Annotated in this window: 53 protein-coding genes (2 of these 53 cut by a window edge); 27 read left to right on the top strand and 26 right to left on the bottom strand. The window is 72.7% G+C overall.

Features of this window, described 5'->3' with window-relative positions; genetic code table 11:
- Positions 1–621, bottom strand: the beginning of a protein-coding gene (locus tag ACZ607_RS18285) for a VWA domain-containing protein (protein WP_469735705.1). The gene continues 1005 nt to the left of window position 1, outside the view; the window shows 621 of its 1626 coding nt (coding positions 1–621); it begins with the start codon at positions 619–621; its stop codon lies beyond the left edge, outside the window.
- A gap of 20 nt (positions 622–641) precedes the next feature.
- Entirely contained in the window at positions 642–1832 is a 1191-nt protein-coding gene (locus ACZ607_RS18280; RefSeq protein WP_469735704.1) for an AAA family ATPase, read from the bottom strand.
- 471 nt (positions 1833–2303) lie between these two features.
- On the opposite strand from ACZ607_RS18280, the gene ACZ607_RS18275 reads away from it, so the two are divergent.
- The gene (locus ACZ607_RS18275) at positions 2304–2699 is read left to right on the top strand and encodes a hypothetical protein (RefSeq protein WP_469735703.1); all 396 of its coding nucleotides are present in this window, start codon (positions 2304–2306) and stop codon (positions 2697–2699) included.
- A 283-nt stretch (positions 2700–2982) separates the two neighbouring features.
- Positions 2983–4476, top strand: a complete 1494-nt coding sequence (locus tag ACZ607_RS18270) for a SulP family inorganic anion transporter (protein ID WP_469735702.1) — start codon at positions 2983–2985, stop codon at positions 4474–4476.
- A 111-nt stretch (positions 4477–4587) separates the two neighbouring features.
- On the opposite strand, the gene ACZ607_RS18265 is transcribed toward ACZ607_RS18270, so the two are convergent.
- The 5 genes from ACZ607_RS18265 to ACZ607_RS18245 form a co-directional block, all read right to left on the bottom strand.
- Positions 4588–5628 (bottom strand): NAD(P)-dependent alcohol dehydrogenase, encoded by a 1041-nt coding sequence (locus tag ACZ607_RS18265; protein ID WP_469735701.1) that lies wholly within the window; start codon positions 5626–5628, stop codon positions 4588–4590.
- A 63-nt stretch (positions 5629–5691) separates the two neighbouring features.
- Positions 5692–6468 carry an SDR family NAD(P)-dependent oxidoreductase gene (locus ACZ607_RS18260; RefSeq protein WP_469735700.1) on the bottom strand — a complete coding sequence of 259 codons (777 nt, stop codon included), beginning with the start codon at positions 6466–6468 and terminating at the stop codon, positions 5692–5694.
- Positions 6465–7133: a TetR family transcriptional regulator gene (locus ACZ607_RS18255; RefSeq protein ID WP_469735699.1), complete on the bottom strand. Its 669-nt coding sequence runs from the start codon at positions 7131–7133 to the stop codon at positions 6465–6467. The genes ACZ607_RS18260 and ACZ607_RS18255 overlap by 4 nt, the downstream gene beginning before the upstream one ends.
- A 122-nt stretch (positions 7134–7255) precedes the next feature.
- Positions 7256–9385: an MMPL family transporter gene (locus ACZ607_RS18250; RefSeq protein ID WP_469735698.1), complete on the bottom strand. Its 2130-nt coding sequence runs from the start codon at positions 9383–9385 to the stop codon at positions 7256–7258.
- Between the two features lie 120 nt (positions 9386–9505).
- Positions 9506–10000: a MarR family winged helix-turn-helix transcriptional regulator gene (locus tag ACZ607_RS18245; RefSeq protein WP_469735697.1), complete on the bottom strand. Its 495-nt coding sequence runs from the start codon at positions 9998–10000 to the stop codon at positions 9506–9508.
- A 167-nt stretch (positions 10001–10167) separates the two neighbouring features.
- On the opposite strand from ACZ607_RS18245, the gene ACZ607_RS18240 reads away from it, so the two are divergent.
- The 3 genes from ACZ607_RS18240 to ACZ607_RS18230 all read left to right on the top strand — a co-directional run bounded on the left by ACZ607_RS18240 (position 10168) and on the right by ACZ607_RS18230 (position 13409).
- Positions 10168–10407 carry a twin-arginine translocase TatA/TatE family subunit gene (locus ACZ607_RS18240; RefSeq protein ID WP_469735696.1) on the top strand — a complete coding sequence of 80 codons (240 nt, stop codon included), beginning with the start codon at positions 10168–10170 and terminating at the stop codon, positions 10405–10407.
- A gap of 120 nt (positions 10408–10527) precedes the next feature.
- Positions 10528–12039 carry an SDR family oxidoreductase gene (locus ACZ607_RS18235; protein WP_469735695.1) on the top strand — a complete coding sequence of 504 codons (1512 nt, stop codon included), beginning with the start codon at positions 10528–10530 and terminating at the stop codon, positions 12037–12039.
- Positions 12036–13409, top strand: a complete 1374-nt coding sequence (locus tag ACZ607_RS18230; RefSeq protein WP_469735694.1) for a cryptochrome/photolyase family protein — start codon at positions 12036–12038, stop codon at positions 13407–13409. The genes ACZ607_RS18235 and ACZ607_RS18230 overlap by 4 nt, the downstream gene beginning before the upstream one ends.
- Positions 13410–13437: 28 nt before the next feature.
- Here ACZ607_RS18230 and ACZ607_RS18225 read toward each other — a convergent pair whose 3' ends face one another.
- Both ACZ607_RS18225 and ACZ607_RS18220 read right to left on the bottom strand, forming a co-directional pair.
- Positions 13438–14280, bottom strand: coding sequence for a DUF1206 domain-containing protein (locus ACZ607_RS18225; protein ID WP_469735693.1), 843 nt, complete (start codon positions 14278–14280; stop codon positions 13438–13440).
- A gap of 42 nt (positions 14281–14322) precedes the next feature.
- Complete coding sequence (locus ACZ607_RS18220) at positions 14323–14859, bottom strand: DoxX family protein (RefSeq protein WP_469735692.1); 537 nt, start codon at positions 14857–14859, stop codon at positions 14323–14325.
- Positions 14860–15066: 207 nt separating this feature from the next.
- On the opposite strand from ACZ607_RS18220, the gene ACZ607_RS18215 reads away from it, so the two are divergent.
- Together ACZ607_RS18215 and ACZ607_RS18210 are read left to right on the top strand one after the other, a co-directional pair.
- Complete coding sequence (locus tag ACZ607_RS18215) at positions 15067–17082, top strand: oxidoreductase (protein WP_469736608.1); 2016 nt, start codon at positions 15067–15069, stop codon at positions 17080–17082.
- Positions 17083–17115: 33 nt separating this feature from the next.
- Positions 17116–17709, top strand: coding sequence for a PadR family transcriptional regulator (locus ACZ607_RS18210; RefSeq protein ID WP_469735691.1), 594 nt, complete (start codon positions 17116–17118; stop codon positions 17707–17709).
- 45 nt (positions 17710–17754) lie between these two features.
- On the opposite strand, the gene ACZ607_RS18205 is transcribed toward ACZ607_RS18210, so the two are convergent.
- From ACZ607_RS18205 to ACZ607_RS18195, 3 genes are all read right to left on the bottom strand, one after another.
- Positions 17755–18225: a flavodoxin family protein gene (locus ACZ607_RS18205; protein WP_469735690.1), complete on the bottom strand. Its 471-nt coding sequence runs from the start codon at positions 18223–18225 to the stop codon at positions 17755–17757.
- Positions 18226–18385: 160 nt separating this feature from the next.
- Positions 18386–19402: a DMT family transporter gene (locus tag ACZ607_RS18200; RefSeq protein ID WP_469735689.1), complete on the bottom strand. Its 1017-nt coding sequence runs from the start codon at positions 19400–19402 to the stop codon at positions 18386–18388.
- Positions 19399–20217 carry a phosphatase PAP2 family protein gene (locus tag ACZ607_RS18195; protein WP_469736606.1) on the bottom strand — a complete coding sequence of 273 codons (819 nt, stop codon included), beginning with the start codon at positions 20215–20217 and terminating at the stop codon, positions 19399–19401. The genes ACZ607_RS18200 and ACZ607_RS18195 overlap by 4 nt, the downstream gene beginning before the upstream one ends.
- Before the next feature lie 163 nt (positions 20218–20380).
- On the opposite strand from ACZ607_RS18195, the gene ACZ607_RS18190 reads away from it, so the two are divergent.
- The 5 genes from ACZ607_RS18190 (at position 20381) to ACZ607_RS18170 (ending at position 24294) form a co-directional block, all read left to right on the top strand.
- Positions 20381–21025, top strand: a complete 645-nt coding sequence (locus tag ACZ607_RS18190) for a TetR/AcrR family transcriptional regulator (RefSeq protein ID WP_469735688.1) — start codon at positions 20381–20383, stop codon at positions 21023–21025.
- A 212-nt stretch (positions 21026–21237) separates the two neighbouring features.
- On the top strand, positions 21238–22251 hold the full coding sequence (locus tag ACZ607_RS18185; RefSeq protein WP_469735687.1) for an SPFH domain-containing protein: 1014 nt from the start codon (positions 21238–21240) through the stop codon (positions 22249–22251).
- On the top strand, positions 22248–23147 hold the full coding sequence (locus ACZ607_RS18180) for a diacylglycerol kinase catalytic domain-containing protein (RefSeq protein ID WP_469735686.1): 900 nt from the start codon (positions 22248–22250) through the stop codon (positions 23145–23147). Before ACZ607_RS18185 ends, ACZ607_RS18180 begins: the two co-directional genes overlap by 4 nt.
- Before the next feature lie 85 nt (positions 23148–23232).
- A complete protein-coding gene (locus ACZ607_RS18175; RefSeq protein ID WP_469735685.1) occupies positions 23233–23724 on the top strand; it encodes a nucleotide triphosphate diphosphatase NUDT15 in 492 nt (163 codons plus the stop codon).
- A gap of 75 nt (positions 23725–23799) precedes the next feature.
- Complete coding sequence (locus ACZ607_RS18170) at positions 23800–24294, top strand: FBP domain-containing protein (protein ID WP_469735684.1); 495 nt, start codon at positions 23800–23802, stop codon at positions 24292–24294.
- A gap of 131 nt (positions 24295–24425) precedes the next feature.
- On the opposite strand, the gene ACZ607_RS18165 is transcribed toward ACZ607_RS18170, so the two are convergent.
- Positions 24426–25118 carry a GntR family transcriptional regulator gene (locus ACZ607_RS18165; protein WP_469735683.1) on the bottom strand — a complete coding sequence of 231 codons (693 nt, stop codon included), beginning with the start codon at positions 25116–25118 and terminating at the stop codon, positions 24426–24428.
- 192 nt (positions 25119–25310) lie between these two features.
- On the opposite strand from ACZ607_RS18165, the gene ACZ607_RS18160 reads away from it, so the two are divergent.
- The 3 genes from ACZ607_RS18160 to ACZ607_RS18150 all read left to right on the top strand — a co-directional run bounded on the left by ACZ607_RS18160 (position 25311) and on the right by ACZ607_RS18150 (position 28722).
- Complete coding sequence (locus tag ACZ607_RS18160; RefSeq protein WP_469735682.1) at positions 25311–26336, top strand: amidohydrolase family protein; 1026 nt, start codon at positions 25311–25313, stop codon at positions 26334–26336.
- A 69-nt stretch (positions 26337–26405) separates the two neighbouring features.
- A complete protein-coding gene (locus ACZ607_RS18155; protein WP_469735681.1) occupies positions 26406–27326 on the top strand; it encodes an amidohydrolase family protein in 921 nt (306 codons plus the stop codon).
- Positions 27327–27363: 37 nt separating this feature from the next.
- Positions 27364–28722, top strand: coding sequence for an MFS transporter (locus ACZ607_RS18150; RefSeq protein WP_469735680.1), 1359 nt, complete (start codon positions 27364–27366; stop codon positions 28720–28722).
- Here the strand turns inward: ACZ607_RS18150 and ACZ607_RS18145 are convergent.
- Genes ACZ607_RS18145 through ACZ607_RS18135 form a run of 3 tightly spaced genes read right to left on the bottom strand, consistent with a single transcriptional unit; the run spans position 28715 to position 31739 of the window.
- Entirely contained in the window at positions 28715–29524 is an 810-nt protein-coding gene (locus ACZ607_RS18145; RefSeq protein ID WP_469735679.1) for an ABC transporter ATP-binding protein, read from the bottom strand. The two genes, ACZ607_RS18150 and ACZ607_RS18145, sit on opposite strands and share 8 nt — an antisense overlap.
- Positions 29525–29532: 8 nt before the next feature.
- Positions 29533–30606 carry a FecCD family ABC transporter permease gene (locus ACZ607_RS18140; protein ID WP_469736604.1) on the bottom strand — a complete coding sequence of 358 codons (1074 nt, stop codon included), beginning with the start codon at positions 30604–30606 and terminating at the stop codon, positions 29533–29535.
- A gap of 47 nt (positions 30607–30653) precedes the next feature.
- Positions 30654–31739 (bottom strand): FecCD family ABC transporter permease, encoded by a 1086-nt coding sequence (locus ACZ607_RS18135; RefSeq protein WP_469735678.1) that lies wholly within the window; start codon positions 31737–31739, stop codon positions 30654–30656.
- Positions 31740–31898: 159 nt separating this feature from the next.
- Here ACZ607_RS18135 and ACZ607_RS18130 point away from each other — a divergent pair, with 159 nt between their 5' ends.
- Genes ACZ607_RS18130 through ACZ607_RS18095 form a run of 8 tightly spaced genes read left to right on the top strand, consistent with a single transcriptional unit; the run spans position 31899 to position 41641 of the window.
- Positions 31899–32879: an ABC transporter substrate-binding protein gene (locus tag ACZ607_RS18130; RefSeq protein ID WP_469735677.1), complete on the top strand. Its 981-nt coding sequence runs from the start codon at positions 31899–31901 to the stop codon at positions 32877–32879.
- The gene (locus ACZ607_RS18125; RefSeq protein ID WP_469735676.1) at positions 32876–33664 is read left to right on the top strand and encodes a 2,3-dihydro-2,3-dihydroxybenzoate dehydrogenase; all 789 of its coding nucleotides are present in this window, start codon (positions 32876–32878) and stop codon (positions 33662–33664) included. Before ACZ607_RS18130 ends, ACZ607_RS18125 begins: the two co-directional genes overlap by 4 nt.
- Before the next feature lie 57 nt (positions 33665–33721).
- Entirely contained in the window at positions 33722–34921 is a 1200-nt protein-coding gene (locus ACZ607_RS18120) for an isochorismate synthase (protein ID WP_469735675.1), read from the top strand.
- Positions 34918–36573, top strand: a complete 1656-nt coding sequence (locus ACZ607_RS18115; protein ID WP_469735674.1) for a (2,3-dihydroxybenzoyl)adenylate synthase — start codon at positions 34918–34920, stop codon at positions 36571–36573. Before ACZ607_RS18120 ends, ACZ607_RS18115 begins: the two co-directional genes overlap by 4 nt.
- A gap of 46 nt (positions 36574–36619) precedes the next feature.
- The gene (locus ACZ607_RS18110) at positions 36620–37252 is read left to right on the top strand and encodes an isochorismatase family protein (RefSeq protein WP_469735673.1); all 633 of its coding nucleotides are present in this window, start codon (positions 36620–36622) and stop codon (positions 37250–37252) included.
- 5 nt (positions 37253–37257) lie between these two features.
- Positions 37258–37485: a phosphopantetheine-binding protein gene (locus tag ACZ607_RS18105; RefSeq protein ID WP_469735672.1), complete on the top strand. Its 228-nt coding sequence runs from the start codon at positions 37258–37260 to the stop codon at positions 37483–37485.
- Complete coding sequence (locus ACZ607_RS18100) at positions 37482–41447, top strand: amino acid adenylation domain-containing protein (RefSeq protein WP_469735671.1); 3966 nt, start codon at positions 37482–37484, stop codon at positions 41445–41447. Before ACZ607_RS18105 ends, ACZ607_RS18100 begins: the two co-directional genes overlap by 4 nt.
- Positions 41444–41641, top strand: a complete 198-nt coding sequence (locus ACZ607_RS18095) for an MbtH family NRPS accessory protein (protein WP_469735670.1) — start codon at positions 41444–41446, stop codon at positions 41639–41641. The genes ACZ607_RS18100 and ACZ607_RS18095 overlap by 4 nt, the downstream gene beginning before the upstream one ends.
- 16 nt (positions 41642–41657) lie before the next feature.
- Here ACZ607_RS18095 and ACZ607_RS18090 read toward each other — a convergent pair whose 3' ends face one another.
- Positions 41658–42029 (bottom strand): VOC family protein, encoded by a 372-nt coding sequence (locus ACZ607_RS18090; RefSeq protein ID WP_469735669.1) that lies wholly within the window; start codon positions 42027–42029, stop codon positions 41658–41660.
- Between the two features lie 101 nt (positions 42030–42130).
- Here ACZ607_RS18090 and ACZ607_RS18085 point away from each other — a divergent pair, with 101 nt between their 5' ends.
- Positions 42131–42592 (top strand): MarR family winged helix-turn-helix transcriptional regulator, encoded by a 462-nt coding sequence (locus ACZ607_RS18085; protein WP_469735668.1) that lies wholly within the window; start codon positions 42131–42133, stop codon positions 42590–42592.
- A gap of 36 nt (positions 42593–42628) precedes the next feature.
- On the opposite strand, the gene fes is transcribed toward ACZ607_RS18085, so the two are convergent.
- The gene (gene fes / locus ACZ607_RS18080; RefSeq protein WP_469735667.1) at positions 42629–43900 is read right to left on the bottom strand and encodes an enterochelin esterase; all 1272 of its coding nucleotides are present in this window, start codon (positions 43898–43900) and stop codon (positions 42629–42631) included.
- Positions 43901–44062: 162 nt separating this feature from the next.
- Entirely contained in the window at positions 44063–44689 is a 627-nt protein-coding gene (locus ACZ607_RS18075; protein WP_469735666.1) for an alpha-ketoglutarate-dependent dioxygenase AlkB, read from the bottom strand.
- A gap of 337 nt (positions 44690–45026) precedes the next feature.
- Here ACZ607_RS18075 and ACZ607_RS18070 point away from each other — a divergent pair, with 337 nt between their 5' ends.
- The 3 genes from ACZ607_RS18070 (at position 45027) to ACZ607_RS18060 (ending at position 46592) form a co-directional block, all read left to right on the top strand.
- Positions 45027–45491, top strand: a complete 465-nt coding sequence (locus ACZ607_RS18070) for a DUF5709 domain-containing protein (protein WP_469735665.1) — start codon at positions 45027–45029, stop codon at positions 45489–45491.
- 90 nt (positions 45492–45581) lie between these two features.
- On the top strand, positions 45582–46145 hold the full coding sequence (locus ACZ607_RS18065; protein ID WP_469735664.1) for a type 1 glutamine amidotransferase domain-containing protein: 564 nt from the start codon (positions 45582–45584) through the stop codon (positions 46143–46145).
- 90 nt (positions 46146–46235) lie between these two features.
- Positions 46236–46592 carry a nuclear transport factor 2 family protein gene (locus ACZ607_RS18060; RefSeq protein WP_469735663.1) on the top strand — a complete coding sequence of 119 codons (357 nt, stop codon included), beginning with the start codon at positions 46236–46238 and terminating at the stop codon, positions 46590–46592.
- 29 nt (positions 46593–46621) lie between these two features.
- On the opposite strand, the gene ACZ607_RS18055 is transcribed toward ACZ607_RS18060, so the two are convergent.
- The 7 genes in view from ACZ607_RS18055 to ACZ607_RS18025 are tightly spaced (at most 8 nt apart) and all read right to left on the bottom strand, a layout consistent with a single transcriptional unit that may run on beyond the window.
- Entirely contained in the window at positions 46622–48010 is a 1389-nt protein-coding gene (locus ACZ607_RS18055) for a phosphomannomutase/phosphoglucomutase (protein ID WP_469735662.1), read from the bottom strand.
- The gene (locus ACZ607_RS18050) at positions 47994–49616 is read right to left on the bottom strand and encodes a glycoside hydrolase family 13 protein (RefSeq protein WP_469735661.1); all 1623 of its coding nucleotides are present in this window, start codon (positions 49614–49616) and stop codon (positions 47994–47996) included. The genes ACZ607_RS18055 and ACZ607_RS18050 overlap by 17 nt, the downstream gene beginning before the upstream one ends.
- Positions 49613–50839, bottom strand: a complete 1227-nt coding sequence (locus ACZ607_RS18045; RefSeq protein WP_469735660.1) for a Gfo/Idh/MocA family protein — start codon at positions 50837–50839, stop codon at positions 49613–49615. Before ACZ607_RS18045 ends, ACZ607_RS18050 begins: the two co-directional genes overlap by 4 nt.
- Positions 50836–51912, bottom strand: coding sequence for a glycoside hydrolase family 130 protein (locus ACZ607_RS18040; protein WP_469735659.1), 1077 nt, complete (start codon positions 51910–51912; stop codon positions 50836–50838). Before ACZ607_RS18040 ends, ACZ607_RS18045 begins: the two co-directional genes overlap by 4 nt.
- An 8-nt stretch (positions 51913–51920) precedes the next feature.
- Positions 51921–52844, bottom strand: a complete 924-nt coding sequence (locus ACZ607_RS18035) for a carbohydrate ABC transporter permease (protein WP_469735658.1) — start codon at positions 52842–52844, stop codon at positions 51921–51923.
- Position 52845: 1 nt separating this feature from the next.
- The gene (locus ACZ607_RS18030) at positions 52846–53796 is read right to left on the bottom strand and encodes a carbohydrate ABC transporter permease (protein WP_469735657.1); all 951 of its coding nucleotides are present in this window, start codon (positions 53794–53796) and stop codon (positions 52846–52848) included.
- Positions 53793–55063, bottom strand: partial view of an extracellular solute-binding protein gene (locus tag ACZ607_RS18025; protein WP_469735656.1) — the 3' portion only. It continues 28 nt past the right edge of the window; the window shows 1271 of its 1299 coding nt (coding positions 29–1299); its start codon lies beyond the right edge, outside the window; the stop codon is at positions 53793–53795. Before ACZ607_RS18025 ends, ACZ607_RS18030 begins: the two co-directional genes overlap by 4 nt.

Here is a 55063-nt window from a genome sequence, read left to right as displayed (position 1 = left end):
GGCGGCGTCCGCGGCTTCGGCCCTCTCGATCGCCTGGGCGAGGGCGTCGGCCGGCCCGTCCGGCACCGTGCCGTCCTGGTCCGCCTCCTCGGCGGCCTGCTGGAGCGCCCCCGCGACCTCGGAGGCCGCCCGCTCGGCCTCGTCCCGGGTGGCCTCGGCGCGCCGGATCTGCCCGGCGGCGTCCTCGGCCCGCTCCAGCATGGCGCGCAGGGCGTCGGCCTGGGCGAGTACGGCCGTGGCGGCGGCGTAGGGGTCGCCGGACGTCTCGCGGTGCAGCTCGGCGAATTCCGGGCTGCCGGTCATGGCCGTGATCACCTGGTGGTTGACCAGCCGTGAGGGGTCCATGGCGGCCCGGTCGCGTACCTGAGGGCTGACCTTGTAGGCGGCCAGGAACGCGTCGGTGAGCAGGTCCTCGGTGTGGTCGTGGCGCTGGTTCAGGGCGTGTGCGAGGTGCCGGAGCCCGGTGGTCGCGGCGCAGGCGTCGCGCCAGGCCATCGTGTCGAACCGGTCGGCGGCCACCGCGGTGGTCGCCCGCCCCCGCTCGGCACCGGAGGCGGCCGTGCCGAGCCACTTCCCGGCCCGGTCCGTGAGCTCCGTGAGGTCCTTCAGTGCCCCGCCCATGGTCGTGTCCCCCGCCCCCCTCAGAGCTGGGCCTGCACGATGCTCGCGTCCACCCCGAGCGCCTCGGTCAGGACCCGGGCGTGGACGGCGCGCTGGAGGATGATCACACGCTCGACGGCGGTGGTGGAGCGCTCGGCGGTCTCGGCCTCCCCGCGGAGCCGCTCCAGCTTCTTGCCGGCCATGTTGAGTTTGGTCATCGCTTCCCTGATCGCCCAGTCGGCCAGGGCCTCGCGGGACTGGCCCGCCTTCGCGTCGAGTTCGGCCTCCAGCTCCTCGATGGCGTCCGCGAGGTCGAGGGCTTCCCTGGCGTCCGGGTTCACCAGGTGCAGGACCTCGCGCTCGACGGTGGGACGCTCGGCGGGCGAGTCCCACAGCACATGGGTGAGCACGGACAGGTCGTTGCGGTCCACCGCGTCACGACCGTCCAGGAAGGCGCTGGCCTGCAGCAGCCTGACCGACTGGCGCCAGCGGCGGTCGGAGGCGATCAGTTCCTTGCGACGCAGGGCGGCGCGCAGCGTGCAGACGGCGTCCACGATCGCGTCCGGGACGGCCACGGCCGGGACGCCGTCGGTCACGGCCCGCCGGAGCTCGGACAGTTCCACCGTGGTCCGGGCGGTGGCGGCGGGCGCGGCGACGGCGGAGCGCACCAGGCCGGCGAAGTTGGAGGGGTCGGCGAGGTAGCCCACTTCCAGCCGTACCAGCAGTCGGTCGTAGATCGCGGCGCTGTCGTCGCCGGTGGGCAGTTCGTTGGAGGCGGTGATCGCGCTGATCAGCGGGCAGTGGATGGGCTCGCCGCCGTTCTCCGGGTGGTAGACGCGTTCGTTGAGCAGCCCGAGGGTCTCGTTCAGGGCCGCGGTCGAGCACTTGAAGATCTCGTCGATGAACGCGATGTGCGCGGTCGTCGCCCGCCCGTCGAAGATCTGCCGGTACTCGCCGCGGCTCAGCGCCCCCACGTCGATCGGGCCGAACATCCGGGTGGGCGCGGTGAACTTGCTGAGCAGGATCTCCCAGTAGTTCGCGCTCTCGATCCGGCCCGTCAGCTCCCGCGCGAGCTCCGACTTCGCGGTGCCGGGAGGTCCCAGCAGCAGCGCGTGCTGACCGGCCAGCATCGCCACCGCGAGCGTCCGTATGACGTCGTCCCGCTCGTAGAACCGCCCGGACAGCTCGGCGGTGATCGCCCGCAGCCGCTCCGCCGTGTCCTGTGCGCCCATCGCCGTCTCCCTGCTCGTGATCCCGCCCGGGGCCGATGCGTTACGGAGCCGCCCCGCCCCCGCCCTCATTATGCCGAGCCGGGCCCGGCCGGATTCCGAAAGGGCGGGGGCGGGGGCCGGGCAGCACCACCGCATTCACGAAGTGACGGCACGCGCCGAAATCACCGGGGAAATCACGGCGATGAGCGTCGGAACGGGAATGGCCGCGCCCGGGCCCGCGAATTCGTCACGGAGTCGCCCCGAACTCCCACAGGCCGAACCACTGTACGAATATGCCATGTGAAACGCCACCGGCATGCGCCCCGCCCCACCAGCGGGGATGGTGTCGAATACTGAGAACCGGACGTGCTCCGTCACACAATTCGGCTCGATGGGCATCGACTTTCGGACTCTTCACAAAGGGTTAACTTCATAAGCCCTCGGGCCTGTTAGCGTCCCGAAGGAGGGATGAAGGCCACGAGGAGGTGAAGGGTGCGCGGAGCGGCGGTCCGGTTCGTACTCGCGTTCCTGATGGGCTTCCTCCTGGCGCCGCAGCCCGGCACATCGTCGGCGCACGCCCATTCCTCCGCCCCGGGTATCCGGGCGGCCGGTGCTCTCCCGAACGCCCCCGTGGGAGAGACGCACGGGGAGTACGGCACGTGCGGCACCTCCGATCGCGGGGGCGAGTCGAACGGTCTTCTGCGCCAGCGTGACCGCCATCGCTCGGCGACCGTGCCCGGCCCTGACACACCGTCGCGTTCCGTGGTCGCCGGTGACGCCGGCGGGATGCTCGCACCGGCGGCCGTCGCCGCGATGGGCAGCGCCCACCACTCCTCCAGATCGACCACGGCGCACTCCTCCCCCGCCCTGCAGGTGTTCCGCTGCTGAGCTGCCCCGCAGCGCCCGGCCTTCCGCTCCCCCTGCCTCCGTCCCCGCTTCCGTCCTGAGGGACCCGACCGGCACGGGGTCATGTCGCGCTGCCCTCACAGCCCGTCATTTCTCGTACGTATGCCGACGCGCCGCCCTCCGGCGCGCCAGGAGGTACCACTGGTATGCATTCCCCCGTCGATCGTTCCCCGTCCGAAGTCCTACGCGGCGGCGACAGCAGCGGCTGGGCGCCCCCGCCCGGCGACGTGCGCTCGGCCCCCTTCCGCACGGGATGAGGGCCGCCATGGACCGGGTCACCGCGTTTCCCCACCTGCGGCAGGACTTCGCCGCGTCACTCGTCGTCTTCCTCGTCGCCCTGCCGCTGTGCGTGGGCGTCGCCGTCGCCTCGGGCGTCCCGGCCGAACTGGGGCTGATCACCGGCATCGTGGGCGGTCTCGTCACCGGCGCGATGCGCGGCAGCAGCCTCCAGGTGTCGGGGCCGGCCGCCGGTCTCACCGTGCTCGTCTTCGAGGCCGTCCAGTCCTTCGGGCTGCCGGCGCTCGGGGTGATCGTGCTGGTGGCGGGGCTCCTGCAACTGGTCATGGGCGCGCTGCGGCTCGGCCGCTGGTTCCGCGCCATCTCCGTCTCGGTCGTCGAGGGCATGCTCGCGGGCATCGGGCTCGTCCTCATCGCGGGTCAGCTCTACGCGGCCGCCGGCGTCGAGGCACCGCTCACCGGCACGGGCAAGGTGGCCGGCGTTCCGGGGCTGCTGGTTGACACCGTGTCCAGTCCCGCGGCTCTCACCTCGCTCGCGGTCGGCGCCGCGACCATCGCCCTGATGGTGGGATGGTCCAGGATGCCGAAGCGGGTGCGGGCCGTTCCCGGCGCACTCGCCGCGGTCGTCCTGGCCACCCTCGTCTCGTGGGCGTTCGGCCTGCCGGTGGAGACGGTTCGGGTCCAGGGCCTGCTCGACGCCGTCCAGGCCCCCGCGCTGTCCGAGTTCGGCGGGCTGGCGAGCCTGAGCCTGCTCGGCACGGTGGCCGCCTTCACCCTGATCGCCTCCGCGGAGAGCCTGTTCAGCGCGGCCGCGGTGGACCGGCTGCACGACGGTCCGCGTACCGAGTACGACAAGGAGCTGATGGCCCAGGGCACGGGCAACACCGTGTGCGGGCTCCTCGGGGCGCTGCCGATGACCGCGGTCATCGTGCGCAGCTCGGCCAACGTACAGGCGGGTGCGCGGACGAAGGCGTCCCGGGTGCTGCACGGGGTGTGGCTGCTGCTGTTCGCGGCGCTCCTGCCGTCCGCGCTGGAGCTCATCCCGCTGCCCGCCCTCGCCGGCATCCTCATCCACGCGGGGTGGAAGCTGATCCCGCTGCGCGCGCTGGTGGTGCTGTGGCGTGAACACCGCGGCGAGGCGCTGATCCTGGTGGTCACGGCCGTGGCGATCGTGACGGTGAACATGTTCGAGGGTGTGCTGACCGGTCTCGCCCTGTCGGTGGCCAAGGCCGCCTGGGACGCCTCGCACATCAAGCTGGAGGTCGTCGACAGCACCGGCGATCTCGTGCGGGCCCGGCTGTCGGGCAACGCGACCTTCCTGCGGCTGCCGAAGATACTCGACAGCCTGGAGTCCCTGCCCACGGACCGGCCCATCGCGCTGGACCTGTCCGGGCTGCACCATCTGGACCACGCCTGCCGTACGGCTCTGGAAAACTGGGCGGAGCGGCACAGCGCGTCGGGGACGGAGCCCGTGCGGCTGACCCGGACGGATGTGGTGGAGGCGGCTCCGGCCGGCCCCTGAGGGCGCGGGCCGGCAGCGCGGCCCGACCACCCGGGCCGGGTGCGGTCCGGATGCGCGAACGGCTCGCCGGGTGCCTTCCGAAGGCGTCCCGGCGAGCCGTTCCGCGCGGCGTCAGCCGTTGGGCAGGATGACGGCGCGTCCGTTGATCTTGCCCGCGTGCAGCCGCTCGTAGGCGAGCGGTGCCTCGTCGATGGAGTACGTCTCGACGTGGACGTCCACGGCGCCGGCGTGGGCGAGCTCGATGACCTCGGCCAGTTCCCTGCGCGAACCCCAGTACGGCGCGGAGACCGACGTGGCGAAGGGCAGGACGCCGAATCCGACGGGCAGCAGGCCGCCGCCGATCCCGACGATGGTGACGTCGCTGTCGACGGAGGCGACCGCTCCGGCCGTCTTCACGGTCGGCTCGGCGCCGACGAAGTCGAGGACGACCTCCGCCCCGATGCCGCCGGTGAGTTCGCGGACCTTCGCGGCGGCGTTCTCGTCGGACAGCACCACCTCGTGCGCGCCCACGGTCCGGGCGAGCGCCAGCTTCTCCTCGGTGACGTCCAGCGCGATGACCCGTACGGCGGTCATGGCGCGCAGCAGCTGGATGGCGACGTGGCCGAGTCCGCCGGTGCCGATGACCACGGCGGTGGCGCCGGGGGTGAGCTTCGGCAGCGAGCGCTTGATCGCGTGGTACGGGGTGAGGCCCGCGTCCGTGAGCGAGACGGTCTTGACCGGGTCCAGGTCGCCGATGGGCGTCAGGTGCCGGGCGTCGTCGACGATCATGTACTCGGCCATGGCGCCCGGGTTGCCGAGCCCGGGCGGGTTGATGCCGAGGTCGGCGGCGCGCAGGCAGTAGTTCTCCCGGCCTTCCGCGCAGTTCACGCAGGTGCCGCAGCCCCACGGGCCGTAGACGGCGACCGCGTCCCCCACCGAGACGCCCTCGGCGCCGTCGCCGAGGGCGGCGACCGTACCGACGCCCTCGTGGCCGAGGGTGAGCGGCAGCTCGTAGGGGAACCCCTCGGCGGGCCAGCTCATCACGGCGATGTCCGAGTGGCAGACGCCCGCGGCGCTGACCTTCAGCAGGATCTGGCCGGGCCCCGCCACGGGCTCGGGTATCTCGACGACCTCGGGGGCGGCGCCGACGGTGCGGTACTGGACGGCTTTCATGTCTCTCCTTCGTTCTCCGTACTTCCTTTGTGGCCCTCGTGGTGGCGGTGCGCCACTCGGGGATCAGGGAGCGGAGTAGCCGCCGTCCACCAGGTGGTAGCTGCCGTGGATGAAGGAGGCGCGGTCGGAGAGCAGGAAGGCGATGACTTCGGCGACCTCCTCCGACGTGCCGAGGCGGCCCGCCGGGTGCAGGGAGACGAGGTGGTCGCGGGCGGGTCCGTCGGTGTCGCGGAGCAGCGGGGTGTCGATGAAGCCGGGGCCGACCGCGTTGATACGGATGTTCTGTGCCGCGTACTCGAGTGCGGCGGTCTTGGTGAGGCCGACGACGCCGTGCTTGGCGGCGACGTAGGCCGGGGAGTTCGCGAAGCCGTTGGTGCCGAGGATCGACGAGACGTTGACGACGGCGCCGCCGCCCGCCGCCTGGAGGGCCGGGAGCTCGTAGCGCATCGAGTAGAAGACGCCGCTGAGGTTGGTGGCGACGACCCTGTTCCAGTCGTCGATCCCGTAGGCGCCGGTGGGCTGCGAGGGACCGCCGATGCCGGCGTTGTTCACGGCGAGGTGCAGGGCGCCGAAGGTGTCGACGGCGAACCGTACACCGGCCTCGACGGAGGCGGGGTCGGTGACGTCGAGGGCGACCGCGGCGGCGCGGGCGCCGGTGGCGGTCAGCTCGTCGGCGGCCCTGCGGGCGCTCTCCTCGTCGTAGTCGGCGACGACGACGGCCGCGCCGCCCGCGGCGAGCCGCCGGGAGAGGGCGAGGCCGATGCCGGAGGCGCCGCCGGTGACGAGGGCGGTCCTGCCGGCGAACTCCGCCTCGGGGGCGGTGGGGAGGTTGGTGCTCATGAGGTACTTCCTTGCGTGGTGCTGTGGGGCGCCGGCCCGTCCTGCCGGGATTCCAGCAGGTCTGCGGAGAGGGCGTCGAATGCGTGTACGACGAATTCGGGCAGGGCGGCCGGCCGGCCGCCCCGTACCCATGCCGCCTGGGCCGCGAGGAGCGCTCCGGCTCCCGCGGCGACGGCCACGGCGGGCCGGAGGTCCCGTCGTGGGTCGACACCGAGCCGCTCCGCGAGAATCGCCACCGACTCCTCCTGGGCGTCCACCCGGATGTGGTGGTACGCCGCGTACAGAGTGGGTTCCTCCTCGGCCATGACCAGCAGGTCGAAGATGCGTGGCCGCAGATGCCAGGGCCGCGCCTCCGTGTCGTCGAGCCAGTCGAGGACGGCACGGCGGTAGGCGGTGAGCGGCGGCTCGGCCGGGGGGCGCTCGCGGAGCGCTCGGTTGATCCTTTCGCCGTCGCCCCGCACTGCGTCGAGGACGGCGGCCTCCTTGTTCGGGAAGTACCGGCTGAAGGTGCGCCGGTCCACGTCGGCCGCCTGCGCGATCTCCTCGACCGTCACATCCCGCAGACCGCGTTCGAGTACAAGATCGAACGCGCTCTGCGCCAGCGTGTCCCGGGTCCTGCGCGCCTTGCGGCCGCGCCGGTCCGGGCTGCTTCCTGTCGAACTCATAGATTCACCGTACACCTTTAAATGTCCCAGTGGGACATGTGTCGCGCCGGGACATTGACGCACGAGGGGCCCGGAGGGAGCCGTGCGGCTTCCTCCGGGCCCCTCGGGGGCACCTGCCGGACTTACGGCGTGGACTCGCCTCCGTCCGGCGCCTCCCGTCCGCGCCTGCTCAGCTCGCCCGGCCACCAGGCCTTGGGCCCGATGTCGCGGACCAGCGCGGGCACCAGCAGCGAGCGCACGACGAGGGTGTCGAGCAGCACCCCGAACGCGACGATGAACGCGATCTGGACGAGGAAGGCGAGCGGGATCACGCCGAGGGCGGCGAAGGTGGCCGCCAGCACGACACCCGCCGAGGTGATGACCCCGCCGGTGGTGGTCAGCCCGCGCAGGACGCCCTGCCGGGTGCCGTGGAGCAGGGACTCCTCGCGGACCCGGGACATCAGGAAGATGTTGTAGTCCACGCCGAGCGCGACCAGGAAGACGAATCCGTACAGCGGCACGGAGGAGTCGGTCCCGGTGAAGCCGAGGACGTGCTCGAAGACCAGCGAGGCGACGCCCAGGGTGGCGAGGAAGTTGAGCGCCACCGTGGCCACGAGGAGCAGCGGCATCAGCAGCGAGCGGAGCAGGCCGATCAGGATGACGAGGATGATGACCAGCACCACCGGCACGATGATGTTGCGGTCGTGCTCGGCTGTCTTCTGCGTGTCGTACTGCTGCGCGGTGTAGCCGCCGACGAGCGCCTGGGCGCCCGGAACGGCGTGGACCGCGTCACGCAGCCGGGTGACCGTCTCCTTGGCGGCGTCGCTGTCCGCGGCGTCCGCCAGGGTGGCATCGATGCGCACCCGTCCGTCCACGACGAGCGGGTCCCCGCCGCCCGGACGTCCGGAGGTGCTCAGGACGGTGACACCCGCGACGCCGGGCACGTCCTCGGCGGCCGCGACGACCTGGTCCGAGCGGTCCGCGTCGGCGATCACGACGGCAGGGTTGCCCGATCCGCCGGGGAAGTGGCGGCCCAGGGTCTTCTGCGCGGCGACCGACGGAGCGTCGTTGACGAAGATCTCCTCCAGGGGCACTCCCTTGGAGTTCAGCGTGGGCATGAAGGCCGCGCAGGCCAGGAGTCCGATCAGCGTGACAGCCCACACCTTGCGCGGGGAGCGGTCGACCAGGGCGGCGACCTTGGTCCAGATCCCCTTCGACCCCGACGCGGCCTCGGCCTGCCCCTTCTTCGGGCCCGAGGGCCAGTACGCGGCCCTGCCGAGCAGGACCAGGACGGCGGGGAGGAAGGTGAGGGCGCTCAGGACGGAGCACACGATGCCGATGGCGCCCACGGGCCCCAGCGCACGGTTGTTGGTCAGATCGCTGAGCAGGAGGGCGAGCAGCCCCAGGGCCACCGTCGCGGCGCTGGCCGTGATCGGCCCGGCGGACTCACGCAGGGCCGCGCGCATCGCGGTCCACCGGTCGGACCGCCGTCCGAGCTCCTCGCGGAACCGCGCGGTGAGCAGCAGCGCGTAGTCGGTGGCCGCGCCGATGACCAGGATGGACAGGATGCCCTGCACCTGGCCGTCGACCCGGACGATGTCGTGGTCCGCCAGTACGTAGACGATCGCGCAGGACACACCGAGCGCGAAGACCGCGCCGACGATGATGATCAGCGGGAGCAGGACGCTCCGGTAGACCAGCAGCAGGATGACGAGCACGGTCACGAGCGCGACACCGAGCAGAAGTCCGTCGATGCCGGCGAAGGCGTCGGACAGGTCGGCCTGGGATGCCGCGGGGCCGGCCAGGTGGACGACCGTGCCGGGTACGCCTTCGGCCGCAGTGCGGATGTCCGCGACCGCGTCGGCCAGGCCGTCGCCGAGGTCAGGCCTCAGCTGGACGACCCCCTCCAGCGCCTGACGGTCCTTCGACGGCAGGGCCGGGCTCACCTGGCCTGTCGCACCGGATCCTTTCCCCGCCGAGGCGAGTGCCGCCGTCGCGGCCTTCTGCTGCTCCCCGTCGAGCCGCCCGCCCTCCTCGTCGGACGTCCAGACGACGATGGCGGGGACGGTCTGCTGCTTGCTGAACGCCTTCTGAGCCTCCACGACCCGGGTGGACTCGGCGCTCTGCGGCAGGAACGAGGCCTGGTCGTTGGTGGCGACCTCCCCGAGCTTCCCGGCGTACGAACCGAACATCCCGCCGACGACGAGCCAGGCCAGGACGAGGAACACAGGGACAAGAATCAGCCGGCGTACCGGCTTCGATGCGGTGGACATGGCACTCCTGGGTCGGCCGCGATCTCTCAATCATGATGTATCTCAATCATTGAGATTACATGCGCGCATGCCCCACCCTCGCACCGGCACGGCCCCACACCCCTGCACCGGCGTGCCGGTTCAGCGCCGAGGCACCTGCATGCGCGCCAGTTCGCCGTTCATCCGGGCGAGGAAGGCGAGCGCGGCCCGCAGCTCCTGGGGCTCGGCGGCGGCCCGCGCGCCGGCCGCCGCCTCGGCCAGCGGCATGAAGAAGGAACGCGCTGCGGCCTTCGCCCCCGGCTCGTAGTACAGGTGCACGACGCGCCGGTCGGAGCTCTCCCGCGCACGCCTGATGTGACCCGACCGTTCGAGCCGGTCCAGGCACGCGGTGACCGCGCCGGACGTCAGACCGAGGTGTTCACGCAACCGCCCGGGCGTCAGCGGCACATCCGCGTCGAGGATCGCGCCGAGGGCCTGTACGTCCGTGGCGTGCAGGCCCTGCGCGTGCGCGAAGGAGTGGACCAGCCGGTTGATCTCGCCGTTCATCCGGCGCAGTTCGACGGCGAGGGCCTGGAGCTCCGACACCCCTGCGGCGTCCACGTCCGATCCGTCGTGAGGGGTGTCTGTGCTGTCCACCGCCCCATCCTAGGCCGCGCGCGGCGGCGCACCCCGGCCGAGCCGTCCGAAGACGCACTGCCGCCTCCTTCTACAGTGCTGTAGATTTGGCGCGCCGCCACGGCTCCCGGAACCCCCGGGCCTCGGGAGAGCGCCGCTCCACCGCCACCAGGGAGAAGACAGCCGTCATGTTCGGAATCAGCGAGATCGCGATCTTCCTCATCATCGCCGTCCTGATCTTCGGTGCCAGGAAGCTCCCCGAACTCGCCCGCTCCCTGGGCAAGTCGGCCCGGATCCTGAAGAGCGAGGCGCAGGCCCTCAAGTCCGACGGCGTCTCCCCCACCGTCCCGGCGGACCCGCCGGCCGACGGAGCGCACGACCCGCGCGTCATCCCCGGTACGGCCACCGAGAAGCCCGGACCTCGCTGAGCCACGCCCGCTCCGCCACCCGGTGGGGTGGGCTTCGGCGTGTCCGCACCCGTGCGACCGGTGGAACTCCCCGCAGGGGGCACGGTTGGGTGCAGGAGACACGAGCCGGAGCGAGGGGTCATGGAGAGCAAGGACGACAGCGGCGGACTGCGGTGTCTGGTGACGGGCGCGACGGGATACATCGGGGGCCGCCTCGTCCCCGAGCTCCTGGAGGCCGGTCACCGGGTGCGCTGCCTGGCGCGGACCCCGGAGAAGCTGCGGGACCTCCCGTGGGCGGGCCAGGTCGAGGTGGCCAAGGGGGATGTGACCGACGCGGAGTCGGTGGGCACGGCGATGCGCGACATCGACGTCGCCTACTACCTGGTCCATGCGCTCACTTCGGGGCCGGGCTTCGAGCGGACGGACCGCGAGGCGGCACGGATCTTCGGTGAGCGGGCCAGGGCCGCCGGCGTCCGGCGCATCGTGTACCTGGGCGGGCTGACCCCCGCCGGCGTCCCCGAGCGGGAGCTCTCCGCCCATCTGCGGTCGCGCGCCGAGGTCGGGCGCATCCTGCTCGACTCGGGCGTGCCGACGGCCGCGCTGCGCGCCGCGGTCATCATCGGTTCGGGTTCGGCCTCCTTCGAGATGCTGCGCTACCTCACCGAACGGCTTCCGGTCATGGTCACCCCGAGCTGGGTGTCGACCCGGATCCAGCCGATCGCCGTACGGGACGTCCTGCGCTACCTCGTGGGCAGCGCGCGCATGCCCGCCGAGGTGAACCGCACCTTCGACATCGGCGGGCCCGACGTCATGACGTACCGCGACATGATGCAGAAGTACGCACAGGTCGCCGGGCTCCCCCACCGGCTCATCCTGCCGGTGCCGATGCTGTCACCGGGCCTGTCCAGTCACTGGGTCGGGCTGATCACCCCCGTGCCCGCCTCGATCGCCCGCCCGCTCGCCGAGTCCCTGCGCTACGAGGTCGTCTGCCACGAGCACGACATCGCCGACCATGTCCCGGACGGCCCCGGGCAGCCCTTCTCCTTCGCCACGTCGCTCTCGCTGGCGTTGCAGAGGGTGCGCGAGGCGAAGGTGACGACCCGGTGGTCCTCGGCGTCCACCCCGGGCATTCCCAGCGATCCGCTGCCCACCGACCCGGACTGGGCGGGCGGGAGCCTCTACACCGATGTGCGCGAGCGCGATGTGGATGCCTCGCCCGAGGCCCTGTGGCGGGTCGTCGAGGGGATCGGCGGCGAGAACGGCTGGTACTCGCTCCCGCCCGCCTGGGCGGTCAGGGGCTGGCTGGACCGGCTGGTCGGCGGGGTGGGGCTGCGCCGGGGCAGGCGGGACGCCCAGCGGCTGCGGGTCGGTGACTCCCTGGACTTCTGGCGGGTCGAGGAGATCGAGCCCGGCCGGCTGCTCCGGCTGCGCGCGGAGATGCGGCTGCCCGGCCTGGCCTGGCTGGAGATGTACGTGGAGAAGCGCGAGGGCGGCGGTTCGCGCTACCGGCAGCGTGCCGTCTTCCATCCGTCCGGGCTGCTCGGTCACGCGTACTGGTGGAGCGTGTCGCCGTTCCACGCGGTCGTCTTCGGCGGGATGGCGCGCAACATCGCGCTGGCGGCCGGCCGGGGGACCACGGGTGGTGCGGCATGACGGTGGCGATCGTCCTGTTCACCTCGGACCTGCGGCTGCACGACCATCCGCCGCTGCACTCGGCGCTCGCCTCGGCCGACGAGGTGGTGCCCCTGTTCGTCCTGGACGACGGGGTGGAGGCGGCCGGGTTCGCCGCTCCGAACCGGCGCGCCTTCCTGGCCGACTGCCTCCGGGACCTGGACGCGGGACTCCGGGAGCGCGGCGGGCGCCTGATCCTCCGTGAGGGGGAGGCGGCCGAGGAGGCCGCCCGGGTCGCCTCCGAGGCGGGGGCGGACTCGCTCCATGTGGCGGCGGGCGTCAGCGCGTACGCGCAGCGCCGGGAGGAGAGGCTGCGCGAGGCCCTCGCGTCCGTGGGCTGCCGGCTGGACGTGCACGACACGGTGGGCACGGCGGTCGCGCCCGGCGAGGTGGTCCCCTCGGGAGCGGACAGGGACCACTTCGCCGTCTTCACCCCGTACTTCCGCCGCTGGTCCGGGCAGGGTCTCCGCTCCCCGCTCCGGGCGCCCCGCACCGTGCGTGTCCCTCAGGGGCTCGGGTCCGCCGGTCTCCCGTCGCGGACCGCCGTACGGGGCCTGTCGCCGGGGCTCGCCGAGGGCGGGGAGGCCGAGGGGCGCAGGCTGTTCACGGCGTGGCGCCGCCATGGGCTCGCGGCGTACGAGGACCGCCACGACGACCTCGCGGGCGACGCGACCTCGCGGCTCTCGCCGCACCTCCACTTCGGCACGCTCTCCCCGACCGAGCTGGTCCACCGTGCCCGCGCCGCCGGCGGTCCGGGCGCGGAGGCCTTCGTGCGGCAGGTGTGCTGGCGGGACTTCCACCACCAGGTCCTGGCCGCCCGCCCGGCGGCCTCCCGCTCCGACTACCGTCCACGGCAGGACCGGTGGCGGACCGGGCGGACCGCGGCGGACGACACGGCCGCCTGGAAGGAGGGCCGCACCGGCTATCCGGTGGTCGACGCCGCCATGCGCCAGCTGCTCCACGAGGGCTGGATGCACAACCGGGGGCGGCTGCTGACGGCGAGTTTCCTCGCCAAGACGCTGTACGTGGACTGGCGCACCGGGGCGCGTCACTTCCTGGAGCTGCTCGTGGACGGGGACGTCGCGAACAACCAGCTGAACTGGCAGTGGGTGGCGGGGACGGGGACGGACAGCCGCCCCAACCGGGTGCTCAACCCGGTGACCCAGGCCAAGCGCTACGACCCGGACGGTGCGTACGTACGCCGTTGGGTGCCCGAGCTGGCGGGGATCTCCGGGTCCGCCGTGCACGAGCCGTGGAAGCTGCCGGAGCGGGAGCGCCACGGCTATCCGGAGCCCGTCGTCGTGCTCTCCGACGGGCTGGCCAGGTTCAAGGAGGCACGGGGGCTGGACTGAGCCCGCGCGGGCCGGGGCCGCGCCCGGGTCAGACCTTGCGCCAGCGGGCGTTGGCCCAGGAGAAGAGGCCGAAGGCGGCCAGACCGATGGCGATGAGGACGAGGAGCCAGGGGCCGGCGGGGGTCTCGGTGAAGGACCGCAGGGTGTCGTCCATGCCCTTGGCCCGGCCCGGTTCGTGCCGGACGGCGGCCGCCACGGCGAACCCGCCCGCCGTCGCGAAGACCGCGCCCCGGACGGTGCCGCCGAAGACGCCGACGACGTCGACGGCCTGACGGCTCCTCCGCGTCATCTCCCCCGTCTTCAGGTGCTTGTGGTACTTGCGGGTGAGGGCACGGAAGGCCATCCAGAGGCCGGCGGCGATCACGCCGACGCCCGCGAGCCCCACGATCCACTGGCCGCCGGGCCATTCGAGGGCCCGCGCCGTGACGTCGTCGGTCTGACGATCGCTCGATCCGCTGCCGCTGCCCTTGTCGCCCGCCGCGTAGGAGAGCACGGAGTACGACACGAAGGCGTAGAAGACGAAGCGCGCCGCGGCCACGGCGCGCTTGCCCGGCTTGTGGCCGTCGGGGCCGGCCTGGCCGAAGAACGCCTCGGACAACCGCCACAGCGCCATGCCCGCCAGGGCCACGCCGAGCACCCACAGCAGGACGCTCCCGAAGGGCTTCTCCGCTATCTCGGCGATGGCGCCACCCCGGTCGGCCTGCTGTCCGCCTCCGTCGGAGAAGGCGATGCGCAGGGCCAGGGTCCCCACCAGGAGGTAGATCACACCGCGCGCCACGAACCCCGCGCGGGCGCCGATCTCCACGGCTCGGCTGCGGGAGGCTCGTCTCGCCCGGCCGCGTGCATTCATCGACAGTGCGTTCGCATTCATGCACTGCCGGATGCCCCTCAATCGACGATCAATGCGGGAAAGTTACGCGCCCTCGTCCGCCTGGTCGCTCTGCGCCGCCTGCCCCTTGGCGCGGCGGCCGACCACGGCGGCCGCACCCAGGGCGCTGCCCGCGAAGGCGAGGGCCATGACCCACGGACGGTCGAGGACGTGCCCGGTGGCATGGTCCACGGAGTAGCGGCCCGCGCCCGTCACCCCGATCGCGGCGGCGACGAAGCCGAGGAACGCCGGGTACTCGTAGCCGCCGCCCATGGCGAAGAAGCCGGCGGGCGCGTGCACGGCGACGGCGCCCGCCATCGTGCCGGCCGCGGCGGCGCCCGCCGCGGGGGTGGCGAGGCCGAGGGCCAGCAGGACGCCGCTGCCGGCCTCACCGAGTCCGGCCGCCAGGGCGCTGTGCTTGGGCGGGTGGAAGCCCATGGCCTCCATCGCGGCGGTGGTGCCCTCGATGCCCCCGCCACCGAACCACCCGCACAGCTTCTGGCTCCCGTGGGCCGCGAGGACGGCGCCCGTGCCGACCCTGAGTGCGAGGAGTCCGGCGTCGCGCCGGTTGATGCAGGCCATGGGGTGTCTCCTGTCGACAAGGAGGGGAGCGGCGGTGAGCCGTACGGATTCCACTCTCGTCCGGGCCGGGCGGCGAGGCCGGATGCTGTTACGCCATCCGTGTACCGGGCCTTGCGGGGACTGCGACGTACGTCATTGTGCAACTTGTTGCATAACGGGGGCCGGGTGGTCTACAACTGGCTCGACGCCACCTTCGAGGAGACCCGGATGAGCCCGTACCCCACCCTGCTGAGCCCGCTCGACCTCGGATTCACCACGCTCCCGAACCGGGTGCTGATGGGGTCGATGCACATCGGTCTGGAGGAGGTCGAGCGCGGCTTCGAGCGGATGGCCGCGTTCTACGCGGCCCGCGCCCGCGGCGGGGTGGGCCTCATGGTCACCGGCGGGATCGCGCCGAGCGAGCGCGCGTGCTCGTTCCCCGGGGGCGCGAAGATGACGACCGAGGCCGAGGCGGAGCAGCACCGTGAGGTCACGGACGCGGTGCACGCGGCGGGCGGGCGGATCGCGATGCAGATCCTGCACTTCGGGCGCTACGCCCATCACCCCGATCTGGTGGCACCCAGCGCGCTCAAGGCCCCCATCAGCGGGTTCACCCCGCACGCGCTCGACGACGACGAGGTCGAGGAGACCATCGAGGACTTCGTCCGGGCGGCGGAGCTGGCGCGGCGCGCGGGCTACGACGGTGTCGAGATCATGGGCTCCGAGGGCTATCTGATCAACGAGTTCATCGTCGCGGCGACGAATCACCGGGAGGACCGCTGGGGCGGTTCGTACGAGAACCGCATCCGCTTCCCCGTCGAGATCGTGCGCCGTGTGCGGGAGCGGGTCGGCCCCGACTTCATCCTGATCTACCGGCTGTCCATGCTGGACCTGGTGCCCGGCGGCTCCACGCTGGAGGAGGTCGTCCACCTGGCCCGTGCGATCGAGGCGGCCGGGGCGACCATCATCAACACCGGGATCGGCTGGCACGAGGCCCGCATCCCGACGATCGCCACCTCGGTGCCGCGCGGGGCCTTCACCTGGGTGACGGAGAAGGTACGGGGCGCGGTCTCCGTGCCGCTGGTGACCAGCAACCGCATCAACACCCCCGAGCTGGCCGAGGAGGTCCTCGCCTCGGGCCGGGCGGACATGGTGTCGATGGCCAGGCCCTTCCTCGCCGACCCCGACTTCGTCACCAAGGCCGCCGAGGGCCGCGCCGACGCCATCAACACGTGCATCGGCTGCAACCAGGCCTGCCTGGACCACATCTTCAGCCTGCGGATCACCTCGTGCCTGGTGAATCCGCGCGCGTGCCACGAGACCGAGCTGGTGCTCTCGCCGACCCGCGTCCGCAAGCGCGTCGCGGTGGTCGGCGCGGGGCCGGCAGGGCTGGCGTGCGCGGTCACGGCCTCCGAGCGCGGGCACACGGTGACGCTGTTCGACACGGCCGAGGAGATCGGCGGCCAGCTGAACGTCGCGCGCCGGGTGCCCGGCAAGGAGGAGTTCGCCGAGACGCTGCGCTACTTCCGCACCCGGCTCGCCGAGGAGGGGGTGGAGATGCGGCTCGGCACCCGCGCCACGGCCGGGGCTCTCGACGGCTTCGACGAGGTCGTCCTGGCCACCGGTGTCGAGCCCCGCTCCCCCTCGATCCCCGGCGTCGGGCACCCCAGCGTGGTCAGCTATCTGGACGTCCTGCGGGACGGCGCCGAGGTCGGTGACCGGGTGGCGGTCGTCGGGGCGGGCGGCATCGGCTTCGACGTCGCCGAGTTCCTGACCGACGGGGGCGACGCGGCGAGCCTGGACCCGGAGGTCTTCTTCCGGCAGTGGGGCGTGGACACGGACTACGCGGACCGCGGCGGGCTGCGGGCCCCGGAGCGCCCGAAGTCCCCGCGCACGGTCCATCTGATCCAGCGCAAGGCGAGCAAGGTCGGGGCGGGGCTCGGGAAGACGACGGGCTGGATCCACCGCACCGAGCTGCGCCACCGCGGCGTGACGATGATCGCGGGCGCCTCGTACGACCTGATCGACGACGAGGGCCTGCACCTCACCGTGGACGGCGAGCAGCACCTGCTGCCGGTCGACACCGTGGTGCTGTGCGCGGGCCAGGAGCCGCGGCGTGAGCTGTACGAGGAGCTGCGCGCCGCGGGCCGTCCGGTGCATCTGATCGGCGGCGCCGACGTGGCGGCCGAACTGGACGCCAAGCGGGCGATCCGGCAGGGCACGGAGCTGGCCGCCGGGCTGTGAACCACCGCCGGCTCCGTCCCTAGGATGCTGCCCATGTCACTCCCGCACGCGATCCTCACCGCCCTGCTCGAGAAGCCGTCGTCGGGTCTCGAACTGACGCGCAGGTTCGACCGGTCGATCGGCTACTTCTGGCCGTCCACGCACCAGCAGATCTACCGCGAGCTGGGAAAGCTGGAGCAGGCCGGCCACATCCGGGTGCTGCCCGCGGCGCGGCCCGCCCGTGGGCAGAAGAAGGAGTACGAGGTGCTGCCGGCGGGACGCGAGGCGCTGAGGGAGTGGGTGTCGCTCGCCGAGGACCCGCGGCCGGTCCGCGACCCGCTGCTGCTGAGGATGCGGGCGGCCGCCGTGGTGGGCGCCCCCGGGCTGGCCGGGGAGCTGCGCAGGCACCTGGCGCTGCACCGGGAGCAGCTGGCGGAGTACCTGGAGATCGAGCGGCGGGACTTCCCGCCGGAACGGACCGCCGACGAGGACCGGCTGCGCCGTCTGGTGCTGCGCGGCGGCATCGACCTGGAGACGTTCTGGACGGGCTGGCTGACCAGGGCGATCGACGAGCTGGACGGCCCGGGGCCGGGGAGCGGCGACACCCGCTCCCCGGACGGCTCCCGGCCCTCCGGCCAGGACGCGTGATCCCGCCGGCCGGGAACGCGGTGGCTGCCCCGGGGCCGGCAGGCGTCAGGACACCGGCCCTCGCCCGTCCCGCAGTCGCGCGGCGAACGCCCGCGCGGCTGCCATGTCCTCGTCGTCCGGCCGCTGTTTCCGGATACCGCCGACCAGCTTGAAGGGCAGCATGGTGTCCAGCGCCCGGCACGAGAAGTTCCCGTCCACCTGGAAGCCCTTGCTCTCCAGGAGCCTGACCAAGGGGCGGGAGAAGGGCACCGGCGGCAGCTCCGGAAACCCGCTGGTGGCGAATACGAACGCCCGGCCCGGCCCGGTGGGCAGTTTCCTGACGACGTCGGTCAGGCGGGGGTGGAGCCTCTGGTAGAAGACGCCCGAGCCGAATCCCACGAGGTCGGCACCGGTCAGCTCCGCCGGGTCGGCCTGCTCGGGGGAGACGACCTTCGCGCCCAGCACCTGGGCCATGCTGTCGGCGACACGACGCGTATTGCCGTGCGACACGGAGGCGCACACGATGACGGCTTTCATTCCGACGATCCCTTCTCTCGCTTCCGTCATGACGACAGCGCAGCGCCGTCAGATCTGACACCAATCGAGTGTGATGCGCGTCACACGCATGCGGAGCGACGACGATCCGCCGCGCCGAGCCCGGCACCCACCGGCCGTCAGCGGAGAAGGGACGGGAGGATCACGATCCGCAGCCGGAGTACCGGCCGGGACCACCCGCGGTCCCCACGGGCTCCGGGCGCGGCGCGAGCGGCTCGGCGGAGCGCGAGGCGCTGACCGAAGGCGCGGTGATGACGACCCGCGACGGCGACGGCGGTCTGGTGACGGCCCCCGTGGGGGCGGTCCCGGCCGACACCGGTGGCGCCCCGTCGGTGGTCCGCGCCTGCGCCCGGCTGAGCAGGACCACACCCTGGACGGCGGCCGCCGCACCGATGAGCGCCGGGACCATGCCGAGCATCCCGCCCTGGACGCGTTCGCCGAGGAGGATCAGGCCGATCGCGGCGGCGGCCACCGGGTTGGCGAGGGTGACGACGGCGAGCGGGGCGCCGAGGCCGCCCCGGTAGGCGGTCTGGGACAGCATCAGGCCGCCCAGCGCGAAGAAGGAGACCAGCACCGCGACGGTCACCAGGCGCCAGCTCAGCAGCGGGCCCGCATGGTCGGTCGCGGCGACCGTCAGGGTCTGGGTGAGCGCGGAGGCGACCCCGGAGGTGATGCCCGAGGCTGCGGCGTGCCGCAGACCGGGCCGGGCGCCGGGGCGGCCGAGCGTCGCGACCAGGGCCATGGTGACCGCGCCGACCCCCAGGGCCTCGGGGAGGCTCAGGGTGTCGTGGGGCGCGGCGCCGCCCGCGGCCAGGAGCAGCGCGGCGAGGCCGACGAGGGTGAGGAGCGTGCCGCGCCACTCCGTACGGCTGACCCGCCGGCCGGCGGCGCGGGCCCCCAGCGGTACGGCGGCGACGAGCGTCAGGGCGCCGAGCGGCTGGACGAGGGTGAGGGGTCCGTACTTCAGCGCGGCGACGTGCAGCAGCGCGCCGCCCGCGTTGAGGCCGACCGCCGACCACCAGGCGCCGCGGCCCATCATGCTGAGCGTTCCGGCGGAGGGGTCGGTCCGGCCGGCGAGCCTGGCCTGGGCCACCGCGGCGGCCGCGTAGGCGCCGGCGGAGACGAGGGAGAGCGCGACGGCTATGAGCGTGGCGTTCATCGGCGTGCTCCCGACGGCGCGTAGGCGGGCTCCGTGGAGCCGCGCTGGACCGGGAAGGCCGCCGGCCACGGCAGGTGCGTGCGAACCGGTGCGCGCGGCAGCCTGAGCGCGGCGTACGCGACGGCGAGCAGGGCGGAGACCACGATCGCGTCGAGCCAGTAGTGGTTGGCGGTGCCGACCACGACGAGGAGGGTGAGCAGCGGGTGCAGCAGCCACAGCAGGCGCCACCGGGAGCGGGTGGCGACGATGAGCCCGACGGCGACCACCAGGGCCCAGCCGAAGTGCAGGGAGGGCATGGCCGCGAACTGGTTGGCCATCGAGTCGGTCGCCGGGGTGTCCCCGTACACCGTCGGGCCGTAGACCTGACCGGTGTCGACGAGGCCGGCGGCGTGCAGCATGCGCGGCGGGGCGAGCGGGAAGAGCAGGTGCAGGGCGAGCGCGGCGCCGGTGAGGGCGGCCAGGACGCGTCGTGACCAGACGTAGTGGCGCGGGCGGCGCCAGTACAGCCACACCAGGAACGCCACCGTGGCCGGGAAGTGCACGGTCGCGTAGTAGGTGTTCGCCGCCTGGACGAGCGGGTGGCTGTGCAGCAGAAGGCCCTGTACCGCTCCTTCGCCGGGAAGGCCGAGGGCCCGTTCGAAGCCCCAGACGTCCCCGGCGTTGCGGAAGGCCTCCTCGACATGGCCGTTCGCGGCCTGCCGGCCGAGTTTGTAGACGAGGAAGAGTCCGGCTGTCAGAAGCAGTTCCCGGACGAGGGGCGGTCGGGCCGAGGTGTCCGGCTCCCGCTCCGCAGGCTCCCTGCGGGTGTACATCACCCGTGCCCCTTTGCTGACGATGCGCTGTGACGACGTCGGCATGGCCACTCCATGCCGTATCGATACGCCAGTGTACCGATACGGCGGCGTATCGGTACACTGGCGTATCGGTACACTGCCGTATCGAGGATCCCCAGCCACAGGGCCGCAGAGAGGGAAGCAGATGCCGTCGCCCGGTTCAGCACAGGAGTCAGCGCCCACGTCACGCCGGTCGAAGATCACACCGGAGCGGGCACAGGAGCTCTACACCGCCGTACTGGACCTCCTGCGGGAGAGTGGTTACGAGTCCCTGACGATGGAGGGCGTCGCCTCGCGGACGCGGTGCGGGAAGTCCACGCTCTACCGCCAGTGGGGCTCCAAGCCCGAGCTGGTCGTCGCGGCCCTGCACGGCACCCGGAGAACGCTGTTCTCGGACATCGACACCGGCACCCTGAGCGGGGACCTGCACGAGGTGGCGCGGGTGGTGGACGCCACGTCCGGCAAGGACACCGCGTTGATGCACGCGCTCAGCCACGCCGCCCTCCAGAACCCCGACCTGCTGTGCGCCCTGCACTCGACACTGATCACCCCGGCCATCGCCGCGATCGACGAGATGGTCGAGCGCGCGGTCCGGCGCGGCGAGATCGCGGCCGACAACCCCGCCGCCGAGTACGTGGCGGCCCAGGTGCTCGGCATCATGCGCGCCCGGTCACTCCTGGAGGGCCGCTACCCGGAGGACACCTTCCTCGCCCGCTTCATCGAGTGCGCCGTACTTCCGGCACTCGGACTCCCCGCCTCCCCGCCCGCCCCCGAGGGAAGCGGGACCTGATGAACGTGGACCGTCGCCCCAGCGGATGACGGCGGTCCACCCGCGCGCCGCACCGTGGGGACGGGGTCGGCGCACACCCGCCCGGCCGGTGGTCTCCCAGGAGACCACCGGCCGGCCGCATTTCCGTCCGACCCCCTCACCCCTTCTCGTCCTCTTGACGATATGCAGCACGCCTCGTTATCGTCGTCATGACGAGAAAAAGGGGGTTCGACATGGCCGACATCACCCGGCGCTTCGGCTGGCGACACCTGCGCTCCGCGCCCACCGCCCACATCCGGCACCACAGGCGCGGCAGGCTCACGCACGACGGCCCCGGACTGAGCTTCTGGTACCGGTCGCTCTCCGCGGCGCTCTCCGAGGTCCCGGTCGACGACCGCGAGCTGGCGATGGCCTTCCACGCCCGTACGGCGGACTTCCAGGACGTCACCGTGCAGGCGACGGTCACCTACCGGATCAGCGATCCGGCCGAGGCCGCCGTGCGGCTCGACTTCTCGGTGGACCCCGACACCGGGGTGTGGCGGGGCGCTCCCCTGGAGCAGATCGCCACCCTGCTCACCGAGACCGCGCAGCAGCACACCCTGGACGTGCTGGCCCGCACCCCGCTGGCCACCGCCCTGGTGGACGGGGTCGCGGCCGTACGGGAGCGGGTCGCCACCGGGCTCGCCGCCGAGCCCCGGCTACCCGCCACCGGCATCGACGTCGTCGCCGTACGCGTCGTCGCCATCCGCCCCGAGGCGGAGGTGGAGCGTGCCCTGCGCACGCCGGCCAGGGAGCAGATCCAGCAGGAGGCCGACCGCTCGGTGTACGAGCGCCGGGCGGTCGCCGTGGAGCGCGAGCGGACCATCGCCGAGAACGAGCTCGCCAGCAAGATCGAGCTCGCGCGCCGCGAGGAGCAGTTGGTGGACCAGCGCGGCACCAACGCGCGCAGGGAGGCCGAGGAGAAGTCGGCGGCCGACGAGGTGCGTACGGCCGCCGAGGCGGCCCGCACCGTGCGCCTGGCCCGCGCGGAGGCGGAGGCGGCCCGCGAGGTCGGCACGGCGCGCGCCGAGGCGCAGGCGGCCTGGCTGCGGGCGCACGCGGAGGCCGACCCCGGCACGCTGCACGCGCTGGCCGCGACCCGGCTGGCCGAGAATCTGCCCCGCATCGACAGCCTCACCCTCTCCCCCGACGTCCTGACCGGCCTGCTCGCCAGGCTCGGCAGGCCGGAGCCGGAGGCGCGGGCGTGAGCCTGGCCCCGCGGGCGGTACTGGTGCACCGGACGACGGAGTACGAGGAGCTGCTGGCCCGCCACGGGACGCACGGGCAGGCCGCGTTCGTGCTGGCCGGACGGGGCCGGTCCATCGACGAGGTGGCCGAGCGCCACCGGCGCGGCGAGCGGGCGCTCACGGAGGTGGCCGCCGCTCTGCCGCTGCGGTGGCGGCGGACCCGGGTGGAGCGGGCGGACCTCGACCGCTTCCTCTTCGGGCCCGAGGACGTGGTCGTGGTGGTCGGGCAGGACGGTCTGGTCGCCAACGTCGCGAAGTATCTGTCGGGCCAGCCCGTGGTGGGCATCGACAGCGACCCCGGCCGCAATCCCGGGGTCCTCGTACGCCACCGGGCCCGGGACACCGCGGCGCTGTGCCGGGCCGCGGCGTCGCCCGGCGGACGGGTGGACGCCCTCACGATGACCGAGGCCGTCGCCGACGACACGCAGCGGCTCCTCGCCCTCAACGAGATCTATCTCGGACCGCCCGGACATCAGACCGCCCGCTACCGCATCGGCCCCGACGGCACCGCGTCCGCCGGAGAGCCGCAGGCGTCCTCGGGCGTACTGGTCGGCACCGGCACGGGCTCCACCGGCTGGCTGCGCTCCCTCTGGCTGGAGCGCGGCAGTCCGCTGCGGCTGCCGGCCCCCTCCGATCCCCGGCTGGTCTGGTTCGTGCGCGAGGCCTGGCCCTCACCGGCCACCGGCACCTCGATGGTCGCGGGCGAGCTGGCCGGCGGGGAGGGCCTCAGGCTGACCGTCGAGTCGGACCGGATGGTGGTGTTCGGCGACGGCATGGAGTCCGACGCACTGGAGCTGACGTGGGGGCAGTCGGTCCGGCTGGGCATCGCGGAGACCACGCTCAACCTGGTGGCGTGAGCGCCGTGTGAGGATGGCGCGAGCCCCGCGGGCGACCGTACGGACCCTCGGGGACCATCAGCGACCGGCAGGGAGCAGGCAGCGCATGACCACCGATTCCGTGAACGTACCGCCCAGGAACGCCCGCCCGCCGCTCGCCCAGTCCGCGCTCGGCGTGGGTGTCGTCGTGCGGGACGGGGAGGGCAGGATCCTGCTGGGGAGGCACCACGGCGGCACCTGGGAGCTGCCCGGCGGCAAGGTCGACCCGACCCATGAGTCGGTCGCGGCGGCGGCCGCCCGTGAGCTGCGCGAGGAGACGGGCCTGCGGGTGCCCGTGGACGCCGTGGGCGTCTTCGCGATGGTGCACGACGTGGTCGGAGGCATCAACCGGATCAGCATGGGCGCGCTGGTGAGCGTGGAGTCGGCGGACCCGCAGGTCACCGAGCCCCACCTCATCAGTGCGTGGCGCTGGACCGACCCGGAGAACCTTCCGGGTCCCCTGTTCGACCCGTCGGCCCAGATCCTGGCCGTCTGGCGCCCGGACCTCGCCATCGACCACCCACCGGCCCACCATCTGCGGATCGCCCCCACCCCGTGACCCGGACCCCACGGAAAACCCCTAGGCCGATAAAACATTTGCCTAGGGGTCATAGGCAGAGTTAGCGTCGAACGCATGAGAGCCGTCAGTGAGCAGGACATCCGTGCGTCGTTCGTCAACTGTTCCAAGGGGGAAGCGAAGCGCCTGCCGCTCCCGCGCGATCTCGACGAGCGCCGCTGGGACGATCTGGACTTCCTGGGCTGGCGCGACCTCTCGGCCCCCGACCGCAGCTACATCGTCACGGAGCTGCGCGGGGAGCTCGTGGGGATCACCCTGAGGTTCCCGTCCCAGCAGCGCGGCTTCCTGCACCGCAGCATGTGCTCGGTCTGCCTGACCACCCACCCGGGCAGCGGGGTCTCCCTGATGACCGCGCGGAAGCGGGGGCAGGCCGGCCGGGACGGGAATTCGGTGGGCATCTACCTCTGCACCGACCTCGACTGCTCGCTCTACGTACGCGGCAGGAAGACGCCCGCGCCCGGCGGCCGCTTCGAGGAGTCGCTGACCGTCGAGCAGCAGATCGAGCGGACGAGGGAGAAGCTCGCCGGGTTCCTGGACCTGCTCGCCGCCTGACCGGGGCAGAAGGGGACACCGCCCTCTCGCCGCGTGACCCGGGGCGGGAGGGGACACCATCCCCGCCCGCCTTCCGAGGCAGAGCACCCCCCGCCCGGGCGGACCGGGCCGGGGCGACGCCCCTCCCCCCGTCAGCGGAGGCGGACCGGCGTCTCCCTCAGCGCCTCGATGACACTCTCGACGTGTGCCCGCGCGGCCGCCTCCGCCGCGTCCGCGTCGCCCGCGACGACCGCCTCGATGATCGCCAGATGCTGCGGCAGCGACTGCGCCGGGCGGCCGGGGCGCAGCGCGAGCCGGAACTGGTAGCGCACCATCTGGCCGTTCATCCGCTCCAGCAGGGCCTGGGCGACCTTCTGGTCGCTGACTTCGCCGACGCACTCGTGCAGCCTGCGGTTCAGCACCGAGTAGGCGTCCGGGTCGCCGTCCTCCACGGCCCGGGTCATCGCCGAGCCGATCTTCTTCAGCTCCTGGCGCACCTCGTCCGAGGCGTACTCGGCGGCCCGCCTGGCACACAGGCCCTCCAGCAGGGCCCGGCACTCGGTGATCTGGATGGCCTCCTCGACGGAGATCACCCGCACCCGCGCGCCGCGCCGCGGGATGAGCTCCACCAGCCCTTCGGCCGCCAGGTCCTGGAGCGCCTCCCGCACCGAGCTCCGGGTGGCCCGGAAGACCTCGGACAGCTCCTGCTCGACCAGCCGCTGCCCCGGCACCATGTCGCCCGCCGCGAGCGCCTCCCTGATACCGCTGGAGACCGCGTTCCGGCCTGTCCGGCCGGTGACCTGATTCGCCGTCACCCCTCCGCCTTCCGTACGTCGTCGGGACATCCTCGCCGCCGCGTGGATCTCACGCCGCGACATCAGCGATGATGCCTGAAACTTTCTCGTCAGGCATATTGTCAACAATTTCATCGACGGTTACGGTGGCGTGACAGCCGGCCGGGCGAGGCAGGCCGGAGCGCAGCCCTCCGGCGCCGTACGCGCCGGCAGGACACGCAGGCACTTCGAAGAGGAACAGCGATGATCATCGACTGCCACGGCCACTACACGACGGCCCCGCCCGCACTGGAGGGCTGGCGGAACCAGCAGATCGCGGCCCTCGGTGACAGCTCCCTCTCCCCGCGGAGGGCCGATCTCGAGATCAGCGACGACGAGCTGCGCGAGAGTGTCGAGCCGAACCAGCTGCGGCTGATGGACGAGCGTGGCATCGACATGACGGTCTTCTCGCCCCGGGCGTCCTTCATGGCGCACCACGTGGGTGACTTCACCACCTCCTCGGAGTGGGCGGCCCTCTGCAACGAGCTGTGCTTCCGGGTCAGCCGTCTCTATCCGGAGCGCTTCGTCCCCGCGGCCATGCTCCCCCAGTCCCCGGGCGTCGATCCGGCGACCTGCGTACCCGAGCTCGTCAGGTGCGTCGAGGAGTACGGCGCGGTCGCGCTCAACCTCAACCCCGACCCGTCGGGGGGCCACTGGACCGCTCCGCCGCTCACCGACCGCTCCTGGTACCCGCTGTACGAGAAGATGGCCGAGTACGACATCCCGGCGATGGTCCACGTCAGCACCAGCGTGAACCCGGCGTTCCACACGACGGGGGCGCACTACCTGAACGCCGACACCACCGCGTTCATGCAGCTCGTGCAGGGCGACCTGTTCCGGGACTTCCCCACGCTCCGGCTGGTCATCCCCCACGGCGGCGGCGCGGTCCCGTACCACTGGGGCAGGTTCCGCGGCCTGGCGATGGCCCTCGGGAAGCCGCCGCTGGAGGAGCACGTGCTGGGCAACGTCTACTTCGACACCTGCGTGTACCACCAGCCCGGATCGGACCTCCTGTTCGACGTCGTCCCCACCCGGAACATCCTCTTCGCGTCGGAGATGATCGGCGCCGTCCGTGACGTCGACCCCCGGACCGGCCACCACTTCGACGACACGCGCCGCTACGCCGATGCCGCGGGCCTGCCCCCGGAGAAGCTGGCCGACATCCAGGAGCACAACGCCCGCTCCGTGTACCCGCGTCTGGACGCCCTGCTCAGGCGTCAGGGCCGCTGACCCCCGCGCGGGACGCAGATGCCCCGCCCCCTTGCCCCCTCCACACCTTTTGTGCCGTCAGGAGATTCGATGAGTGCGCCTTCCCCCAGGACCCCGGGCTGGCTGGACTGGTACCGGGATCCGTCCGTACCCGCGTTCCGGCTGCCGGCGGGCACCGTCGACGCCCACTGCCATGTGTTCGGGCCGCAGGCCGCGTTCCCGTTCGCCCCCGAGCGCAAGTACACGCCCTGTGACGCCGGGAAGGACCAGCTCGCCGCACTACACGAGCACCTGGGCGTCAGCCGCGCGGTCATCGTCCAGGCCACCTGTCACGGCGCGGACAACACCGCGATGACCGACGCGGTCCGCGCGGCCGGTGGCCGGGCGCGCGGCATCGCGACCGTCCGGCCGGACATCACCGAGGCCGAACTGGGCGAGCTGCACACGGCCGGGGTGCGCGGGGTCCGCTTCAACTTCCTCCGCCGGCTGGTGGACACCTCCCCGAAGGAGGACCTGGCCACGATCGCGGCGAAGATCGCCCCGCTGGGCTGGCACATCGTGCTCTACTTCGAGAGCGCCGATCTCCCGGAGCTGGGCGGCTTCTTCGGCTCCCTGCCCGCTCCCCTGGTGATCGACCACATGGGCCGGCCGGATGTGACCCTGCCGGTGGACGGCCCGCAGTTCACCGGCTTCCTCCGGTTCGTCGACGCCCACGACGTCTGGGTGAAGGTGAGCTGCCCCGAGCGTCTCAGCGTGACCGGCCCCGCCGCACTCGACGGGGAGAGGCACGCCTACACCGATGTCGTGCCGTTCGCCCGCCGTGTGATCGAGGAGTTCGGGGACCGGGTGCTGTGGGGCACGGACTGGCCGCACCCCAATCTGACGGACCACATGCCCGACGACGGCCTCCTGGTCGACCACGTGCCTCGGGTCGCGGTCACCCCCGAGCAGCAGTACCGGCTCCTCGTCGCCAATCCGATGAGCCTGTACTGGCCCGGCGAAGGCGTCTGATCTCCCCCGCACCCGCACTCCGACAGGGACCGTCCCCATGCAGCACGCCAACGCGGCGAACCGGCTGGACCGGCTGCCGATCTCCCGCTTCCACAAGACCACCCTGCTCGCGGTGGCCTTCGCGTACTTCTTCGAGTTCGCGGACATCAACAGCTTCGCGACGACCGCGCCCAAGCTGATCGACCTCTGGGGTGTGACGGTCGACCAGGTCGCCTACGTCACCTCGCTGTCGTTCGTCGGCATGTTCCTCGGTTCCGTCGTCGCGGGAGCCGTGGCCGACCGGTGGGGCCGCAAGAAGACCCTGCTCCGCACCACGCTGTTCTTCGGCTTCTTCTCGTTCGTCTCGGTCTTCGCGTGGGACATCGTCTCGCTGGGCGTCTTCCGGGTGCTCACCTCGGCGGGCCTGTCGGCCATGACCGTCGTCGCGGTCATCTACGTCAACGAGATGTATCCGGCCGCCGTCCGCGGCAAGTTCCAGGCGTACGCCATGGTCATCGGGATCTGCGGCACCCCGGCCACCAACCTGATCGCCAGTCTCGTCGTCCCGCTCAGCGACTGGTCCTGGCGGCTGGTCTACCTGTGGGGAGCGCTCGGCATCCTCCTCGTGCTGTTCTCCAGGCACCTCAAGGAGTCGCCCCGCTGGTACGAGAGCAAGGGCGACCATGCCGCGGCCGACACGGTGCTGCGTGAGATCGAGGCCCTGGTGAGCGCCGAGAAGGGGCCGCTCGCCGTGCCGGCGGAGCCCGTCGAGGAGCCCCCGGCGGTCAAGGCGCCGCTGCGTCTGCTGCTGAAGAAGAGGTACCTCGCGCCGACGCTCCTGCTCACCGTCCTCTGGGTGACCCAGACCATCGGCTTCTTCGGCTACTCCAGCTGGGCACCCACCCTTCTGTCCAAGGAGGGCTTCAGCGTCGAGAAGTCCGTCTTCTACGTCGCCCTCACCACGGTCGGCGCACCCCTCGGCTCCTATCTGGCCTCCCTGGTCACCGACCGGTTCGAGCGCAAGTGGTGCCTGGTCGCGTTCGGCACGGTCATCGCGGCGTGCGGTCTGCTCTACGGTCTGACCTTCGACCCGGTCCTCATCGTGATCTTCGGCTTCCTGGTGAACCTCTTCGAGCGCGGCTACACCGCCCTGGCGTACGCCTACTCCCCCGAGCTCTTCGACACCCGGAGCCGCTCCCTGGGGACGGGCATCACCTACGGGATCGGCCGGCTGTCGAACGCCGCGGGACCGCTGATCATCGCGGCGCTCTACAACCGCACCGGCTACCAGAGCGTCTTCTACTTCATCGCCGGTGTCTGGATGGTGGGCGCGGTGGCCCTCGCCGTGTTCGGCCCCCGGACCCGGCCCCCGCGGCCGGCCGTACGGAAGCCGGGGACCGTCCCGTCCGCTACCTGAGCGGCCGGCTCCTCGGCACCACGACGGGCGAGGCGTCGCCCGGGGCGCGGAGTATGTCCGCGTCCAGCCCGTAGAGCTCCTTCACCAGGGTCTCGTCGACCGTGCCGGCCGGTTCGCCCCGGCCGATGACCCGCCCGTCCTTCATGGCCACGAGGAGGTCGGCGTAGCGGGCCGCCGCCGCCAGGTCGTGCTGCACCATGACGACGGTGCGGCCGGTCGCGGCGACCTCCCTGACCAGCTCCAGGACTTCCACGGCGTGGCCGAGGTCGAGGGCGCTGGTGGGTTCGTCGAGCAGGACGACCGGGGTGTGCTGGGCGAGGACCATCGCGAGCCAGCAGCGCTGACGCTGGCCGCCGGAGAGCCTGTCCAGGCGCTCGGCGGCCAGTCCGGTCGTTCCGGTGGCCTCCAGGGCGTCGCGTACGGCGTTCTCGTCCTCCTTCGACCACTGGCGCAGCAGGCCCTGCCGGGGGTGGCGGCCGTAGCGGACGAGCCCGGCGACCGTGACCGCCTCGGGGGCGCGCGGCGACTGGGGCAGCAGCGCGACGCGGTGGGCGGCCCGGCGCCGGGTGAGTTCCCAGATGTCCTCGCCTCCGACCCGTACGGTTCCCGAGTCGGGGCGGTGCAGGCGGGCGATCGCGCGCAACAGGGTGGACTTCCCGCAGCCGTTGGGGCCGACGATCGCGACGACCTGGCCGGCGGGGACGGTGAGGCCGACGTCCTCGACGACGGGCCGGCCGGGGTATCCGGCGTGGAGCGCGGTGACGTCGAGGCCGGGGGCGCTCTCGCGTGGTGTGTCGGTCATGGGGCTGGTCACGCCTTTCCGGTGGCACGGTCCGGGCGGAACAGGACCCAGAGCAGGAAGGGGCCGCCGAGGACGCTGGTGACGACGCCGACGGGCAGTTCGACGGGGGCGGCGACCCGGCCCAGGGCGTCGGCTGCGGCAATCAGGGCCGCGCCGGTGAGCGCGGATCCGGTGACCGGGACCCGGGTGGGTCCGGCCGGCCGCTGGGCGAGGACCGGGGCGGCGAGCGCGACGAAGGCGATGGGCCCGCCGACGCCGACGGCCGTGCCCGCGAGGGCGACGGCGAGGGCCAGGGCCGCCGCGCGCAGCCGGCGCGGGTCGACGCCGAGCGAGGTGGCCACGTCGTCGTCGAAGCGCAGCAGTTGGAGCCGGTGGCCGACGGCGAGGGCGAGCGGGACGAGGAGGAGCAGGACGAGCGCCAGCGGCGTACCGACGCCCCAGTCACGGCCGTTGAGGCTGCCCACGGCCCAGAGGAAGACGCCGCCCGCCGTGTTGTCGTTCTCCCGGGACATGATCAGGTCGCCCACCGCGCCGAGGAACGTGGAGACCCCGATGCCGGTCACGAGGACGCGGTATCCGGCGCTTCCGGCTCCGCCGGCGCACAGCACGACGATCACGGCGGCCGCGACGGCGCCGACCGGGCCGAGCCACCAGTTCCCCACCATGCCGGTGCTGGAACCCGCCGCGGCGGCCACGACGGCCGCGGTGGCGCCGTCGTTGACGCCGACCAGGTCGGGGGCGGCGAGGCGGTTGCCCGCCAGGGTCTGGGTGAGGCAGCCCGCGATGCCGAGCGCGGCGCCGACGAGGAGTCCGACGAAGATCCGGGGCAGCCTGAAGTCCCGCACGATCATCACGGTGCCCGGGTCGCCGGTGCCGAGGAGCCCGGAGAGGGTTTCCGGCAGGCTCATGCCGGTCGAACTCGCCAGCACCGCGAGGGCGACGAGGACGGCGAGCACCGGCACGAGGACGACGGCGGTGAGTGCGCTGCGGCGCGGGAGGAGCCAGGAGTACGCGCCCTTGCGGAGCACGGTGCTGTCGGGGGGTGTCACCTCGGCGGCAGAGGCGCGGTGCGGTGGTGTCATCTCGGCATCGGCACGCGGGATCGTCACGCCGGCGGTTTCCGGGTCGGTCATGCCTCGGCCCCCGCGGTGGACAGGCGGGAGGAGCGGGCGATCCAAACGAGCATCGGACCGCCGACGAAGGCGAGAAGCACGCTGACCGGTGTCTCCCAGGGGCGGATGACGACCCGGGCGAGGATGTCGGCCAGGAGCATGATGTCGGCCGCGATCAGGGCGGACAGGACGAGTTGGGCCGTCATGCGGGGCCCGGTCAGCGCCCGCGCGGCGTACGGGGCCAGCAGGCCGAGGAAGGCGATGGGCCCGGCCACGGCCACCGCGCAGCCGGCCAGGAGCGAGACCGCTCCGGCGACGACGAGCCGGATGCGCCCGGGGTGGTGGCCGAGCGAACGGGCGCCGTCGTCCCCGAGGCCGAGCGCCGACAGCGGGCGCGCGCAGGCCAGTGCGGTGAGCAGGCCGAGGGCCACCAGCGGCAGCAGGGGGACGAGAGCGGAGACCTCCACCCCGGCGAGCGAGCCGATCGTCCAGTAGCGGTAGGTGTCGAAGGTCGACCGCGTGCCGAGCAGGACGTAGGAGGTGCAGCCGTGGAAGGTGGCGCCGAGCGCGGATCCGGCCAGGACCAGGCGCAGTGGCGAGCCCGCGGTCCGTCCCGATCCGGCGAGGAGCAGGACGACGGCGCTGGCGGCCATGCCGCCGACGAGGGCCCACACGAGCAGCGCACCCGGGGATCCGGCGCCGAAGAACGTGAGTCCGACGACAACGGCGAAGGCGGCCCCGGAGTTGACGCCGAGCAGACCGGTTTCGGCCAGTGGGTTGCGGGTGGCGGCCTGGAGCAGACAGCCCGCCGCACCGAGGCAGGTGCCCACCAGGAGCGCGGCGAGCGTGCGCGGGAGGCGTACGTCCATGACGGCCAGCCGGAGTTGGGCGTCGGCCCTGGCGGCGGGGTCGCCGAGGAGGAAGTCCCAGGCGCGCCCCACGGGGCTCGCGCCGGTGCCGATGACGAGGGAGAGCAGCACGAGGGCCAAGAGAACAAGCAGAAGTCCCCCGGCGATCAAAGGGGTTGACCGGTCCTGGTCGGGGGGAGTCCCCGATGGGCGGGATCCGGCTGACCTTGGCCGACCCCCTTGCGCTATCGACATAAGGTTAGCCTAACCTAAATGCACTCGTCCGGTTCTGGCGGGTCACGGGCAGACCTATGCCCTGAAGTGGCGCGATGTGTACCGCTTCTCTCCGATTCACGTTCGGAGGGCGCCCGGCCGGAACCGGATTCGTCCGAACGCAAACGGAGATCCAAGGCCATGGCGCCGTATTCGCCCCCCTCGTCCCGCGGTATCGCACGTCCCGCCCTGTCGGCGGCCCTGCTCACGCTCTGCGCACTCACCCTGAGCGCCTGCGGAACCGAGGACAAAGCCGACGCGGCCGAGGCGGGGGCCGCGGCGACGAACCAGGTCACGGACGCGACCGGGGCGAAGGTGAAGGTGCCGGCCACCCCCGAACGCGTGGTCGCCCTCAGCGAGATGGACCTCGACGCCTCCCTCGCCCTCGGCGTCGAGCCGGTCGGCCTGACCGCGGGGCGCGGCCAGAAGGGCGCCCCCGCGTACCTGGCGGACCAGGCCGGGAGCATCCCCGTGGTGGGAGCCGTCACCGGCCCGGACATCGAGAAGGTCGTCCGGGCGAAGCCGGATGTGATCCTCGCCGGGCAGCTCGCCGACGAGCAGGTGCTCGCGCAGCTCCGGAAGATCGCGCCCACGGTCGTCACCATCGACGACACCAAGGACTGGAAGAAGGCCCTCCGGCTCACCGGCACGACGCTCGGGAAGTCCGACGAGGCCGAGAAGTTCCTGGCCGACTACGGGACCAGGTCCGCCGCGCTCAGGGCCGACCTCAACGATCAGGCCGGCGCGAGTGTGTCGGTCGCCCGCTACTCGGCCAAGGGCACCGCGGTCATGCAGCAGGGCGTCTTCATCAGCGACGTGCTGAAGGACCTCGGCTTCGAGCGCCCGGGCATCCAGAACGACGAGGGCGAGGGCCACTCGACGCCGCTCAGCGACGAGAACCTCGAAGAGATCGACGGCGACTGGCTGTTCATCGGCTCCCTCGACGCCGGCACCGAGGCCGACCTGCTCGGCGAGCTGGCGAAGAAGCCCGCCTACCAGCAGCTCGGCGCGGTCCACGACAAGCACGCGACCGTCGTCGACGGCACCAAGTGGACCAGCCTGGGCGGCGCGCAGGCAGCCGTCTCGGTGCTCGACGACATCCGGAAGGCGATGGTCAAGTGAGCACCGAGCAGGAACTCACCGGCCGGCTCGCCCTCGTGACGGGCGCGGGACGCGGCATAGGTGAGGCCGTCGTGCACGCCCTCGCCGGCCGTGGCGCCCGCGTCCTCGCCACCGACCTCGGCCCCGAGGGCGTCACCGCCCTGGAGAAGACGTACGAGGGCCGGGTGACCGCCCGCACGCTCGACGTCACGGACGCGGCGGCCGTCGAGGACCTCGTCGAGGAGACGGAACGCACGCTCGGCCCGCTGGACATCGCCGTCAACGTGGCCGGAGTCCTCCGTGTCTCGTCCGTCGCCGACCTGTCGGACGAGGACTGGGCGGCCACGTTCGCCGTCAACACCGGCGGCGTGTTCCACGTGTCGCGATCGGTCTCCGGCCGGATGGCCGAGCGGGGTTCGGGGAGCATCGTCACGGTGGCCTCCAACGCCGCGGGCATCCCCCGCACGGGCATGGCGGCGTACGCGGCCTCCAAGGCGGCGGCCGTGATGTTCACCAAGTGTCTCGGGCTCGAAGTGGCGCCCAGGGGTGTGCGGTGCAACACCGTCTCCCCCGGCTCGACCCTGACCGACATGCAGCGCGGCATGTGGACGGCGGGCGACGAGGAGGCCGCCGCCCGCCGCGTCATCGAGGGGGACCCCTCGACGTACCGCACCGGTATCCCGCTCGGACGGATCGCCGAACCCTCCGACATAGCCGACGCGGTCGCCTTCCTGGTGTCCGACCGCGCCCGGCACATCACCCTGCACGACCTGTACGTCGACGGCGGTGCCACCCTGCGGGCCTGAGCCCGCGCCGCCACGTCATCCTGCCGACGCTCGAGCCCTCCCCTCTGGAGACCACCCATGTCTGCATCTCTGCGCGTCCCCGTCGCTCCGCCCCCGCTCGACTCCCCCGGCGCGGCGACCACTCTGCTGGAGGCCTACCGGCCCGGCACGGACCGCTTCCTCGCGACACCCGCCCACACCCTGCTCGGCTCCGGCACCTCGGCGCTGGTGCCGCACGACGCACGGCCCCTGCCGCTGCGGGTGCGGGAGACCCTGGAGGCGGCCCGGCGCGCGGGCGACCCGTCGCCGGTCGTCGTGGGTTCCGTGCCCTTCGCTCCCGGCGGGGTGGCCTCGCTCGCCGTCCCGGAGACCGTCCGCTGGGCGACCGCCCTGTGCACGGACCCGCTGATCGCGCTGCACGGCCCCGACGCCGGTGACGGCGACGACTGGCGGATACGTGAGGTGCCGGCCGCCCGGGAGTACGCGGCGGCGGTCGGCGCCGCCGTGGAGCGGATGCGCGCCGGTGAGTTCGACAAGGTCGTCCTCGCGCGCACCCTGGAACTGACCTCGGCCCGTGACCTCGACCTGCCCGCCATGCTGAGCCGGCTGGCCCGGCGTGACCCGGGCGGCTACACCTTCGCCGTGCCCAGCGGTCCCGGCCGTACGCTCGTGGGTGCGAGCCCCGAGCTTCTCGTGGCCCGCCGGGGCGGCGGTCTCGTCGCCAACCCGCTGGCCGGTTCGGCGCCGCGCAGCAGCGATCTGGCGGAGGACGTCCGCAGGGCCGCGGCCCTGCTGGACTCGCCGAAGGACCTCCACGAGCACGCGGTCGTCGTGGACGCCATCCGTGAGGCCCTCCTGCCGTTCTGCTCACACCTGGACGTACCCGAACGCCCCACCCTCGTACGGACCGCGGCCATGTGGCACCTCTCCACGACCCTGACCGGGGAGCTGCGCGACCCCTCGTCCACCGCCCTGGACCTGGCGTCGGCGCTGCACCCCACGCCCGCGGTCTGCGGCACGCCGACCGATGTGGCCCGGCAGGTGATCGCGGAATCCGAGCCCTTCGACCGCGGTGCGTACACCGGCATGGTCGGGTGGCAGAACGCGGACGGCGACGGCGACTGGGTGGTGACCATCCGCTGCGCCGAGGCCGAGGGCCGCACCCTGCGGCTGTTCGCCGGCGCGGGCGTGGTCGCGGAGTCCTCACCGGACGCCGAGACGGCGGAGACCGGCGCCAAGTTCCGGACCTTCCTGAGCGCCGTGGGAGCCGCCCTGTGAACGCCTCCCAGGCCACCGACGCGCCCACCTGGCCCGCCGAGTTCGCCGAGCGCTACCGCGCGGCGGGCCACTGGCGCGGCGAGACGTTCGGCGGGATGCTCCGCGAGCGCGCCGAACGGCACCCCGACCGTGTCGCGGTCGTCGACCCCGCCCCCGAACGCCGTGCGTGGACCTACGGCGAGCTGGACGAGCGCGCCTCCCGGCTGGCCGCCGGCTTCACGGCGCGCGGCATCTCCCCGGGCGACCGGGTCGTCGTACAGCTCCCGAACACCGCCGAGTTCATCGAGGTCGTCTTCGCGCTCTTCCGGATCGGGGCGCTGCCCGTCTACGCGCTCCCCGCGCACCGGGAGACGGAGATCGAGTACTTCTGCTCGTTCACCGAGGCCGTCGCCTACGTGGTGCCCGACCGGCACGCCGGTTTCGACCATCTCGCGCTCGCCACGAAGGTCAAGGAGCGTACGCCGACCCTGAAGCACGTCTTCGTCGTCGGTGAGCCGGGCGAGCACACCGCCCTGTCCGAGGTGCCGTGCGCCCCCACGGGGGCCGGGTACGAGCCCGCGCCGCACGATCTGGCGTTCCTCCAGCTGTCGGGCGGCACCACGGGGGTTCCCAAGCTCATCCCGCGTACGCACGACGACTACATCTACTCGCTGCGCGGGTCCAACGAGATCTGCGGCGTCGACGGGGACACCCGCTTCCTCGTCGTGCTCCCCGCCGCGCACAACTTCCCGATGAGTTCCCCCGGCTGGCTCGGGACGCTGTACGCCGGGGGCACCGTGGTGCTGTGCCCCGGCCCCGATCCGGCGACGGCGTTCCCGCTGGTGGAACGCGAACGCGTGACGATGACCGGGATGGTGCCGCCCCTCGCGCTGGTGTGGACGGAGGCGGGGCGGAGCACCGGGCACGATCTGTCGAGCCTGGAGCTGATCCTCGTCGGCGGCGCCAAGTACAGCGAGGCCGCGGCCCGCCGGCTGGAGCCCGCGCTGGGCTGTCGGCTGATGCAGGTCTTCGGCATGGCCGAGGGCCTCGTCAACTACACGCGCCTGGACGACGACCACGAGACGGTGGTCACCACCCAGGGCCTGCCGATCTCCGAGGACGACGAGATCCGTGTCGTCGACGACGCGGACGAGGACGTGCCCGAGGGGGGCTTCGGCCACCTGCTCACCCGTGGTCCGTACACGATCCGGGGCTACTGGCGGGCGCCCGAGCACAACCGGAAGTCGTTCACCGAGGACGGCTTCTACCGCACCGGAGACATCGTGCGCCGCACCCCGACCGGCCATCTGGTCGTCGAGGGCCGTGCCAAGGACCAGATCAACCGGGGCGGTGAGAAGGTCGCCCCGGAGGAGATCGAGAACATCATCCTCGGCCATCCGTCGGTGCACGACGTGTCCGTCGTGGGGGTGGCCGACGCGTATCTGGGGGAACGCTCCCTGGCCTACGTCATCCTCCGCGACGGTGCCGAGCCGCTGAAGCCGGCCGCGATCAAACGCCTCGTGCGTGAGCGTGGTGTCGCCGCGTACAAGGTCCCCGACCTCGTCGAGTTCGTCGAGGCGTTCCCGCAGACCGGAATCGGCAAGGTCAGCAAGAAGGGACTGCGCTCCGACGCGGTCCCCGGCCCGTCCGCCGAACCCGCCCCCCAGCACTGAGATCAGTACCGAGTTCCGCCCCGAGCGGCACCGAAAGGTTCCACCCATGGCTCTTCCCGCCATCGCTTCGTACGCACTGCCGACCGAAGCCGAACTGCCCGCGAACCGCGTGGACTGGACCGTCGACCCCGCGCGGGCCGTGCTCCTGGTCCACGACCTGCAGAACCACTTCCTCGGCGCCTTCCCGCCCGGTGAGCAGCCGCTCACCGGCATGCTCGACAACACGGCCCGGGTCATCGAGGAGTACCGCCGTCTCGGTGTGCCCGTCGTCTACTCGGTGCAGCGCGGTGGCCAGACGGCGGAGGAGCGCGGTCTCCAGCTCGACTTCTGGGGTCCCGGCGCCGCCGACGACCCCGAGGCGCTGGCGATACCCGCCGCCGTCGCGCCGGCGGACGGTGACACCGTCCTGACCAAATGGAAGTACAGCGCGTTCGTACGCACCGAACTCGACGCCCTGCTGCGGGAGTCCGGGCGCGACCAGCTGGTGATCACCGGTGTGTACGCGCACATCGGCGTGCTCATGAGCGCCTGCGACGCGTGGATGCGTGACATCCAGGCCTTCGTGGTCGCCGACGCCGTGGCGGACTTCTCGCGCGAGGACCACGACATGGCCCTGCGCTGGGCCGCGGGCCGCTGCGCGGTCGTCACCTCGACCGACGACCTCCTGAAGGGGGTCTGAACACCGTGACGCTCACCCTTGAACTGATCCGTCACGATGCCGCCGACGCCTCGGGTGTGAAGCCCACGGACATCCCCCTCGACGAGAACCTTCTGGACCAGGGCCCGGACCCGGTCCGCGTCGTGTCGCTGCGGGGACGCCGGCGCCGGGACCACGGTGTCGTGGCGGACTTCGCGGACCTGGCCGGGGAGCCGGCCGTCGATGTCCGGGTGCCGCGGCTGGAGGCCTCATGACCGTCCTGCTCACCGGCTCCGACGGGACCGGCCCGGTACCGGCCGGCGGCGCCCCTGAGTCCTCCGGAACCCCGGCCGCCCCGGAGGTCGTACTGCCGCTGACCGCCGCCCAGTCGGGCATGTGGTTCGCCCAGTCGCTCGATCCGCTCAGCCCGGCGCAGAACACGGCCGAGTGCCTGGAGATCGACGGGCCGGTCGACCCGGAGGTGTTCGCGGCGGCTCTGCGCCGGGTGACCGCCGAGGCCGACGCCCTGCGGGTCTCCGTCGAGGACGCCCCGGACGGGCCGCGTCAGCGCGTCCGCCCCTCGGTCCCGCTGCCCCTCACCACGCACGACCTGCGGGACGCGGCCGACCCCGGCCGGCAGGCCGAGGAGTGGATGCGCGCGGACCTGGCCGAGCCCTTCGACCTGTCGTCGGGGCCCCTGTTCCGGCACGCCCTGTTCCGGGTGGGCGAGGAGCGGTGGCTCTGGTACCAGCGCATCCACCACCTGGTCATGGACGGCTTCGGCTACTCGCTCCTGGTACGCCGGACCGCCGAGGTCTACTCGGCGCTGGCGCGGGGCGAGGAGCCGGGGCCTCGGGCGTTCGGAACCCTGGCCGACCTGGTCGAGGAGGACGCGGCGTACCGGTCCTCCGAGGCGTTCACCGCCGACCGCGCCCACTGGGCCGAGGCGTTCGCGGACCGTCCGGAGGTGCCCCGGCTCGCGGGGCGCGGGGCGCTGCCCTCACGGACGTTCCTCCGCCGCACCACCCATCTGGGCCCCGAGGCCACCGAGGGTCTGCGGGAGCTGGCCGACCGGCTCCGCGCGTCCTGGCCGGACGTCCTGATCGCCGCCCAGGCCCTCTACACCGCGCGGGCGACCGGCCGTCAGGAGGTCGTGCTCGGGCTGCCGATGATGGGCCGCATGGGGTCCGTATCTCTGCGGGTGCCGGGCATGGTGATGAACGTGCTCCCGCTGCGGCTGGACGTCTCCCCCGACGCCACCTTCGCCGAGCTGGTGCGCCAGGTGGTGCTCGGCATCCGCGAGGTCCGCCGCCACCAGCGGTTCCGCTACGAGGACATCCGCCGCGACCTGCGGCTCCTCGGGGAGAACCGCGGGCTGGTCGGCCCCCTGGTCAACGTCATGCCCTTCGACTACGACGTGGACTTCGCCGGAGCGCCGGCGCGTGCCGGCAATCTGTCCGCGGGACCGGTCGACGATCTGACGCTGCACATCTACGACCGCTCCGACGGCCACGGTCTGCGCATCGACCACGACGGCAACCCCGCGCTGTACGGCGACGGGGAGCTGGCCGCCCACCAGGAGCGCTTCGTGCATCTGGTGGAGCGGCTGAGCCGGGCCGACCCGCATGTCCCGACGGCGGCGCACGGTATCGCCACGGAAGCCGAACTGGAGCTGGTCGTCGGTACGTTCAACGACACGGCCCGGGCGCTGCCGCCCACGACGCTGATCGGCCCGATCGAGTCGCGCGCCGCGCGCACCCCTGACGCGACGGCCCTGGTGTCCGGCGACACCTCGCTCACGTACGAGGAGCTGAACACCCGCGCCAACCGGCTGGCCCGGCATCTGCGGACGCTCGGCGCCCGGCCCGGGGCGGTGGTGGCGGTGTCGGTGCCGCGCTCGGTGGAGCTCGTGGTGTCCCTGCTCGCCGTGCTGAAGGCGGGGGCCGCGTATCTTCCGCTGGACCCGGACTATCCGGAGCAGCGGCTCACGTACATGCTCCGGGACGCGGCACCGGTGTGCGCCGTGACCGACCGGGCGGGACGGCTCCCCGAGGACGCCGGCACCCCGCTGGTCGTCCTGGACGGCCTCGACGTCTCGGAGTACCTCTGGGTGAACCCGTCGCGGCCCCTCACCCCGGCCCATCCGGCGTACGTCGTCTACACCTCGGGCTCGACGGGCCGCCCCAAGGCCGTCGTCGTCCCGCACGCGGCGATCGACAACCGGCTGCGCTGGATGCAGGGTGCGTACGGGCTGACGGCGGACGACCGGGTGCTCCAGAAGACACCGTCGTCGTTCGACGTGTCGGTGTGGGAGTTCTTCTGGCCGCTGCGCCAGGGTGCGGCGCTGGTGCTCGCCGAGCCGGGCGGTCACAGGGACCCGGCCTACCTGGCCCGGCTGATCCGCGAACAGGCCGTCACCACCTGCCACTTCGTGCCGTCGATGCTCCAGGTCTTCCTCGCGGAGGCGGACACCGAGGCGTGCGGCAGCCTCAGAAGGGTCTTCTGCAGCGGTGAGACCCTGCCGCGCGGGACCGCCGACGCGTTCGGCCGCGAGTTGCCCGGCGTGGAGCTGCACAATCTGTACGGCCCCACCGAGGCGGCCGTCGACGTCACCTTCCACGCGTGCGCGGCGGACGGCACCGGCCCGGTGCCGATCGGCCGGCCCGTCTGGAACACCCGTCTGTACGTGCTCGACGCGGCGTTGCAGCCCTGCCCGCCGGGGATCCCCGGGGAGCTCTATCTGGCCGGGCGGCAGCTCGCCGACGGGTATCTCGGCCGCCCCGAGCTGACCGCGTCCCGCTTCGTCCCCGATCCCCTCGGCCGTCCCGCGGAACACATGTACCGCACGGGCGACCTGGCGCTCTGGACGGAGCAGGGCGAGGTCGTCCATCTGGGCCGTACGGACGACCAGGTCAAGCTGCGCGGGCACCGCGTCGAACTCGGGGAGATCGAGACGGCGTTGACCGCCCGGTCCGGGGTGGACGCCGCCTGCGCTCTCGTACGGGAGGACCGTCCCGGCGATCAGCGGCTGGTCGGCTACATCACCGGGGGCGCCGATCCGCTGGCCGTTCGCGCCTCGCTGGCGCGGGAGCTGCCGGAGCACATGGTCCCGGCGGCGGTGGTGGCGCTGGACGCCTTCCCGCTGAGCCCCAACGGCAAGCTGGACCGGCGCGCCCTGCCCGCCCCGGTGTTCGGCGGCGGCGCGGACGCGCGGCGTCCCTCGGACGCGCGGGAGGAGGCCCTGACCCGGCTCTTCGCTCAGGTGCTGGACGTCGAAAGGGTGGGCCCGGACGACGCGTTCTTCGACCTGGGCGGTACGTCGCTGCTGGCGGTGCGGCTCGTGGCGCGCGTACGGGAGGAGTTCGGCGCCGGGCTGACGATCGGCTCGCTGTTCGAGTCCCCGACACCGGCGGCGCTCGCCGCACGGCTCGGTTCCACGGGGCCGGCGTCCGAGGACGCGCTGGACGTGGTCCTGCGGCTGCGCGGCGGGGACGGGCGTCCACCGCTGTTCGCCATCCACCCGGCCGGCGGGGTCGCGTGGTGCTACGCCGGACTGTCGGCCCGCCTCGGCCCGGAGCAGCCGGTGTACGGCATCCAGGCCCGCGGGCTGGCCGGGGACGAGCCGCTGCCGCGCACCTTGCAGGAGGAGGCGACCGACTACGTCCGGCACATCCGGGCGATCCAGGAGCACGGCCCCTACCGGCTGCTGGGCTGGTCCGTGGGCGGGGTGCTGGCGCACACCGTGGCCGTGCTGCTCCAGGAGGCCGGCGAGGAGGTCGAACTGCTGGCGCTGCTCGACGCGTTCCCGGCCGAGCAGTGGCGGGAGCGCGCGGCCCCGGAGGAGGGCGACGCGCTCACCGCCGTACTGCGGATGGCCGGCTTCGAGCGCACCCACGAGCAGGACCGTGAGGACGTGCTCGCGACGCTGCGCCGTGCGGGCAGCCCGCTGGCCGGGCTGAGCGACCGGGCGCTGTCGAAGATCGTCGACATCGTGCCGAACCACGCCCGGATGATGCGCGAGCACCGGCACCGGCGGTACGACGGCGACCTGCTGTTCTTCACGGCCGCCGCCCCGCGCGCGGAGGACTGGCTCACCCGTGAGGCGTGGCGGGCGCACGTGTCGGGGTCCATCGACAACCACGACCTCGACTGCACCCACCCGCAGTTGATGCGGGACCGCCCTCTCGACGACATCGCGGCCGTCCTGGCGGCCCGCCTGAAGGAGCTGGACGCATGAGTACGAGCAGCGGACCGTTCGACCCGGGCGCGGAGGGCCGCGCCACGCATCTGGTGCTGGAGAACACCACCGGCCGGCTGTCCCTGTGGCCGGTCTGGCGGGAGGTGCCGGCGGGCTGGTCCGTGCGGTTCGGCCCGGCACCGCACGCGGCGTGCACGGCCACGCTGGAGGCGCCCGCCCGCCGCGCACCGTGACGTACGAGGGCCGCGGTCAGCTCCCGTGGACGGTGAGCCGGTAGCCCTCGGGGCCGGTGAACGAGAACACCGGCCCGAACGGGCTGTCCTGCAACGGCGTGACGTCCTCCGTCCCCGCCGCCACGAGCTGCTCGCGCAGCAGGCCGGCGTCCGTGGTCCGCAGCCAGAGCGCCACACCCAGACCGGGGCGCGCGTCGCCGTCCAGGTCGACACCCGGCAGCGGCTCGCGGACGGCGAACGGGATCGGGCTGGTCGCGAAGACGACGGCGTGGGGCGGCCCGCCGGGGGCCCGGCGCAGCCCGAGTCGCTCCTCGAAGAAGGCGGCGGCGCCGGGCACGTCCTTCACCTGCAGGGCGATGAAGTCGGGGCCTTCGACGGTGGCGGTCATGGTTCCTCCTGGGAGATGTCCGGGAAATGCGGTGCTTCGATGTCAGGACTTTGACATGCATGACCATAGGCACCGGCTCCTCCCTATGTCAAAATGCTGACATGGAAGATCGCGCACCCGTCCCCGCACCCCACCCCGCCCAGGACGTCACCGAGCACGTCGGATACCGCCTCAAACGCGCTTCGGCCGCCCTGCGCAACGCCATGGACAAGGCCCTGCGCGAGCACGGCCTCACCGTCCCGCAGTACTCCTGCCTCGAACTCCTCGACGAACGGCCCGGCCTGTCCAACGCCGATCTGGCCCGCGGCACCTTCGTCACCCGGCAGTCGGCCAATGTCGTCCTGCGCGGCCTCAAGGAGGCCGGCCTCATCACCCGGCCGCTCACGACCGAGCACGGACGCGCCCTGCCCACCCATCTGACCCCGGCCGGGGAACGGCGCCTGCGAGCGGCGCGCGGCGCCGTCTACGCCATCGAGGAACGCATGATCAGGAGCATCCCCGAGGGGCGGCTGGCGGCCCTCCTGGCCGACCTCGACACGATGACCGACGCCCTCGACGAGTGACTCGGACCTGGGACAGCCGCGCGGGCCCTACGGGAGTCATCGGGGAGCGGCGGGGCCCAGCAGGTCCACGAGGCCGTCGGCCAGCTCGGTGCGCCACCACAGGTAGTCGTGGCCGCCGTTGAACTCCCGGTAGGAGGCGTCGTCGTACCCGGCCTCCGCCAGGACCTCACGCAGGCGCCTGGCCGCGGGCAGGGCGACCCACTCCTGCTCACCGAAGGAGAGCCGGAAGCGCACCGGGAGGCGCGGGGTCCGGGCGATCCGGTCGGTGAGCCACTCCGCCTGCGGCCCGTCGGGCCACCAGAAGGAGCCGGACTGCGCGAGGACGTTGCCGAAGCGGCCGGGGGCGGACATCGCCGTGTGGGCGGCGCAGAGACCGCCCAGGCTCTGGCCGGCGACGACCGTACGGGCGGGGTCGGCGGTGACGGGGAGGCGGGCAGCCGCCCAGGGCAGCAGCTCGTCGGCGAGGAAGGCGGCGAACTCCGGACGGCAGGTCAGCTCGGACCATCTGGTGTCCGCGTCCACGGAGTCCGGGAGCAGGGCGACGAGCGGCGGGATGCGGCCGTCGGCGATCAGGTTGTCCAGGAGGTGCGCGAGCCCGAGGTGCGGCTGCCAGTGCTCTCCGTCGAGGAGGACGAGCACGGGCAGCTCCGCCGGCCGTTCGGGGCCGGCGGGCGGTTCGTACAGCCAGACGCGCCGGGTGCCACCCCCCAGTTTCCCGGCCGGCACCTCGTGGGCGGCCACCCGGCCACGGGCGACGCCCGGCCTGGGCCGCCAGTCGCGCCCACCGGGCGCCGCCGGGAGTTGGGCGTACGAGACCGGGGTGCCGTCCCAACGGCGCGGCAGCGCACGGCTGTTGAGCGGATCGTGGCGGCGCCGCGCGCGGAGCCACTGCCAGTAGCGGGCGGTGCCGGGCTCGGGGCCGTCGCCCTCGTCCACGTAGAAGTCGTAGGTGCCGCGCCAGTCGTGGCGCAGGCGCAGGGTCCAGTGCCAGACGTCGGTGCCGGGCACCCGCTCCATCAGGTTGCCCTCGGGCGCGCGCGGGTCGCCGAGTTTGTTGGGGAGCACCTGGACGGCGCGGGTGGCGGGGGTGCCGCGCCAGAGGAACGTCACCGCCCGGTGATCGGCACTCCCCCGCGGGTCGGGCGAGACGAGAGGGGTGCCGCTCGTGCGTACGGCCGCCCAGAAATCCCCGGTCTCCCCCGGCTCCGGAAACGCGAATCCCGGGTCCGCGATCCGTGGCACCTCGTCCGGGCGCACGGTTCGCGGGGGCCGTCGCGGGGAGTCCTGCGGCGGCACTGACGTGATCACGAGGGGGACTCCGAATACTGAGGAACGGCGACGCGGGGACCTACCCTCATGGCCCCATAGCGGCGCGAGGGTGCTGAGGTTAGGCTAACCTAATTTTGGTCCGCAGTGGTTCCCGGTGACCCGGCAGCGGGACGGGCAGGTCTCCGGCCCCTCGCGCCCCGGTCAGCGCACTCCGCGGGTGCGGTACTGGACGCTGATCCGCGGCCCCCGGGCGTGCGCGGTCTTGGGGATCGCGTGCTGCCAGGTGCGCTGGCAGGAGCCGCCCATCACGATGAGATCGCCGTGGCCCAGCGGCCTGCGCACCGTCTCGCCGCCACCGCAGGGACGCAGCAGCAGATCACGTGGGGCGCCGAGGGAGAGGATCGCCACCATCGTGTCCTCGCGCGAGCTGCGTCCGGTCAGGTCGCCGTGCCAGGCGACGCTGTCGCGTCCGTCCCGGTAGTAGCAGAGTCCGGCGGTGGTGAAGGGCTCGCCGAGCTCGTCGCCGTAATGGGAGGACAGCGCGTCGCGGGCCTCGTCCAGCACGGGACTCGGCAGCGCGTCCTGCGAGCGGTAGAACGCGAGCAGCCGGGGCACGTCGACGGTCCGGTCGTACATCTGCCGGCGCTCCGCCCGCCACGGCACGTCCCGGGCGAGCTCGGCGAACAGTTCGTCGGCCCCGCTCAGCCAGCCCGGGAGCAGGTCGATCCACGCCCCGTCGCCGAGGACCGTCCTGCGCAGCCCGGCGAGCGGGCCCAGGAGCGGCCGGTCGGCCTGGTCGAAGAGCGAACCCTGGAGAGGAAAGGACATGGCGACAAGTCTACTCCCCCCATTAGAACAAACGTTCCTATCACTGTTGCTTGCTTGTCGGGCAGCGGCGTCGGGGAGCGGCGCCCGCCCCGGTCGCAGCGGCCCGGGATCGGCCATAAGCTGCCGGGGCCGGAGGTTCGACCGCGATACGCCTGACCAGGGCTTCCGCCCCGTCCGGCAGGCGGCTTCGCCGGATCCGCCCGTACGGCCGAGGACGGCGGCCCGTGGAACCCGGAGCACTGACCTGCGCGCGGGTGGGCAGGAGAGCGGCGACGCCGTGAGGCCCCCGCAGGGCCGCGCGGCGGTACGGACGACCTCAAGGGAAAGGAGCGGCCCGATGTCGGAGCAAGCACGTGGTGACGACGTCTACCAGCCGGACGGCTCGGACGTGGACAACCCGCCGACGGACGACCTCGACCCGGAGAACGTGATCGACGAGCCCGACCTCGACGACCAGCTGGACACCGGGTACTCCCCGCCGGAGAAGCCGTTGGGCGTATCCAAGTACGGCACGACCGGCGAGGAGCAGAGGGAGGGCGAATCCCTCGACGGCCGCCTCGCGCAGGAAGTGCCCGAGGAGGACCCGCTCCAGGTCGCGGGCCGGGACGACGGCGAGCCGGAGGACAACGGCCCGGAGGAGGACGACGCCGGGGACGAACGCGCCGGGCGCGTCGCCGCGACCGACGAGGAGCCCGGAGCCGTACGCAACAACCGGGTGCTCGGCCGGGACGTCGGCATCGACGGCGGGGCGGCCTCCGCCGAGGAGGCGGCCGTCCACATCCAGGAGGACGACGGCACCTGAGCGGCGGGGAGCCCCTCCATGAAGGGGACCGGCACGATCGCGGGCCACGACCGGTGGACCGCGCGCAGGAAACAGGAAAGGTGACAACCGATGACCGACAACGGCAAGCAGCGCAAGGTACTGGCCGTCGTCACCAACTACGGCGTGGAGCAGGACGAGCTCGTGGTGCCCGTCGAGCAGCTCCGCGGTGCGGGGGTCCAGGTGGACGTGGCCGCCGTCTCGATGGACGACATCGAGACGCTGGTCGGTGACAAGGACCCGGGCCGGAGCGTCCGTCCCGACCTCACCCTGGACGACGCCGACCCCACGGACTACGACCTGCTGCTCATCCCGGGCGGCACCCTGAACGCCGACACCCTCAGGCTCCAGAGCGCCACGACCGGGATCGTCCGTTCCTTCACGGACTCCGGACGCCCGGTCGCGGCCATCTGCCACGGCCCCTGGGCCGTGGTCGAGGCGGACGTGCTCACGGGCAAGCGTCTGACCTCCTACGCCTCGCTGCGGACCGACATCCGCAACGCGGGGGCCGAGTGGGCCGACGAGCCGGTCGTGACGGACGGCTCCGGTGGCTGGACCCTGATCACCTCACGCGACCCGGGTGACCTGGAGCCGTTCGTGCAGGAGATCCGCACGGCCCTCTCCGCGCGCCCCTGACCACCGCCGCCGCACGCCTCCGGGGGCCGGGCGGCCTGCTGTACCGGAAAACGCCGACCCGGCGGGGGCCCCGCCGATAGGGTTCCGGGCATGGACAGCAGCGCGGTCACGGAACTGGTCGAGAAGTACATAGCGATCTGGAACGAAACGGACGAAGGGGCGCGACGGGCCATGCTCGACGAGGCCTTCACCCCGGACGGCGTCTACGTCGATCCGATGGTGGAGGCCGACGGCGTGGCGGCGATCGACGCGTACATCGCCACCTCCCAGCAGAACTTCCCCGGCATGCTCTTCACCCACGGCGCGGTGCTGACCCACCACGACACCGCCCACTTCCCGTGGGAGCTCGGCACCCCGGGCGAGGCACCGGCGGTGAGCGGATACGACGTCGCGGTCTTCGAGGGCGGCCGGATCCACCGGCTGTACGGCTTCTTCAAGGGGTTCTGAGCGACCGCCACCCGCTCGCACACGGACGCTCAGGCGCGGACCACGGCCAGCACCTCGTCGCGCAGCTCCCGCATGGTGCGCTGGTCGCGCGCCTCGACGTTGAGGCGGAGGAGCGGCTCGGTGTGGGAGGGGCGGAGGTTGAACCACCGGTCCGCGCCGTTCACGGTGAGGCCGTCGAGCTCGTCGAGGGTGACACCGGGCCGTCCGCTCCAGGCCTCGCGGACCGCGGCGAGCCGGCCGGCCGCGTCGTCGACCGTGGAGTTGATCTCTCCGGAGGCGGCGTACCGCTCGAAGCGGCGGGTGAGCGCCGACAGGGTGCCGTCCTGTCCGCCGAGCGCGGCGAGGACGTGGAGGGCGGCGAGCATGCCGGTGTCGGCGTTCCAGAAGTCGGCGAAGTAGTAGTGCGCGGAGTGCTCGCCGCCGAAGACCGCGCCGGTGCGTGCCATCTCGGCCTTGATGAAGGAGTGGCCGACGCGGGTGCGTACCGGTGTGCCGCCCGCCTCGCGGATCACCTCGGCCACGGCGCGCGAGGTGATCAGGTTGTGCAGGACGGTGGCGCCTGGCCTGCGGGCGAGTTCACGGGTGGCGACGAGTGCGGTGATCGCGGACGGTGACACCGGTTCGCCGCGTTCGTCCACGACGAAGCAGCGGTCGGCGTCGCCGTCGAAGGCCAGCCCGAGATCGGCGCCCTCGGCCAGGACGCGGGCCCGGAGGTCCACGATGTTCTTCGGGTCGAGCGGGTTGGCCTCGTGGTTCGGGAAGCTGCCGTCGAGCTCGAAGTACAGGGGTACGACGTCGAGCGGGAGGCCGGCGAGGACCGTCGGCACCGTGTGGCCGCCCATCCCGTTGCCGGCGTCCACGACCACCTTGAGCGGGCGGATCGCCGTCAGGTCGACGAGCGTCCGCAGGTGGCCCGCGTATTCCCGCAGGGTGTCGCGCCGCGTGAGCGTGCCGGAGCCGCCGGGGGCGGGCGAGGGGGCGCCGGTGTCGGTCCACCGCTCGACGAGCGAGCGGATCTCGGCGAGTCCGCTGTCCTGGCCGACCGGTGCGGCACCGGCGCGGCACATCTTGATGCCGTTGTAGCGGGCGGGGTTGTGCGAGGCGGTGAACATCGCGCCGGGCAGTCCGAGGGCGCCCGAGGCGTAGTAGAGCTGGTCGGTCGAGCAGAGGCCGGTCTCGGTGACGTCCGCGCCCCGCGCGACCGCGCCCCGGGCGAAGGCCCGTGCCAGGCCCGGCGACGTGGCGCGCATGTCGTGTCCGGTCACGAGGGCGCTCGCCCCGGTGACCTGGACGAACGCGGCGCCGAACAGTTCCGCCGTGGATTCGTCCCACTGGTCCGGGACGACTCCGCGCACGTCGTACGCCTTGACGAGTCCGGACAGGTCGGTGCGCGGGACGGGGTCAGTGGGCGCGGCCATGGCCGTCTCCTTCGTGGTGCTGCGGTCCGGGGGTGTCGAGGAGCCACAGGGCGGTGTCGGGCGGCAGCGTGTCGCCGTCGAGGGGGCCGCTGGCCAGCACCGGCCGGCCCGGTACGCCGAGCGCGGTCCAGGACAGGGGCTGCGGGGCGAGGTTGACGACGCAGCTCAGCGCGGCACGGGAGAAGGCGAGGTACGGGTCGCCGGGCGCGGAGTACCAGTGGGGTGCGGCCGTCGGGTCGGGCGCGGGGTGGGCGCGGCGCAGTCGCAGGGCCGCGCGGTACAGGCTGAGCGTGGAGCGGGGGTCGCGCTCCTGGGCGGCGACGGTGTACGGCTCCCAGCCCTCCGGCTGGGGCAGCCAGGTGCGTCCGGGGCCGGCGGTGGTGAAGCCGTACGGGGCGCTGTCACCGGACCACGGCAGCGGTACGCGGGATCCGTCGCGGCCCCGGTCGGTGTGGCCGGAGCGTTCCCACAGCGGGTCGCGGATGCGGTCGTCGGGGACGGTGGCCTGCGGCAGGCCCAGCTCCTCGCCCTGGTAGAGGTAGGCGGAGCCGGGCAGCGCGAGCATGAGCAGGGCCGCCGCCCGGGCGCGGGCCGGGGAGCCGAGGCGGGTCACCGGCCGGACCGCGTCATGGCTGGAGAGCAGCCAGGTGACGGCCCCGCCGCCGGGCGCCGACAGCGAGGCGTCGATGACCCGGCGCAGCTCGGCCGGATCCCAGGCGGCCTCCAGGAAGGCGAAGTTGAATGCCTGGTGCATCTCGTCGGGCCGGGTGTAGCGCGCCAGCCTGGCCGGGTCGAACACGGCGGACTCGGCGACCATGACCCGCTCGTGCGGGGGTACGGCGCCGGGCGGCGCGGGGTGGGTGTCGAGGAGGGTGCGCCACTCCCGGTACAGCGGGTGAAGCTCCTCCTGGTCGTAGTACGGCATGAGGTGGTTGCGCAGCGGGTCCTGGTGCTGTCCGGGTCCGGCGTCGGGCAGGCCCTCCGCCTTGAACAGGGCGTGCGCGACGTCCACGCGGAAGCCGTCGACACCCCGGTCGAGCCAGTACCGCAGGACGCCGTCGAAGGCGGAACGTACCTCCGGTGCGCGCCAGTCGAGGTCGGGCTGCTCGGGCGCGTGCAGATGGCAGTACCACTCGCCGTCGGCCACCCGGGTCCACGCCGGACCGCCGAAGGCCGACTGCCAGTCGTTGGGCGGGAGTTGACCGGCGGGGCCACGGCCCGCGCGGAACAGGTACCGTCCGCGCGCGGCGGATCCGGGCCCCGCCGCGAGTGCCTCCTGGAACCAGGGGTGCCGGTCGGAGGTGTGGTTGGGCACGAGGTCGACGATGAGCTTCAGGCCCAGGCCGTGGGCGCGGGCGGTGAGCCGGTCGAAGTCCTCGGAGCTGCCGAGGTCGGCGGCGACCCCGGTGTGGTCGGCGATGTCGTATCCGCCGTCGGCGAGCGGCGAGGGGTAGAACGGGGTGATCCACACGGCGTCCGCGCCGAGTTCGGCGATGTGGCCGAGCCGGGCGGTGGCGCCCGCGAGGTCACCGGTCCCGTCTCCGTCCGAGTCGGCGAAGGCGCGCGGGTACAACTCGTAGCAGACGGCGTCCTGCCACCAGCTCATGAGGACTCCTGGGGGTGGTACGTGGTGCCGGGGCCGGGCACGGGCTGTTCGGTGCCGGTGTCGGCGGCCAGCGTGGCGGCTTCGGCGACGGCGACGGCGGTGAGGCCGGCGACGGCGTCGGCCACCGGGGCGGAGCCGTCGCGCGCCGCGCGGACCAGGTCGGCGACGGCGGCACGCACGCTCTCGCTGTACACGTGCGGTTTGCGGGTCTCGCCGCCGAGATCGAGGACGGCGCGCACGTGGTGGGGCACGATCCGTGTCTCTCCGCGTCCACGCGCCGGGGCGGCGGGTCCGGCGTCCCGCTCGACGGTGACCGAGACGCGTTCCCCGCCGTGCGGGCGGAAGCCGTCCACGTGCAGCAGCGCCCCGGCGCGCGCGGGCAGCCGCTCCCATGCCTCGGCGCCGTGCTCGTCGGTCCAGGCCGAGATCTCGGCGCGGACCGGGATCCAGCCGTCGATCCTGGTCTCGGCGAATCCGTGGTCCAGGCGCATCAACTGGCGTTCGCAGCGGTGCGCGTGGGTGAAGGAGTGGAGGTGGGAGGCGAGGACGCCCCCGGGGTGGAGGACGTCGGCGCTGACCATGTCGACGGGGCCGTCCGGCCGTCGTACGGCGGTCGCCCGGACGCTGAGCGGGTCGGAGCCGAGCAGGGCGCGCGCCGCGTCGAAGAAGTGCACACCGTGCTCGACGAAGATGCCGCCGCTGTGCGCGGGGTCCCAGAACCAGTGTCCGGGACCGAGGTCCTGGTCGGAGGCGTCGTTCTCGAACAGGAAGCGGCGCGGGGCCGCGAGCAGCCCCTGCGCGACGATCCGTTCCACGGCCCGCAGCAGCGGGTTGTAGCGCAGGACGTGGTCGACGACCAGGGCGCGCCCGGCACGCCGCGCCTCGCGGGCCACGGCGCGGGCGTCCCGCGCCGTGGTGGCGAGCGGCTTCTCGCAGAACACGTGCCGGCCGGCGCGCAGCGCGGCGGTGGCCATCGCCGCGTGCGCGGCCGGCGGTGCGGCGATGGCGACGGCCGTCACGTCCTCGCGCTCCAGCAGCTCCTCCAGGGAGCCGAGCGCGGGCACGCCGTGGCGTTCCCCGAGCGCCTTCGCCCGTACGGGGTCGGGGTCGGCGACCGCGGTCGTGCGGAGCCCGGGCAGACCGGCCACGGCATCCAGGACGTACGCCCCGAAGCCGCCGCAGCCGACGAGTCCGAGGCCGAGGGGGGCCGTCGCGTGGGTCATGCCGTGCGCTCGAGGAGGGCGACACCGATGTGTGCGTCGGCCATGCCGTAGAAGACGTACAGCTCTCCGTCGATCTCCTCGATCGCGGTCGGGAACACGACGTTCGGGACGGTGCCCGCGCGCTCCTCCTCGGTCTCGGGCGCCATCAGCGGCTCCTCGGAGCGGGCCAGGACCCTGGCGGGGTCGGCCGGGTCGAGGATCATCGCGCCGGCCGCGTAGGACACCGTCTGGTTCTGCGCGAAGGGGTCCTCGATGTGGCCGGAGACGCCGTGGTGGATGAGGAGCCATCCCTCGGGGACGCGGACCGGGGCGGGCCCTCCGCCGATCTTCAGCTCCTCCCACGGGTGCTCGGACAGGGCGACGAGACGGTGGTCGCGCGGGCGGGCCAGGGCGCGGATGTCGGCCTCGACCTCGGCGACCGGCACGTACGAGATCCAGATGCCGGGCCGCTCGTCGGTGATCCCGGCGGGCAGGTGGACGCCCTCACCGGGCCGGAACCAGCCGAGGTCCCACATCGGGCGGTGCAGCATGGCGTAGGCGGGTTCGCCGTCCGGGCCGGGGACGGGCTCCGGGAAGTGGACGACGTCCTTGTTCGGGAAGAGGTTGAGGTCGGTGTCGAGGTCCGGCTGGTAGGCGAACTGCACCGGCCCGAGGCGGGTCCACGTGGTCAGGTCCTCGGACACGGCGAGCGCCGGCTTGGGGCCGAGCGGCCCGTAGGCGACGTACGACATGACGTGCTTGCCGAGCGAGGGGATCCAGGTGATGCGCGGGTCCTCGACGCCGGCGTTGTTCTTGCCGCGCTCCCAGCCCTCGTCGGGCGAGAGGACCACTCCGCGCCGCTCGACACCGCTGGGGACTCCGTCGGTGAAGGTGACCTCGGCGAGGCCGACGCGGGACACGTTGCCCTCGGCGACCAGGCGCGGCAGCAGGTGCAGGCGGCCGTCGGGGGTGCGTCCCGAGGCGGGGTTGAGGACTCCTTCGGCCTCGTTCGCCTCGCCGGGCAGCGGGGACATGATCAGGCCTTTGCGTACCAGGCGGTAGGGGATGCGGGGGGTGGCGCCGGTGGTGCTCATACGGGGAATCAGCCCTTTGTCGCGGAGTCGATGTCGGTCGAGGTGAAGTGGCGCTGGAACAGCAGGAACAGCACCACGGCGGGGGCGGCCAGCACACAGGCGCCGGCCAGCAGGGCGCCGGTCGGGTTGGCGACCGTGCCCTGGAGGTTGGAGAGGAAGCTGGCGAGGGAGACGGCCAGCGGCTGCATGTCCGCGTCCTTGGTGACGAGGAACGGCCACAGGAACTCGTTCCACGGCCCGATGAAGGTCAGCAGCATCGCGGTCAGGACGGCGGGCCGTGCCATCGGCAGCGCGACCTTCCACAGGATGCGCAGTTCGCCCGCGCCGTCGAGACGGGCGGCCTCGAAGAGGGACTGCGGCAGCTGGAGGAAGAACTGGCGGAACAGGAACACGGCCGTCGAGTTGATCGCGAACGGGAGGATCATCCCGATGTAGTTGTCGCCGAGCCCGTAGTCGCGGACCACCAGGACGTAGAGCGGCAGCGTCAGCAGCTGGAAGGGCACCATCTGCACGAGCAGCAGAGAGGCGAACAAGGTCCCCCGCCCGCGGAAGTGCAGCTGGGCCAGCGCGTATCCGGCGAGCACCCCGAAGACGAGGGTGCAGAGCAGGACGCCGATGGTCATGATCCCGGAGTTGAGCAGGGAACGGCCCAGCGAGATCGCGCCGTTGACCGCCGTGTAGCTGTCGCCGCCCAGATCGCCGGGCACGGCCGACGACAGGTCGCCCGTCGTGGTCCTCCGCAGCGAGCCGACGACCATGTAGTAGAAGGGGAAGAGGAAGGCGACCGCGCCGAGCGAGAGAACGGCGTACTTGACGGCCGTCCCCCCGGACCGGCGCGAGCGGCCGGCCGTGAGCGGGGCCGGTGTCACCGGGGTGCCCGTGGCAGGCGTGCCGGCGAGCGGGGTGCCGGTGGCCGGATTCGAGGCGCTCATGTCAGTTGCCCCTCTCGGAGATCTTGCGGGCGGCCAGCGAGATGACAAGGACGAAGCCCACCAGGACCACGCCCAGGGCGGCGGCGAAGTCGGGGTGCCCCTGCTCGATGCCCTTCTGGTACATGAGCAGGACGGGCGAGGTGGAGGCGTGGTCGGGACCGCCGCCGCCGGTGAGCAGATAGGGCTCGCTGAACAGGTTGGCGCCGGTGATGATCGCGTAGATCAGGACGAGGGTCGTGGCGGGGCGCACCCCGGGCACGGTCACCGCGAAGAACTGCCGTACGCGGCCCGCCCCGTCGACGGAGGCCGCCTCGTACAGCTCCTTGCCGACGTTCTGGAGCGCGGCGAGGTACAGCATGACGAAGAAGCCGAGCTGCTTCCAGGTCACGAAGACGGCGATCATCGGCATCGCGAGATGCGAGTTGACGAGCCAGGAGGGGTCCGGCGCGTACGGTCCGAGGAGGTGGTTGACGAAGCCGTCCGTACCGAACAGGAACTGCCACACCGCGACCAGTGCGACGCTCGCCGTGATGTACGGCAGGTAGTAGGCGGCGCGGAAGAAGGCGCGGAAGCGGATCCTCGCGTTGAGCGCGGAGGCCAGGACCAGCGCCAGGATCACCGTGAGGGGCACGTTGATCACGAGGAAGACGGCGATGTTGAGGAAGGCCCGGCCCACGACCGGGTCGGTGAACACGTCGCGGTAGTTGGACAGTCCGACCCACGGGGAGTCGATGTCCGTGCCGGGGGCGGTGAAGTAGAAGCGATGGACGGAGATCCACAGCGTGTAGACCATCGGGACGGCGAACACGACGAGCAGGAACAGCACGTACGGCGTCACGAACAGCGCGCCGGTGCGGGAGCGGGTCCTCCCGTGGCGGGTGGCGGCGCCGTCACGCCGTGGCCGGACGCCGGGTGCGGCACCCGCGGTGGCGGTGGGACGGAGGTTCGTCATGCCGGGTCCCCGTACTCGTCGAGCAGCTTGGATATCTTGGCCGAGGACCTGCGCAGCGCGGTGCCGGTGGGCTCCTCGCCGAAGACGACGGACTTCGTCCACCCGTCGCGGAATGCCTGCCAGATGTCGACGGAACCGGGCACGTTGGGGACCTCGACGACATGCTCGGCCTGCTGTGCGAACGCCTGGTAGACGGGCTTCCTCACGAAGTAGTCCGGGTAGCGCGCGGTCAGGTTCTCGCGCATCGGCATCTGCCCCGTCGCCTCCAGGAACTTCCCGTCCTGCCGGGCGGAGGTGGCGAACTTCAGCACGTCCCAGGCGGTGGCCCGGTTGCGGCAGGCACGGAACATCGCGGCGGACTTCTCGTCGCTGAAGGAGTAGGTGTCCTGCGGCGACTTCCCGTCGGCGGTGGGCACCGGGGCCACACCGATGTCGACACTGTCCTTGTAGGCGGAGACCGCCCACGGTCCGACGGTGGCCATGGCGGCCTTCCCGTCGTTCACGGCGTCCCCGGGGTACGCCTCCTGCGGCGCGAGCTTCTCCGCGTACAGCTGGCGCCAGAACGAGGCCACCTGGCGGCCGGCCGGCGAGTCGAACTGCAGCTTCCCGTCCTCGATGAGCTGCTTGCCGCCGCTCTGCGCGGCGAAGGCCGGGTAGAAGTCGAGCCAGGACTGGAAGAACTCGCTGCTGGGTGCCGGCCAGATCGCCGCCTTGGCCGCACCGCTGTGCACGAGGGTGCGGGAGGTCTCCAGGAACTGGCTGTACGTCGCCAGCCGCGGGTGCTCGGGATCGAGGCCGGCCTTCTCGAAGATCTTCTTGTTGTAGAGGATCATCACCGGGTTGCTCTTCCACGGCAGTTGGCGGAACTTGCCGTCCGGCGAGGCGTACTGGCCGGTGAGGGCGCCGCCCCGCCGTTCGATGTAGGAGTCGCCGTCCGGGAAGTCGCTGAGCGCGACGAGGCCGTTCTGCTTCTCGAAGGTCGGCACCGAGGCGGGTGCGGTGTTGAAGACCAGGCAGGCGCTGGTGCCCGCGATGATGGAGGCGCTGATCGCCTCCTCCGAGGTCTTGCCCGCGGGTATCTGCTGGGCCGTGACGCGCTGTCCGGGGTGGCTCCTGTTCCAGGCGGCGACCATGTTCCTGCCCCAGGCCACCTCCTGGGCGTTGTTCGACAGCCAGATCGTGATGGGACCCCGCGCCTTCGCGGCGGTCTCCTGGTCCGGGGCCGGCCGGCCGCAGGCGGTCGCGGCGCTCGCGAGGGCGAGCACGA

Source organism: Streptomyces sp. NPDC104381 (genome assembly GCF_055583745.1).
The sequence above is the reverse complement of the archived record's forward strand: the minus strand, read 5'-3'. Positions and strand labels throughout refer to the sequence as shown.

Bases quoted from the DNA above. Each gene is read 5' to 3' on its own strand.
- ACZ607_RS18060 (WP_469735663.1), top strand. From the start codon at position 46,236: ATGGACAGCAGCGCGGTCACGGAACTGGTCGAGAAGTACATAGCGATC.
- ACZ607_RS18045 (WP_469735660.1), bottom strand. From the start codon at position 50,839: ATGACCCACGCGACGGCCCCCCTCGGCCTCGGACTCGTCGGCTGCGGC.
- ACZ607_RS18190 (WP_469735688.1), top strand. From the start codon at position 20,381: ATGCCGTCGCCCGGTTCAGCACAGGAGTCAGCGCCCACGTCACGCCGG.
- ACZ607_RS18260 (WP_469735700.1), bottom strand. From the start codon at position 6,468: ATGAGCACCAACCTCCCCACCGCCCCCGAGGCGGAGTTCGCCGGCAGG.
- ACZ607_RS18120 (WP_469735675.1), top strand. From the start codon at position 33,722: ATGTCTGCATCTCTGCGCGTCCCCGTCGCTCCGCCCCCGCTCGACTCC.
- ACZ607_RS18090 (WP_469735669.1), bottom strand. From the start codon at position 42,029: ATGACCGCCACCGTCGAAGGCCCCGACTTCATCGCCCTGCAGGTGAAG.
- ACZ607_RS18070 (WP_469735665.1), top strand. From the start codon at position 45,027: ATGTCGGAGCAAGCACGTGGTGACGACGTCTACCAGCCGGACGGCTCG.
- ACZ607_RS18230 (WP_469735694.1), top strand. From the start codon at position 12,036: ATGACGGTGGCGATCGTCCTGTTCACCTCGGACCTGCGGCTGCACGAC.
- ACZ607_RS18210 (WP_469735691.1), top strand. From the start codon at position 17,116: ATGTCACTCCCGCACGCGATCCTCACCGCCCTGCTCGAGAAGCCGTCG.
- ACZ607_RS18135 (WP_469735678.1), bottom strand. From the start codon at position 31,739: ATGTCGATAGCGCAAGGGGGTCGGCCAAGGTCAGCCGGATCCCGCCCA.
- ACZ607_RS18200 (WP_469735689.1), bottom strand. From the start codon at position 19,402: ATGAACGCCACGCTCATAGCCGTCGCGCTCTCCCTCGTCTCCGCCGGC.
- ACZ607_RS18160 (WP_469735682.1), top strand. From the start codon at position 25,311: ATGATCATCGACTGCCACGGCCACTACACGACGGCCCCGCCCGCACTG.
- ACZ607_RS18205 (WP_469735690.1), bottom strand. From the start codon at position 18,225: ATGAAAGCCGTCATCGTGTGCGCCTCCGTGTCGCACGGCAATACGCGT.
- ACZ607_RS18280 (WP_469735704.1), bottom strand. From the start codon at position 1,832: ATGGGCGCACAGGACACGGCGGAGCGGCTGCGGGCGATCACCGCCGAG.
- ACZ607_RS18185 (WP_469735687.1), top strand. From the start codon at position 21,238: ATGGCCGACATCACCCGGCGCTTCGGCTGGCGACACCTGCGCTCCGCG.
- ACZ607_RS18055 (WP_469735662.1), bottom strand. From the start codon at position 48,010: ATGGCCGCGCCCACTGACCCCGTCCCGCGCACCGACCTGTCCGGACTC.
- ACZ607_RS18075 (WP_469735666.1), bottom strand. From the start codon at position 44,689: ATGTCCTTTCCTCTCCAGGGTTCGCTCTTCGACCAGGCCGACCGGCCG.
- ACZ607_RS18265 (WP_469735701.1), bottom strand. From the start codon at position 5,628: ATGAAAGCCGTCCAGTACCGCACCGTCGGCGCCGCCCCCGAGGTCGTC.
- ACZ607_RS18175 (WP_469735685.1), top strand. From the start codon at position 23,233: ATGACCACCGATTCCGTGAACGTACCGCCCAGGAACGCCCGCCCGCCG.
- ACZ607_RS18165 (WP_469735683.1), bottom strand. From the start codon at position 25,118: ATGTCCCGACGACGTACGGAAGGCGGAGGGGTGACGGCGAATCAGGTC.
- ACZ607_RS18220 (WP_469735692.1), bottom strand. From the start codon at position 14,859: ATGGCCTGCATCAACCGGCGCGACGCCGGACTCCTCGCACTCAGGGTC.
- ACZ607_RS18130 (WP_469735677.1), top strand. From the start codon at position 31,899: ATGGCGCCGTATTCGCCCCCCTCGTCCCGCGGTATCGCACGTCCCGCC.
- ACZ607_RS18145 (WP_469735679.1), bottom strand. From the start codon at position 29,524: ATGACCGACACACCACGCGAGAGCGCCCCCGGCCTCGACGTCACCGCG.
- ACZ607_RS18240 (WP_469735696.1), top strand. From the start codon at position 10,168: ATGTTCGGAATCAGCGAGATCGCGATCTTCCTCATCATCGCCGTCCTG.
- ACZ607_RS18170 (WP_469735684.1), top strand. From the start codon at position 23,800: ATGAGAGCCGTCAGTGAGCAGGACATCCGTGCGTCGTTCGTCAACTGT.
- ACZ607_RS18040 (WP_469735659.1), bottom strand. From the start codon at position 51,912: ATGAGCACCACCGGCGCCACCCCCCGCATCCCCTACCGCCTGGTACGC.
- ACZ607_RS18035 (WP_469735658.1), bottom strand. From the start codon at position 52,844: ATGAGCGCCTCGAATCCGGCCACCGGCACCCCGCTCGCCGGCACGCCT.
- ACZ607_RS18225 (WP_469735693.1), bottom strand. From the start codon at position 14,280: ATGAATGCGAACGCACTGTCGATGAATGCACGCGGCCGGGCGAGACGA.
- ACZ607_RS18155 (WP_469735681.1), top strand. From the start codon at position 26,406: ATGAGTGCGCCTTCCCCCAGGACCCCGGGCTGGCTGGACTGGTACCGG.
- ACZ607_RS18085 (WP_469735668.1), top strand. From the start codon at position 42,131: ATGGAAGATCGCGCACCCGTCCCCGCACCCCACCCCGCCCAGGACGTC.
- ACZ607_RS18150 (WP_469735680.1), top strand. From the start codon at position 27,364: ATGCAGCACGCCAACGCGGCGAACCGGCTGGACCGGCTGCCGATCTCC.
- ACZ607_RS18270 (WP_469735702.1), top strand. From the start codon at position 2,983: ATGGACCGGGTCACCGCGTTTCCCCACCTGCGGCAGGACTTCGCCGCG.
- ACZ607_RS18140 (WP_469736604.1), bottom strand. From the start codon at position 30,606: ATGACACCACCGCACCGCGCCTCTGCCGCCGAGGTGACACCCCCCGAC.
- ACZ607_RS18235 (WP_469735695.1), top strand. From the start codon at position 10,528: ATGGAGAGCAAGGACGACAGCGGCGGACTGCGGTGTCTGGTGACGGGC.
- ACZ607_RS18250 (WP_469735698.1), bottom strand. From the start codon at position 9,385: ATGTCCACCGCATCGAAGCCGGTACGCCGGCTGATTCTTGTCCCTGTG.
- ACZ607_RS18030 (WP_469735657.1), bottom strand. From the start codon at position 53,796: ATGACGAACCTCCGTCCCACCGCCACCGCGGGTGCCGCACCCGGCGTC.
- ACZ607_RS18215 (WP_469736608.1), top strand. From the start codon at position 15,067: ATGAGCCCGTACCCCACCCTGCTGAGCCCGCTCGACCTCGGATTCACC.
- ACZ607_RS18255 (WP_469735699.1), bottom strand. From the start codon at position 7,133: ATGAGTTCGACAGGAAGCAGCCCGGACCGGCGCGGCCGCAAGGCGCGC.
- ACZ607_RS18110 (WP_469735673.1), top strand. From the start codon at position 36,620: ATGGCTCTTCCCGCCATCGCTTCGTACGCACTGCCGACCGAAGCCGAA.
- ACZ607_RS18050 (WP_469735661.1), bottom strand. From the start codon at position 49,616: ATGAGCTGGTGGCAGGACGCCGTCTGCTACGAGTTGTACCCGCGCGCC.
- ACZ607_RS18095 (WP_469735670.1), top strand. From the start codon at position 41,444: ATGAGTACGAGCAGCGGACCGTTCGACCCGGGCGCGGAGGGCCGCGCC.
- ACZ607_RS18065 (WP_469735664.1), top strand. From the start codon at position 45,582: ATGACCGACAACGGCAAGCAGCGCAAGGTACTGGCCGTCGTCACCAAC.
- ACZ607_RS18100 (WP_469735671.1), top strand. From the start codon at position 37,482: ATGACCGTCCTGCTCACCGGCTCCGACGGGACCGGCCCGGTACCGGCC.